This is a genomic window from Marinoscillum furvescens DSM 4134, assembly GCF_003386095.1.
In the GTDB taxonomy this organism is placed as follows: domain Bacteria; phylum Bacteroidota; class Bacteroidia; order Cytophagales; family Cyclobacteriaceae; genus Marinoscillum; species Marinoscillum furvescens.
In genome coordinates this window covers 54,909-112,579 of record NZ_QREG01000009.1, presented here as the reverse complement: position 1 = coordinate 112,579, position 57,671 = coordinate 54,909, and the positions used below count along the sequence as shown (strand labels likewise).

48 protein-coding genes (2 of these 48 cut by a window edge) are annotated in these 57,671 nt (G+C 47.3%); 19 read left to right on the top strand and 29 right to left on the bottom strand.

What is annotated here, in order from left to right:
- Together C7460_RS11360 and C7460_RS11355 are read right to left on the bottom strand one after the other, a co-directional pair.
- Window positions 1-1,092: the 5' portion of a GlmU family protein gene (locus C7460_RS11360; RefSeq protein WP_115868224.1), read on the bottom strand. Its footprint begins 99 nt before the window's first position; 1,092 of the gene's 1,191 nt are visible here — the first part of the coding sequence; its start codon is at window positions 1,090-1,092; its stop codon lies off the left edge, out of view.
- A 143-nt stretch (window positions 1,093-1,235) separates the two neighbouring features.
- Window positions 1,236-1,484, bottom strand: coding sequence for a type B 50S ribosomal protein L31 (locus C7460_RS11355; protein WP_115868223.1), 249 nt, complete (start codon window positions 1,482-1,484; stop codon window positions 1,236-1,238).
- Window positions 1,485-1,570: 86 nt separating this feature from the next.
- Between C7460_RS11355 and C7460_RS11350 the strand changes: the two genes are divergently transcribed.
- The 7 genes from C7460_RS11350 (at window position 1,571) to C7460_RS11320 (ending at window position 9,284) form a co-directional block, all read left to right on the top strand.
- Window positions 1,571-3,217, top strand: coding sequence for a capsule assembly Wzi family protein (locus C7460_RS11350; RefSeq protein ID WP_115868222.1), 1,647 nt, complete (start codon window positions 1,571-1,573; stop codon window positions 3,215-3,217).
- Window positions 3,218-5,029 (top strand): ABC transporter ATP-binding protein, encoded by a 1,812-nt coding sequence (locus C7460_RS11345; RefSeq protein WP_115868221.1) that lies wholly within the window; start codon window positions 3,218-3,220, stop codon window positions 5,027-5,029.
- A gap of 67 nt (window positions 5,030-5,096) precedes the next feature.
- The gene (locus C7460_RS23965) at window positions 5,097-5,471 is read left to right on the top strand and encodes a hypothetical protein (protein WP_185148298.1); all 375 of its coding nucleotides are present in this window, start codon (window positions 5,097-5,099) and stop codon (window positions 5,469-5,471) included.
- 216 nt (window positions 5,472-5,687) lie between these two features.
- Window positions 5,688-6,272, top strand: coding sequence for a Crp/Fnr family transcriptional regulator (locus tag C7460_RS11335; protein WP_115868220.1), 585 nt, complete (start codon window positions 5,688-5,690; stop codon window positions 6,270-6,272).
- 83 nt (window positions 6,273-6,355) lie between these two features.
- Window positions 6,356-6,787: a GlcG/HbpS family heme-binding protein gene (locus C7460_RS11330; protein WP_115868291.1), complete on the top strand. Its 432-nt coding sequence runs from the start codon at window positions 6,356-6,358 to the stop codon at window positions 6,785-6,787.
- A gap of 9 nt (window positions 6,788-6,796) precedes the next feature.
- On the top strand, window positions 6,797-7,672 hold the full coding sequence (ygiD, locus tag C7460_RS11325; protein WP_317127696.1) for a 4,5-DOPA-extradiol-dioxygenase: 876 nt from the start codon (window positions 6,797-6,799) through the stop codon (window positions 7,670-7,672).
- 73 nt (window positions 7,673-7,745) lie between these two features.
- Window positions 7,746-9,284 carry a YifB family Mg chelatase-like AAA ATPase gene (locus tag C7460_RS11320; protein WP_115868218.1) on the top strand — a complete coding sequence of 513 codons (1,539 nt, stop codon included), beginning with the start codon at window positions 7,746-7,748 and terminating at the stop codon, window positions 9,282-9,284.
- 53 nt (window positions 9,285-9,337) lie between these two features.
- Here the strand turns inward: C7460_RS11320 and C7460_RS11315 are convergent, their stop codons facing one another.
- The 4 genes from C7460_RS11315 to C7460_RS11300 all read right to left on the bottom strand — a co-directional run bounded on the left by C7460_RS11315 (window position 9,338) and on the right by C7460_RS11300 (window position 11,153).
- Window positions 9,338-9,601: a type II toxin-antitoxin system RelE family toxin gene (locus C7460_RS11315; RefSeq protein WP_115868217.1), complete on the bottom strand. Its 264-nt coding sequence runs from the start codon at window positions 9,599-9,601 to the stop codon at window positions 9,338-9,340.
- Entirely contained in the window at window positions 9,588-9,785 is a 198-nt protein-coding gene (locus tag C7460_RS11310) for a hypothetical protein (RefSeq protein ID WP_115868216.1), read from the bottom strand. Before C7460_RS11310 ends, C7460_RS11315 begins: the two co-directional genes overlap by 14 nt.
- A gap of 77 nt (window positions 9,786-9,862) precedes the next feature.
- On the bottom strand, window positions 9,863-10,474 hold the full coding sequence (locus tag C7460_RS11305) for a thioredoxin family protein (protein ID WP_115868215.1): 612 nt from the start codon (window positions 10,472-10,474) through the stop codon (window positions 9,863-9,865).
- 73 nt (window positions 10,475-10,547) lie between these two features.
- Window positions 10,548-11,153 (bottom strand): DUF6962 family protein, encoded by a 606-nt coding sequence (locus C7460_RS11300; protein ID WP_147302919.1) that lies wholly within the window; start codon window positions 11,151-11,153, stop codon window positions 10,548-10,550.
- 151 nt (window positions 11,154-11,304) lie between these two features.
- Between C7460_RS11300 and C7460_RS11295 the strand changes: the two genes are divergently transcribed.
- The 4 genes from C7460_RS11295 to C7460_RS11280 are packed head-to-tail and all read left to right on the top strand — an operon-like array spanning window position 11,305 to window position 15,797.
- Window positions 11,305-12,696 carry a neutral/alkaline non-lysosomal ceramidase N-terminal domain-containing protein gene (locus C7460_RS11295; protein ID WP_115868213.1) on the top strand — a complete coding sequence of 464 codons (1,392 nt, stop codon included), beginning with the start codon at window positions 11,305-11,307 and terminating at the stop codon, window positions 12,694-12,696.
- Window positions 12,671-13,765: an alanine racemase gene (locus tag C7460_RS11290; RefSeq protein ID WP_170147974.1), complete on the top strand. Its 1,095-nt coding sequence runs from the start codon at window positions 12,671-12,673 to the stop codon at window positions 13,763-13,765. Before C7460_RS11295 ends, C7460_RS11290 begins: the two co-directional genes overlap by 26 nt.
- Window positions 13,766-13,787: 22 nt before the next feature.
- Window positions 13,788-14,894, top strand: coding sequence for a glycoside hydrolase family 3 protein (locus tag C7460_RS11285; RefSeq protein ID WP_115868211.1), 1,107 nt, complete (start codon window positions 13,788-13,790; stop codon window positions 14,892-14,894).
- Between the two features lie 30 nt (window positions 14,895-14,924).
- Window positions 14,925-15,797 (top strand): bestrophin family protein, encoded by an 873-nt coding sequence (locus C7460_RS11280; protein ID WP_115868210.1) that lies wholly within the window; start codon window positions 14,925-14,927, stop codon window positions 15,795-15,797.
- Between the two features lie 126 nt (window positions 15,798-15,923).
- On the opposite strand, the gene C7460_RS11275 is transcribed toward C7460_RS11280, so the two are convergent.
- The 4 genes from C7460_RS11275 to C7460_RS11260 form a co-directional block, all read right to left on the bottom strand.
- Window positions 15,924-21,545 carry a LamG-like jellyroll fold domain-containing protein gene (locus C7460_RS11275; protein WP_115868209.1) on the bottom strand — a complete coding sequence of 1,874 codons (5,622 nt, stop codon included), beginning with the start codon at window positions 21,543-21,545 and terminating at the stop codon, window positions 15,924-15,926.
- A gap of 137 nt (window positions 21,546-21,682) precedes the next feature.
- Entirely contained in the window at window positions 21,683-22,429 is a 747-nt protein-coding gene (locus tag C7460_RS11270) for a LytR/AlgR family response regulator transcription factor (protein ID WP_115868208.1), read from the bottom strand.
- Between the two features lie 163 nt (window positions 22,430-22,592).
- The gene (locus C7460_RS11265; RefSeq protein ID WP_115868207.1) at window positions 22,593-24,647 is read right to left on the bottom strand and encodes a tetratricopeptide repeat-containing sensor histidine kinase; all 2,055 of its coding nucleotides are present in this window, start codon (window positions 24,645-24,647) and stop codon (window positions 22,593-22,595) included.
- A gap of 389 nt (window positions 24,648-25,036) precedes the next feature.
- Entirely contained in the window at window positions 25,037-27,466 is a 2,430-nt protein-coding gene (locus C7460_RS11260) for an ABC transporter permease (RefSeq protein WP_115868206.1), read from the bottom strand.
- A gap of 248 nt (window positions 27,467-27,714) precedes the next feature.
- Here C7460_RS11260 and C7460_RS11255 point away from each other — a divergent pair, with 248 nt between their 5' ends.
- Window positions 27,715-29,121 (top strand): ATP-binding protein, encoded by a 1,407-nt coding sequence (locus tag C7460_RS11255; protein ID WP_115868205.1) that lies wholly within the window; start codon window positions 27,715-27,717, stop codon window positions 29,119-29,121.
- A gap of 684 nt (window positions 29,122-29,805) precedes the next feature.
- Here the strand turns inward: C7460_RS11255 and lipA are convergent.
- From lipA to C7460_RS11230, 5 genes are all read right to left on the bottom strand, one after another.
- Entirely contained in the window at window positions 29,806-30,693 is an 888-nt protein-coding gene (lipA, locus tag C7460_RS11250) for a lipoyl synthase (protein WP_115868204.1), read from the bottom strand.
- A gap of 58 nt (window positions 30,694-30,751) precedes the next feature.
- Window positions 30,752-31,450, bottom strand: a complete 699-nt coding sequence (locus tag C7460_RS11245; protein WP_115868203.1) for a hypothetical protein — start codon at window positions 31,448-31,450, stop codon at window positions 30,752-30,754.
- A gap of 97 nt (window positions 31,451-31,547) precedes the next feature.
- Entirely contained in the window at window positions 31,548-31,907 is a 360-nt protein-coding gene (gene ytxJ / locus C7460_RS11240) for a bacillithiol system redox-active protein YtxJ (RefSeq protein ID WP_115868202.1), read from the bottom strand.
- Window positions 31,900-33,372, bottom strand: coding sequence for a hypothetical protein (locus C7460_RS11235; RefSeq protein WP_147302918.1), 1,473 nt, complete (start codon window positions 33,370-33,372; stop codon window positions 31,900-31,902). Before C7460_RS11235 ends, ytxJ begins: the two co-directional genes overlap by 8 nt.
- A gap of 76 nt (window positions 33,373-33,448) precedes the next feature.
- On the bottom strand, window positions 33,449-35,425 hold the full coding sequence (locus tag C7460_RS11230; RefSeq protein WP_115868200.1) for an alpha-ketoacid dehydrogenase subunit alpha/beta: 1,977 nt from the start codon (window positions 35,423-35,425) through the stop codon (window positions 33,449-33,451).
- 150 nt (window positions 35,426-35,575) lie between these two features.
- Here C7460_RS11230 and C7460_RS11225 point away from each other — a divergent pair, with 150 nt between their 5' ends.
- The 5 genes from C7460_RS11225 to C7460_RS11205 are packed head-to-tail and all read left to right on the top strand — an operon-like array spanning window position 35,576 to window position 38,260.
- A complete protein-coding gene (locus tag C7460_RS11225; RefSeq protein WP_115868199.1) occupies window positions 35,576-36,814 on the top strand; it encodes a M16 family metallopeptidase in 1,239 nt (412 codons plus the stop codon).
- On the top strand, window positions 36,811-37,296 hold the full coding sequence (gene ispF / locus C7460_RS11220) for a 2-C-methyl-D-erythritol 2,4-cyclodiphosphate synthase (RefSeq protein WP_115868198.1): 486 nt from the start codon (window positions 36,811-36,813) through the stop codon (window positions 37,294-37,296). Before C7460_RS11225 ends, ispF begins: the two co-directional genes overlap by 4 nt.
- 4 nt (window positions 37,297-37,300) lie before the next feature.
- Window positions 37,301-37,765, top strand: coding sequence for a YdeI/OmpD-associated family protein (locus C7460_RS11215; RefSeq protein WP_245986315.1), 465 nt, complete (start codon window positions 37,301-37,303; stop codon window positions 37,763-37,765).
- Between the two features lie 54 nt (window positions 37,766-37,819).
- The gene (locus C7460_RS11210) at window positions 37,820-38,062 is read left to right on the top strand and encodes a hypothetical protein (RefSeq protein ID WP_115868197.1); all 243 of its coding nucleotides are present in this window, start codon (window positions 37,820-37,822) and stop codon (window positions 38,060-38,062) included.
- Window positions 38,063-38,065: 3 nt separating this feature from the next.
- A complete protein-coding gene (locus tag C7460_RS11205) occupies window positions 38,066-38,260 on the top strand; it encodes a type II toxin-antitoxin system RelE/ParE family toxin (protein ID WP_115868196.1) in 195 nt (64 codons plus the stop codon).
- Window positions 38,261-38,270: 10 nt separating this feature from the next.
- Here C7460_RS11205 and C7460_RS11200 read toward each other — a convergent pair whose 3' ends face one another.
- The 6 genes from C7460_RS11200 to C7460_RS11175 all read right to left on the bottom strand — a co-directional run bounded on the left by C7460_RS11200 (window position 38,271) and on the right by C7460_RS11175 (window position 46,368).
- Window positions 38,271-38,696: a hypothetical protein gene (locus C7460_RS11200; protein ID WP_115868195.1), complete on the bottom strand. Its 426-nt coding sequence runs from the start codon at window positions 38,694-38,696 to the stop codon at window positions 38,271-38,273.
- Between the two features lie 71 nt (window positions 38,697-38,767).
- Entirely contained in the window at window positions 38,768-40,147 is a 1,380-nt protein-coding gene (locus C7460_RS11195; protein ID WP_115868194.1) for a DUF4302 domain-containing protein, read from the bottom strand.
- A gap of 93 nt (window positions 40,148-40,240) precedes the next feature.
- Window positions 40,241-41,002, bottom strand: coding sequence for a putative zinc-binding metallopeptidase (locus C7460_RS11190; RefSeq protein WP_115868193.1), 762 nt, complete (start codon window positions 41,000-41,002; stop codon window positions 40,241-40,243).
- Window positions 40,999-42,486, bottom strand: a complete 1,488-nt coding sequence (locus C7460_RS11185; RefSeq protein WP_115868192.1) for a RagB/SusD family nutrient uptake outer membrane protein — start codon at window positions 42,484-42,486, stop codon at window positions 40,999-41,001. The genes C7460_RS11190 and C7460_RS11185 overlap by 4 nt, the downstream gene beginning before the upstream one ends.
- Window positions 42,486-45,791, bottom strand: coding sequence for a SusC/RagA family TonB-linked outer membrane protein (locus C7460_RS11180; RefSeq protein ID WP_115868191.1), 3,306 nt, complete (start codon window positions 45,789-45,791; stop codon window positions 42,486-42,488). Before C7460_RS11180 ends, C7460_RS11185 begins: the two co-directional genes overlap by 1 nt.
- A gap of 19 nt (window positions 45,792-45,810) precedes the next feature.
- Complete coding sequence (locus tag C7460_RS11175; RefSeq protein ID WP_147302917.1) at window positions 45,811-46,368, bottom strand: hypothetical protein; 558 nt, start codon at window positions 46,366-46,368, stop codon at window positions 45,811-45,813.
- Window positions 46,369-46,627: 259 nt separating this feature from the next.
- Between C7460_RS11175 and mnmD the strand changes: the two genes are divergently transcribed.
- Complete coding sequence (gene mnmD, locus C7460_RS11170; RefSeq protein ID WP_115868189.1) at window positions 46,628-47,302, top strand: tRNA (5-methylaminomethyl-2-thiouridine)(34)-methyltransferase MnmD; 675 nt, start codon at window positions 46,628-46,630, stop codon at window positions 47,300-47,302.
- 13 nt (window positions 47,303-47,315) lie between these two features.
- On the opposite strand, the gene C7460_RS11165 is transcribed toward mnmD, so the two are convergent.
- The 3 genes from C7460_RS11165 to C7460_RS11155 all read right to left on the bottom strand — a co-directional run bounded on the left by C7460_RS11165 (window position 47,316) and on the right by C7460_RS11155 (window position 51,270).
- Complete coding sequence (locus C7460_RS11165) at window positions 47,316-47,852, bottom strand: Uma2 family endonuclease (RefSeq protein WP_115868188.1); 537 nt, start codon at window positions 47,850-47,852, stop codon at window positions 47,316-47,318.
- Window positions 47,853-47,961: 109 nt separating this feature from the next.
- Window positions 47,962-48,888, bottom strand: a complete 927-nt coding sequence (locus C7460_RS11160; RefSeq protein ID WP_115868187.1) for a DUF4249 domain-containing protein — start codon at window positions 48,886-48,888, stop codon at window positions 47,962-47,964.
- A gap of 6 nt (window positions 48,889-48,894) precedes the next feature.
- Complete coding sequence (locus C7460_RS11155) at window positions 48,895-51,270, bottom strand: TonB-dependent receptor (RefSeq protein WP_317127695.1); 2,376 nt, start codon at window positions 51,268-51,270, stop codon at window positions 48,895-48,897.
- A 152-nt stretch (window positions 51,271-51,422) separates the two neighbouring features.
- Between C7460_RS11155 and C7460_RS11150 the strand changes: the two genes are divergently transcribed.
- Complete coding sequence (locus C7460_RS11150; protein WP_115868185.1) at window positions 51,423-52,394, top strand: endonuclease/exonuclease/phosphatase family protein; 972 nt, start codon at window positions 51,423-51,425, stop codon at window positions 52,392-52,394.
- Here the strand turns inward: C7460_RS11150 and C7460_RS11145 are convergent.
- The 5 genes in view from C7460_RS11145 to rimO are tightly spaced (at most 60 nt apart) and all read right to left on the bottom strand, a layout consistent with a single transcriptional unit that may run on beyond the window.
- The gene (locus tag C7460_RS11145; RefSeq protein WP_115868184.1) at window positions 52,391-53,263 is read right to left on the bottom strand and encodes a pirin family protein; all 873 of its coding nucleotides are present in this window, start codon (window positions 53,261-53,263) and stop codon (window positions 52,391-52,393) included. The two genes, C7460_RS11150 and C7460_RS11145, sit on opposite strands and share 4 nt — an antisense overlap.
- Window positions 53,264-53,323: 60 nt before the next feature.
- Window positions 53,324-54,310: a YpdA family putative bacillithiol disulfide reductase gene (locus C7460_RS11140; RefSeq protein ID WP_115868183.1), complete on the bottom strand. Its 987-nt coding sequence runs from the start codon at window positions 54,308-54,310 to the stop codon at window positions 53,324-53,326.
- The gene (locus C7460_RS11135) at window positions 54,307-54,888 is read right to left on the bottom strand and encodes a 5-formyltetrahydrofolate cyclo-ligase (RefSeq protein ID WP_115868182.1); all 582 of its coding nucleotides are present in this window, start codon (window positions 54,886-54,888) and stop codon (window positions 54,307-54,309) included. The genes C7460_RS11140 and C7460_RS11135 overlap by 4 nt, the downstream gene beginning before the upstream one ends.
- Window positions 54,889-56,448 carry a bacillithiol biosynthesis cysteine-adding enzyme BshC gene (gene bshC, locus C7460_RS11130; protein WP_115868181.1) on the bottom strand — a complete coding sequence of 520 codons (1,560 nt, stop codon included), beginning with the start codon at window positions 56,446-56,448 and terminating at the stop codon, window positions 54,889-54,891.
- Window positions 56,448-57,671 carry the 3' portion of a 30S ribosomal protein S12 methylthiotransferase RimO gene (rimO, locus tag C7460_RS11125; RefSeq protein ID WP_115868180.1) on the bottom strand. It continues 90 nt past the right edge of the window, so only the last 1,224 of its 1,314 coding nucleotides appear in the window; its start codon lies beyond the right edge, outside the window; its stop codon occupies window positions 56,448-56,450. The genes bshC and rimO overlap by 1 nt, the downstream gene beginning before the upstream one ends.

Sequence of the window (57,671 nt, the reverse complement as noted above, 5' to 3'; positions counted from 1 at the left end):
CATTACTATGTCTGCAGTAATGAATGCCTTGCGGGGCTGGTGGGTCACAAAACCGGATGCTCCACCCCAGGAAAATGACGGAATGATAGTGCGTGGAAAACCTTCGCCGAAGATATTGGCAGCCACTCCAACTGTAGTACCTGTATTGAAAAGGGTTCCTATAGCTGTTTTGCTGTGGTCACCCATGATCAGCCCACAAAACTGAAGACCTGTGTGAGCAAACCTGCCACTGCCAAAGTCCCACATACGCACGGGATCGTAGTTGTTTTTCAGGTTGGAGTTGTTGGTGGCAGCACCCAGGTTGCACCACTGGCCAATCACAGAATTTCCTAAAAATCCGTCGTGAGCCTTGTTGCTATATCCCCAGAGTACACTGTTGGATACCTCGCCACCTATTTTGCAATAGGGACCCAAAGTAGTGTCACCACGCACGATGCCTCGCATAGCCACTGCACTGTTTTCACCTAAAGCAAATGCACCGCGAATGGTCGCTCCCTCACTTACTTCCGAGTTTTTCCCGAGATAGATGGGGCCGTTTTCAGCGTTTAGAACCGCTGCTCTTACTTTGGCTCCTTCTTCCAGAAAAATGTCTTTGCCATAAGTGATGGTATGGGGATCAGTGATTGGCTGGCTTTCCCTGCCAGCAGTGATCATGTCATAATCTTTGCGGATTTCTGCGCCATTAAGGCGAAAGATGTCCCACGTATGCTGAATCTGATGGGGCGCTCCATCGAAGGTCAGTTTGTGGTAACTATCGCTTTCAAAAGGATTGTCTGCCCCTCGAGCAGCAAGAAGCTGATCGTCGAGGTAAAGCGTTTCGTTTTCTTGTAAGTTTTTGATAGCCTGAGTGAGCTCAGTGTCTGGAAGGACACCATCTGCTATCCAGATAGTGGCATTGGTTGCTTCCACTGCAGGAAAAGCGGGCTGTAGATAGGGCTGGGTTAAAAATCCGTAGGTGGAAAGATCCAGCGCTTTGCTCCATTTCTCAGCTATTGTAAGGATTCCTACACGCAAGTCGGCAACAGGACGGGTATAGGTAAGCGGCAAAAGCTGCTGATGCGCCTTTGCTTGCTCCACAAATAGAATGTTCATGCGGCAAAAATAATGACTCAGAACAGAGTGGAGGAACCTGTGGTAAAAAAATGAAACGAGGTGGGCTTATTGATTGGGCACAAACAAAAAAAGTCTCTGGCTTGGTAGCCAGAGACTCACTTGTTGTAAAAACAAATCTATAATTACTTGTTCTTTTTGTACTTCTTGTTGAATTTCTCCACTCGACCAGCAGTATCCAAGAAGATTTTCTTGCCAGTATAGAACGGATGAGAAGCCGAGCTAACTTCTATTTTGATCAATGGGTATTCGTTACCGTCTTCCCATTTGATAGTCTCATCACTAGTCATTGTAGACTTAGTCATGAATTTGAAGTCACTTGTTGTATCTAAAAAGACTACTTCTTTGTATTCTGGATGAATGTCCTTTTGCATAATTTCTTCGCTTTTCTTAAAAAGGATTGCAAAGATAGGGCATTTTGCACGATAATCAAAACCCCCTTTTTTAATATTTTTACACTGTGCGAACGATACAATATTTACTCCTCTTCCTGACGGCCAGTTACTTAGCGGCACAGTCTACAGATATACCGCTGGGTTCTGCGGCCTATCCTACCCTCGATGAGTGGGACGCAAAATCTGAAATGGGTTTTTTTACAGGTGTAAAACCTATATCCAGACGGTACATAGCAGATTTTTATGCGCATGCACCGAAGAGTCTTAGCAATGCTGATGCCTTTGACAAATCGGCTATTTATTTGCAAACCCGTCATTATCTCGAGGATTCACTTCAGAAAAATAGCGGTTTGTTCAATCGCTTTTTTAAGCTTCCTACAGATTTTTTAGCTGTTCATACCGAGGACTTCCAACTCCATGTTGATCCCATTTGGGTATTTGGAGGGGGGCGGGAGTCTGCCTCGGATGAGCTCATCTACCAAAACTACCGTGGCCTTCAACTGTGGGGTACCATTGATGATAAGGTGAGCTTCTATGCCTTACTTAATGAAAATCAGGCGCGCTATCCGACATACGTTAGAAACATGACTGACTCCACCATTGCCATTCCCTTCGAAGGGTTTTGGAAACAGTATCAGGAGACAGGCGTGGATTTTCTACGAGCACAAGCCTACATTGACTTTAATGCTACCAAACACATCAGTGCTCAGTTTGGGTATGGCAAGCACTTCATAGGCAATGGCATACGCTCACTCGTGCTCTCAGATGTCGGGAATAACTATCCCTACTTACGACTGAATACACGTGTTTGGAAAATTCAATACACCAATATTTTTGCTCAGCTAGTAGGAGAAACTTATGGTGGCGATTTTGGACTCTTGGGTGTGGGCTCATTTCCTAAAAAATACCTGGCCACCCATAGACTGAGTATCAAGCCTACTCCAAACCTTACGCTGAGTTTGTTTGAGTCCGTGATTTACGGTGATTCTACCAACAGCTTCAAAGTGGAGTATATGAACCCTTTGATTTTTTATCTGGCACTGGAACAACAAGATGGTAGTGCAGACAATGTACTGATCGGATTGGATTTTAAGTGGAACCTGTTCAAACGTATTTCCCTTTATGGGCAGCTGCTCATTGATGAGCTGATAGTGGGAGAAGCGTTTAGCGATAGTGGCTGGTGGGGCAATAAAGTAGGCCTGCAAGCCGGAATCCAATATTTTGATGCATTTGGCATAGACAATTTGGACATGCAGGTGGAGTTCAATAGAGTGAGGCCCTACACTTATAGTCATGAGGACAACTACGGTTCGTATACCCACTACAACATGGCACTAGCCCACCCTCTTGGAGCCAATTTCGAAGAGATGCTGCTTAGCGGGAGTTACCGACCACTAGATCGATTGAAAATTTCAGGGACATTGCTCATGGCTCGTTATGGAGATGATATAGGTACGGCAAGCTTTGGACGTGACCCACTTAAAAGCTACAATGCGCGTTTGGAAGACTATGGTGTAAACATTGGTCAGGGTGTGCTTACCAATCTCCACCTGTTTCGTGCGAATGCCACTTATATGATCTATCACAACCTCGCAGTGGAGGCTGGATTTACCTATCGTAAGGAACATGCAGAAGGAGCAGATCCGGAAATAACCAAAATAGGGACATTAGGCCTACGCTGGAATTTCCCAGCAAGATCATACCTTTTTTAGATGCGTGTATTCCTTCGCATACTGTCATTTGCCAGGCCTCTGGGAGGGACCATTCCTCTGTATTTGGGGTTGATCATTCCAGCTACGATCTTTAGTGTGGTCAATTTATCTGTGCTCATTCCACTCCTTCAGGTGCTTTTTGATCAGGCACAGGAAGTGGAAGTGGGTGTATCCACCTCGGGGTGGTCCATCCAAAACTTAAAAAGCTCATTTTACGGATATCTGCATGAGGTTATTCAGGCACGAGGAAAGCTTTCAGCCTTGTACCTGATCTGTACGATAGCCGTGGTTTCGGTACTTCTGGCCAATTGCTTTCGATACTTCTCTCAGCTTGTGTTGGCCAGCGTTAGGGTTCGTGTAATGAAAAATTTGCGGAATGAGGCGTATAGCCATATCCTGTATCAGGAGCTCGGTTTTTTTACCCATAGAAGAAAAGGAGACCTTGTAGCCAGAGTGACTACAGATATTCAGGAAATAGAGCAGTCTGCGGTAAGCACCCTCAAAGCTGTTATCAAGGAGCCGTTTTTGATCATTGGCTACCTGATAGTGCTTATTGCCATCTCACCAAAACTTACTTTGTATACCCTCCTTCTGCTTCCAGTAGCAGGAGTGGGCGTCTCGCTCGTTGCCCGGAGGATTCGGAAGTGGGCTCGAAGATCGCAAGAGTCTATGGGACAGATCGGCCATCTGCTGGATGAGACCATAATGGGTATTCGCACGATCAAAGCCTTTATGGCAGAGACGTTTCAGCAGGCGAGGTTTGAGCAGCAGGTGAAAGCCTACAGTGATCAGGCTTTTCAAATAGCTGCCCGGTCCAATCTGGCGGCTCCATTGTCTGAAGTTATAGGTGTAAGTGTATTGGTACTGGTGCTGGTAATCGGTGGTAGGGAAGTGCTGGTGGTAGGGCAACTTGCCCCCGCGGAGTTTATTGGGTTTTTGATCATTTTTAGCCAACTCCTCAATCCTGCAAAGGCTATTTCTGTAGCCGTGAGCCAAATTAGCCGTGGACTGAGCGCTGCGGATCGAGTATTCGAATTGATGGACCACAGGTCGATCCTGTTCCGTTCGGAAAAGAAAGAATTGCACTTAGAAAATGAGCTGATTTTTGATCAGGTTTCATTCGATTTTGATGGCGAAGCAGTCCTTTCGGAGGTTTCCTTTGGTATAAAGAAAGGAGAAACCATAGCGCTGGTGGGTCCGTCTGGTGCAGGTAAATCTACCGTGGCTGATCTTCTCTGTGGATTTTATCAACCTAAAATGGGACAGGTGCTTATCGATGGTGAACCCTTGAATTTGTACAACCACCAGTGGCTGGAGCAAATAGCTTATGTAGGCCAGGAACCTGTGGTATTTCATGATACCATCGCTGCCAATATTTTGTTTGCCAACCCATCGGCCACAGATGAAGAACTTGAGCATGCTGCTCGCGGCGCTTATCTGCACGAGTTTATCATGAGTTTGCCAAACTGCTATCAAACTACTGTGGGAGACAGGGGTACGCGGCTATCCGGTGGTGAGCGCCAGCGCCTCACTATAGCGCGTGCAATACTCAAAAACCCGAAAGTTTTGGTTTTGGACGAAGCTACTTCTGCACTCGATGCCCAGTCGGAACAATTGGTGCAGGAGGCAGTTTCTAACTTGATGAAAAACCGAACCTCGCTGGTGATCGCACATAGGCTAAGTACCATACAGCATGCAGATCGAATCCTGGTGATGGACAAGGGCCGAATCGTAGAACAAGGCAATCATGAAGAGCTCTTAGAGCAAAAAGGCTTGTACCATAAGCTTGCCCGACTTCAGGCTTTTTCGTAAGTTCATCAATGAAGGGACGTACGTTGATTAGGGATTTTGGCTAACTTTCACGCAGATTCAACTAGTAATGAGAAAATTCAAACTTTTTTTCTACCCCATTTACCTGATAGCGGCATTTTTGATCCTCTACTTCAGCATTGATATACTCAACAATATGGAGGCTTACAAGGCCAAACTAGACATGACTTTTGCGCTACGTCAGTTGCCTTTGTACTTGATGGGGACCTTTATTTTTTTAGCTGTGCTGATGCTTGTGGAGTTGGTGGCCGAAAACTTTCAGATCATTTCACTCAAGCGAAAAGTTAAAAAAGCCCAGGAGGAAGTGCTGCACTACAAAGCCAAACTGTATGATCAGGCAGAGGCAGGTGCTAGTGATGAGGACGATGAAGAAGATGAAGAAGACGAAGAGGATGAAGCGGATGATGATGATGACGATAAATAACGCTGATCGATTGCCACCATATTTTCACGTGTAAAAATCCTTCTTAACCTATGTGAATGGATCGGCAGTTACGAATGGTGTGGGTACAGTACTGGATTTTCGGTCAAAAGAATTAGAACTACTGGCAGCCAAATAGCCAAAACACTCATCAATCTGAGACAAAAGGGGTTGCCACCGGTGTTCTTTTTATATGTTTGAGCTTCAGATCTCAAGACCATGTCTCAGTTGCTTTTTGAAAACATAAAGTCCAAAACAAACCTGTCAGAGGACGATTTTAAAGTGTTTATGGGTTTTATGACCCCTTTTGAGTTGTCAAAAAACAATTACCTGCTCAGAAGAGGCGAAGTAGCTCGTCACATGGCATTCATTACAGAAGGGGTTCTTTACACGTATAGTGTAGACGAGAAGGGTGAGAAACATGTCATCCAAATTGCTTTGTCGGATTATTGGACCACAGATCTCTTTAGTTTGTTTTCAGGAGCTCCTTCTTCTTACGACATTGTAGCTTTAGAACCCACCAGTGGCTTTTTACTCAGTAAAATAGCATTTGAGGAGGCTTGTCTCCAGCTTCCTGTATTGGAACGTTTTTTTAGGATACTGATACAAAATGGCTATGTACAGTCGCAGCGACGCATAGCAGGCATTTACAGCAGCAGTGCAGAGGAGCGCTACCTTCAATTGCTCAAAGCCAATCAGGAAATCATTCACCGAATTCCACAGCATGTCATCGCTTCATACCTGGGCATCAAGCCACAGTCCTTGAGTCGTATCCGCAAGCAAATGGCACAGTCCAGTTCTTGAAAGTCCGAATAGATTACTTAACATAGGTGAATGTTTTTGGCAATGTGCCTGGCGAATTTTGAGTCAATCAAATGAATCAGGATATGCTAAAACTAAAAGAAGCTCAGCAGCTCTGCGAGGCAGTGCTGCAGTATGGGCAGGATCGTCAGCTCCACCCGCTAACTGTATCCGTTTTAGATACTGGAGGGCATCCACTCTGCATTTTGCGACATGAGCGTTCGGGTATTTTACGGTATGAAATTGCATTTGGAAAAGCCTGGGGAGCATTGGGGCTGGGAATGGGTACTCGTGTATATAGTGAGCTCACAGCCGCAGAAGGCACTTCTCAGTCTTTTGTGCATGCATTGATGAATGCTTCTGCCGGTAGGGTAGTGCCTACTAGAGGAGGCGTTCTCATTCGCAATGTTAGTGGAGACCTGCTGGGTGCTATTGGTGTGAGTGGAGACACGCCACAAAATGACGAGTCCGCAGCACTTTATGCATTGAATCACTTCAATTTTATAGCTCAACCTTAAACCGGAACCATGATGAAACGAAAAGATTTTATTAAAAGCCTGGCAGTGGTGCCGGCAATGGGCACTAGCCTCAAAGCACTCTCCGGGATAGCGCGTCATTTCCCCGAATCACCACTAATGCCTGTACTATTTGTAGGCCACGGAAACCCCATGAACGCGATCACAGAAAATGAGATCACCCGTGGTTGGCGCCAAATGGCCAAAGGACTAGAGCCCACGGCCGTACTTTGTGTGTCGGCTCATTGGGAGACCAAAGGATCGTATGTTACTATGTCATCCGCTCCACGTACCATCCATGATTTTGGAGGTTTTCCCAAAGAGCTATTTGAGGTGCAATATCCCGCCCCTGGAGCTCCGGAATTAGCTCGTGAGGTGATATCATCAGTAAAAAATCGTTCCGTCCAGGAGGACCATGACTGGGGACTGGACCATGGCACCTGGTCGGTTTTGATCAAAATGTTTCCAGAGGCCAACGTCCCGGTTTTTCAATTGAGTCTGGATACACAGCTTTCGCCAAAGGAGCACTACCAATTAGCTCAGGAGCTTCAAGGTTTGCGAAGAAAGGGTGTGTTGATCGTAGGGAGTGGCAACATTGTACATAATCTACGCGCAGCAAAATGGGACTCCAATGAACCTTATGACTGGGCGCTAGATTTTGATGAGCAAGTCAAAAGCTACATTCAACAAGGCACCCATGATTTGCTACAGCGCTCTGAGCAGCTCAGCCCGGAAGCTCGCCTGGCCATTCCTACACCCGAGCATTATTTGCCATTGTTATATGCCCTGGCTTTGCAGCAAAAGGATGAGCCAGTAAGCTTTTTCAACGAAACCATAGAGATGGGTTCTATGGCCATGAGGTCATTTGTGATAGGCGGAAACGCCTAAAAGAGACATCCCAGCAGAGCCAAAGCTAAATTTTATTTTCACAGTTGTTTGAGAATATGGTAATTTAGAAACCATGCTCGCTAAGACCTATGGAAGCGCCGTATATGGCGTAAATGCTTACAAAATCACCATCGAAGTAAATGTGGGGCAAGGTACCCGCTTTTACATGGTGGGACTGCCAGACTCTGCCGTGAAGGAAAGTGAACAGCGCGTGGAGTCTGCGCTCAAATACCACGACTATCGAATGCCCCGGCAAAAGGTGGTGGTCAACCTTGCTCCCGCTGATATCAAAAAAGAAGGTTCGTCTTATGACCTGCCCATAGCACTGGGGATCTTGCATGCATCAGAGCAAGCCAGCTTTCCTGACCTGGAAAACTATATAATCATGGGGGAGCTGTCTCTGGATGGCATCCTGCGGCCTATCAAAGGCGCCTTGCCCATTTCCATCGAGGCGCGCAAGCAGGGTTTTAAGGGATTTATCCTGCCCAAGGAAAATGCATCGGAGGCGGCCATAGTAGATGACCTGGAGATCATTGGCGTAGAAACGATCAAAGAAGCCATAGAGCATCTGGACGGTACTGCGCCCATCAAACCACTGCTTTATGATACGCGTGACGTGTTTTTTGATGACCTGGACCATATAGAGTCCGATTTTGCTGACGTGCAGGGGCAGGAAAACATCAAACGCGCGATGGAGATCGCTGCGGCAGGAGGCCACAATGTCATCATGATCGGCCCACCGGGTGCTGGGAAAACCATGCTCGCAAAGAGGCTTTCATCCATCCTACCCCCACTGTCTCTTCACGAAGCACTGGAAACGACCAAGATTCATTCGGTAGCGGGTAAGCTGGGCGAAAATGGAAAACTGATCGCTCACCGACCTTTTCGATCGCCACACCATACCATTTCAGATGTAGCACTCGTAGGTGGAGGAGGTATCCCTCAGCCGGGAGAGATTTCTTTGGCTAATAATGGCGTGCTGTTTCTTGATGAACTTCCGGAGTTTAAGCGCACAGTACTGGAAGTGATGCGCCAGCCGCTGGAAGAACGACGGGTTACCATTTCTCGTGCTAAGGTAAGCATCGACTATCCCGCCAATTTCATGCTGGTGGCCAGCATGAACCCATGTCCCTGTGGCTACTACAACCACCCCGAAAAAGAATGTGTATGCGGACCGGGCGTGGTGCAGCGCTACCTCAACAAAGTCAGCGGCCCGCTGCTGGATCGGATCGATCTGCATGTGGAAGTCACGCCTGTTTCTTTCGATCAGATGACCGCCGATCGCAAGGCAGAATCTAGCCTGGACATCCGCCAACGCGTGGTAAATGCCCGCGAGATCCAAAAGGAACGCTTTAAAGAAACTCCGGAAATCTTTAACAATGCGATGATGGGCTCCACCATCACCAAAGAAACCTGCAAAATCAATGCTGCAGGTAAGGCGCTACTGAAAACGGCTATGGAAAAGCTGGGACTCTCGGCACGCGCTTACGACCGGATATTGAAAGTGTCGCGTACGATTGCCGATCTGGCGGGCAGCGAAAATATTCAGATTGAACATTTGGCAGAAGCAATTCAGTACCGAAGCCTGGATCGAGAAGGCTGGGCCGGGTGATGGTGTCGTGGGGGATAGTATAAATGACTTCCCATTAATTTCAGGTTAAGCACCTAATCGCGATAGACGTCTTTTCGATGACCGATTTTGATGATATCAATAATCTGAACATGATCATCAATGGAATAAATGATTCTGTAATTCCCAGACCTGATTCGCCAATATTGATTGTTTCCTCTTAGCTTACTCGAACTTGCAGGTCTAGGATCAATAGCTAAACCTTTTATTAAGGGGATTAATTGGTTGTTTACTTTTCTGGGCAGTTTTTTTAATTCCTTGCTTGCCGACCTGGTAATAGTAATCTTATAGAGATTCATCCAATTTACCACTTTTCTTCAAGTCACTAACTACTTCGTCGAATGGTAGTCTATCGTCATTTTTTCTGTTTTCGGCGATCAGGCAATCGTAAAAGTCTTCCCACAGTTTTCCGTGTGTATCTAGATTAATTTGAACGGCGACTCGTTCGTTATTTTCGTTGGTCAGAAAGTTTATTCCCTCCATAATATGAATATTATATACTTAAATATAACTGAAATCTGATTCAAGAAATTTCAAAAAAGCAAAGACTTTTGCATTTCCTACACACAACAATCCACCAACTTCTCACTGATCTCCTCAAAGGTGGACTGCCCTTTGTCTTGGAGGTACCACTTTTGTAGCTCTACAGAAAACTCGCTGTAGGGCCTGGGCGTTTCTTCCTTTTTCCAGTTGTCAAACAGCATCTGTGCGGCTTGTGGTCGTGGGCCCCACGTGTCGATCACTTCAAAGGAATCATCGAGCATGATCAGCTTGGGGATGGAGCGCCCTCCACGGAACAGAAACTGATCCATGAGCTCCAGGTTTTCATCTCTCAGTACATAGCGTGTATTGATCAGCTCATTGGCAGCAGCCAGCTTTTCGATCAGCGGCAGGCTCTGGGCAGCATCTCCGCACCAGCTCTCGGTAATTATCAGCCACGTTTGTGGAGCATTTACCTTCGCTACCTTTTTACGTGCGGCATCATCCAGGGAGATGGTTTTGACTAGCCTGGTCATGCGCTGTTTGTTGAGCTTGGTGTAGTTCACCAGCGCTTCCGTTTGCTTCGGGCCAGAGGCTTTCCCCGTAAGGGTCAGAGATTCCATCAGCTCCATGTATTCGGCATAAGACATGGACTGATTGAGTGCGGCATTGATGATATTTTTAAGTTCCATTGCTTCTATTTCGTAAAAAGTCTACGAAGTAAATCGGAACCTGCAGTTTTTGGTTGCCAATACGGGCGAGACGTTACTCAATTGTCGCCTGGGCGCTCTTAGGGCTCGTGCCATAACCCTTCACTCCCAGGAAAAACAAGTAATACATGCCCAGCATGATCACATGGGCGATATCGTCACGGTTAAACCACGCCGGGTGGATGTCTACCTGCCCTACTTTCACTCCAGCCATTACAAAGAGCCCCGCCATGCCGTACAGGAAGTATTTATAGTTCGTCTGACCTTCTTTAAACCTACTCCATGACAGCAAGCCTGCCAGCAGAAAAAAACCGGCTGTATGCACCATCACCCATTTAAAGGAAAGATCAATGATCAGGAGCATAAAAGTGGCAAAGAGCTTACTGCGCACTACCGTGAGCAGCATCTGTCGCTTCTTGGGGTCCTGAACATCCAGCAACATGGCTGATTCTGCTGCTACTATACCTATTGCCGCTACAGACCAGCCGGGGATTTTTCCCAGCATACCGGTATAGTTGTACAATAAATGTGAAAACCCTCCAAAAATCAGCGAAATGGTGTAAGCCAGAAAAAACCAGGACCAGTATTTTTGGAACTTGTTTTCTGTGCCTCTTAGCCGTAGGAAAAAGATAAAACATTGGGTGGCGAGTACCCAGTTCATCAGGGTACTGAGGGGTTCGAGGAGGGACAGGCCCAAAAATTCAAAAGCTACTTTTTCCAATTTATTGTGAGATGATCTGGGGGCGAAACTATAAAACTTCGTCAAAACATTATTCTTTATCTTGCCACCACATCCCAATTATGCCCAACAAATGCTGCGATCTCTTCTAAAGATTTTAGCCGTTTTTATAATCTTGCTTACCGTGCTGCTCACACTTACGGTAACCCCGGTAGACCGAAGGCCATACGAGGAGCTTCCTTTCTATACCGAAATGAACCAACGCCTTGACTCACTGGCAGCAGCATACAGTCCCCCAACTGTAGGAGGTCAATTAAAGGTTGGATGGGCCTCGGTGAGCATTACGCCCAGTCGTCAGGTGCCTTTGGCGGGATTCGGAGCACGGAGCCCAAAGCTCATGACTGATGTGATGGATTCTACCTTTGCAAAAGCAGTGGTTTTATCGGACGGTCATCGCCGCGTTGCTCTGTTTTTTGCAGACTTGCTGATCGTCCACCCAGAATTGGCCCAGGCAATCTATGAGCGACTACCAGCCCCATGGCAGCCTGAGGACCTATACTTTACTGCCACCCATACCCATAGCGGACCCGGAGGTTGGGCGCCTGGCCTTGTGGGCAAATTATTTGCCGGGGCTTATGATGCAGACCTGGTAGACTTTTTGGCAGAGCGTTTCGTAGAGGTTTTGGCAGCTGCCGAAAAAGACCTGGCGCCCGGGCACTTCGGTGCTGTGGAGCTACGAGTAGAGGAGCTCGTAAAAAATCGATTGGTAAAAGAAAAAGGTATCAAAGACCCCTGGCTCAAAGTCATCGCACTAGCCAGCGGGCAGGAGAAAGGATTGCTTGCCTTTTATTCGGCGCATGCCACTTGCTATGGTCCGGATAACCGGCAGCTCAGCGGGGATTACCCCTCAGCACTAGTCGATGAACTTTTGGCAGATAGTCTGACAAGCTTTGCAGCCTTTGGGGCCGGAGCTATGGCTAGCATGGGGCTCAACACCGGTTTGCCAGATCCACAGGCTAATGTAGACGTCATGGCGGAAACGCTTTCTAATCAAATTGAGCTGGGAAGCATGCTCATGTCAGCACCCAAGGACTCCCTGGTGCTAAATGCTTTTCGTTTGCAGCTTCCTCTGCGCCGGCCTGCATTCAAGCTTTCTAAAAACCTGGCGTTGCGACCCTGGGTGTTCGAAAGTGTTTTTGGCAGCTATAGCCATGATATTTCCGTACTTTTACTGGGTGAAACAATTTTTATCGGGCTCCCCTGTGATTTTTCTGGTGAGCTGGCGGTGCCGCTGTACGAGCAGGCAAGAGCTCTGGGCTATCAGCTGGTGATCACCTCATTCAACGGGGGCTATGCAGGCTATGCCATCCATGAAAAATGGTATGACCTCTCCAAATACGAAGCTCGCACGATGAGCTGGTATGGCCCTGATTTTGGTACTTACCTTTCAGAAACTATCGCTAGAGTGCTCAATGCTCTGGCACAGACCGGATATAGGAATGAACGAACAAAAAGTGGACATTAAGACACCCACGCTGCTGGTAGACGAACGCAAAGTCCGCCACAACCTGCGCACTATGCTGGCCAAAGCACGGCATAATGGATCCTCGCTGCGGCCGCACTTCAAAACGCACCAGTCGGCTACTGTAGCGCAATGGATCCGTGATGAAGGTATTGATAAGGCTACGGTATCTTCTGTGGGCATGGCGAAGTATTTTGCCGATGCAGGCTGGGAAGATCTCCTGATTGCTTTTCCCTACAACCCTCTCGAATATGAGGAAATGACTGAGCTGGCAAACAAATGCAAGCTCAGCGTAACCATCGTATCAAAAGAGGCTCTGGATCATCTCAACGCACATGTAGATGCTGAGCTGGACTACTACATCAAAGTAGATGTAGGCACTCACCGCACGGGCATCTCGTCGACCGATGTGGAGCTGATCAACCACCTCGCAACCTCTGCCAATCCCAAACATCGGTTAAAAGGAATTTTGGCCCATGCCGGACATACCTATAAACCACTGGATGCTCACGCTGCCCGGGTGATGTTTGATCATGCGATCGAACAACTCATGGAAGTAAAGCAGGCAATAGGGCAGGAAGAGCTAATTATCTCTTATGGAGACACTCCTTCGTGTTCGTTGCTGGATGAGTTTCCGGGAATAGATGAGCTGCGCCCGGGCAACTTTGTGTTTTATGATGTCATGCAGCATTATTTTGGATCATGTACTCTGGCAGAGATTGCCGTTTGCATGGTTTGCCCCGTAGTGGCCATACATCCAGAACGATGTGAAGTGGTCGTGTATGGTGGCGGTGTGCATTTCGCAAAAGAATCCATTAGCGAGTTAGGAGAAAATGTGTTTGGCAAAGTAGTTGCGCTAAGTGGACGGTCGTGGGACTCTTTTCCGCTTGCACGCGTAGACCGATTGTCTCAGGAGCATGGTATCATTAAGGCCAGCGAGGAGTTTGTGCAGGCTTTAAAAATAGGCGATCTGGTAGGAATTTTACCTGTGCATAGTTGCCTCACTGCAGATATACAGCCGCACTATCAGGCGCTGGATGGCACGATTATAGAAAAATGGAATAAATCCTGAAAAGGAATAGAATACGACTACTATGAGAAGAACAATAACTTTATTTTTTGCGCTTGCGCTAACGGCAAGCAGCATGGCTCAGCAGGCCAAAGAGCTGGATTCCCTTGATCACATGATTGGGCAAATGATTCTGATAGGCATGGGAGATTTCAATAAACTGGATAAGAAAGCCCCGGTTTTTAAAGACATCCAATCAGGAAAAGTAGGAGGTGTGATTTTGTTTGAGAAAAACCTGGCCAGTAAAAATACGGAGAAGAATCTCCGTGATATGCTCAGTTATGCTCAGTCACTTTCAAACATACCTTTGTTTGTAGGTATCGATGAAGAAGGAGGCCGTGTCAATCGGCTCAAGCCTAAGTATGGTTTTCCGAAAACGGTAACGGCGCAATACCTGGGTGAGCTCAACAACACCGACAGCACTGAATTTTATGCTGAGCAGACGGCTGGAGCATTGTATGGGTTGGGCATCAACATGAACTTTGCCCCTTCGGTAGATGTGAACGTCTACCCCGAGAATCCGGTGATTGGAAAGATTGGGAGGTCTTACTCACCGGATCCTGCGGTGGTAGCTACGCATGCAGCCAAGGTGGTAGAGGCCCATGATTTGTTTGGTGTGGCTACTGTAGTAAAGCACTTTCCAGGGCATGGGAGCTCACGTAATGATTCTCACCTGGGTCTCACCGACGTTTCGAGTACCTGGAGGTTTCGGGAGCTGCTGCCCTATAAGATGCTGATGGACTCGGGCAAAGTACGCGCAGTGATGACTGCCCACATTGTAAATGAAGTGATGGATGAGCGTAAGTTGCCAGGAACGCTCTCAGACCGAATCATAGGAGGAGTGCTCCGTGGTTTTATGGGCTATGATGGCGTGGTAGTGTCTGACGATATGCAGATGAAAGCCATCAGTAAGGAGTATGGGCTGGAAGATGCCATCAAAAAAGCAGTAAACGCTGGAGTAGATATCCTACTTTTTGCCAACAATGTGCCTGATTATGATTTGGTTACAGCCGATCAAATTCATAACATTATAAAGAATTTCATTAAAAATGGAGATATTAGTGCTGATCGGATTGCCAAGTCATACGACCGAATCATGAAATTGAAAGCGGACCTGAAACTGACCGATTAGCCTAAAGCCTTCAACTTACCTAGCCTATAAATGATCCAATACAATCCTAAATCCTGGTTTTCGTTAATCTTTGATGTCTACAGCCGCTATGTGATCAAGCTACTTTTTCCGCTGCTGCTCTTTGTAGGCTTGTTTACCACGCTGTTGTGTTTTCTAGTGATCGACGTGTTCGATTTTCATTATGAAGGTACGATTGCTTTTCACTCTATTCTTGGGGTGATTTTAGGGTTGTTTTTGGTACTCAGAACCAACACGGCGTATGATCGCTGGTGGGAAGGCCGTAAACTTTGGGGGCGACTGGTAAATGATACCCGCCAGCTGGCGATCAAATTTTCCGTTTTTTTACCAGAGGATGCTAAAGAGGATCGGGAGTTTTTTCGCCGCATGGTTCCCAATGTAGCTTTTGCTATGAAAGAGCACCTGAGAGACAGTATACTGGTAGGGGAGATGGACCCCATCACTGAGGAAAACAAACAGCGGATCATTGCCAGCAAGCACCGGCCAAACATGATCAATAAGCTACTCTACGAGCGGGTGATGAAATGCCGAAATGAAGGCAAACTTACCGCAGAGCAACTGTTTATTTTGGATAAGGAGATCAAAGGGTTTACAGACATTATAGGAGCCTGCGAGCGGATCAAGAGCACGCCTATTCCGTATTCCTACAGTATGTTTATCAAAAAATTTCTGTTTATCTACGCCATCACCTTGCCCATCAGTTTTATGTGGCAGCTGCACTACTGGACGGTGCCTTTGGTGATGCTGGCGTTTTATTTTTTGGTAAGTATCGAGCTGATTTCAGAGGAAATCGAAGACCCATTTGGTACCGATATCAATGACCTGCCGCTCAACGATCTGGCCCTCAAGATCAAAAAGAATATCCGGGAGATATTGCAGGATTAGGCGATCAGCTTTTTCTATCTAAACCTTTCTGTACCAGACATAAAATAGTAAAACCGGCCTTCCAATGGAGGCCGGTTTTTGCTAATGGTTGGAGAAACTTTTTCTCCAGAATTAGCCGCCTTAGTGCTATTTCTTAATCAACTTTTGCATTTCCTTTTTACCTACTCGTATCAGATAGGCACCAGCCGGTAGATCAGTTATATCGATACGTTCGTTGGTCTTAGCAACCCGCAGCAGCTGACCTGTGAGGTCGTAAACCTGCACAGTTTCCTGACTACTGCTTGTCACCTGAAAGCTACCTGATGATGGGTTTGGATAGATTTGAAAGATATCATGATCCACCCCAAGTAGGGTCGCGATTGTGAGGGTCGCGGTTTGACTACCGAAATAGTTTACCTCGTCGATCGTCACTGCTACTGCATAGGTACCTACCGCGTCTGGGGCTTCGGCCTCATCATTATACGTCACTGTATAGTTAAGCCCTTCCGGATTGGTAGTCACAGTAGGAGACTTAGCCGTACCATCGTGCGTAAACTCCAAGTCAGTAATGGTGATTTGAGCCTCTGCTTGCTCCACGATGAGTGTGCCGCTTTGTAATTGCAAGCTGTAGTTGTCAGCCTCACCGCCAGCAAGTGTGATCGTGTAAGTGCCTGCATCAGGACTTGCTGGTGCAGTGAGTGTAGGCTCTGCTCGTAAGACATCTTTGTTTTCACCATTTACAAACCCTGAATAGGAGATCTGGAATGGTGGTGGTTTGCTTCCGTAGGTGTAGGTGACATCATTTGCAGTAGCTGTAAGTATTGCACGATTGACCACTAGATCTTGAAACACCGTATCTGCAGCCAGGTAGGAGTTGTCTCCTTTTTGGATCGCAGCAATTCGTATGGTGCCTGCTGCCGAATGCACCAAAGTAGTCGCTTTACCAGCGGTAATTGTGCCTGGGCCGCTGATGATGCTAAAGCTGACCGGTAGCGATGAGCTTGCCGTGGCTGAAAGCGTGACACCTCCGTCCCCGTAAGTAATGGGGTCTAGCGCTGCAAAACTTATGGTTTGAGCGAGTTTTTCGATTACTTCAAATGAAACCGTTCCGCTTACTTCATTGTAGTTGTCGTTACCCACCTGAGTGACCGTCACCGTCACCGTGCCGAGGCTCCCATCCAATGTAATGACATTATCGCTGATGCTTGCCGGACCTGATACGCTGTAGCTGAGTGGTAGTTCGGTATCTACAGAAGCTACCACAGTTATAGCTCCACTCTCTTGCGAATGATTAGGTATTGGATCAATTGTCAAGACCTGATCAGCTTTGTTCACATTGAATGAGAGGGATTGCGCAAAAGGCGCATAAGTATCATCACCCTGGTTGGAGGCCAGGATGGTCGCTGGTCCGGCTCCATCTATGCGAATCAACGCTTGCGATCCATTTCGACTCGCGGTGGAAACGATGGTTACTTGTCCTTCTTGCACACTATACTCCAGATCGAGTCCCTGATCGGAAGTACCGGTGATGTTAAAATCTGCGTCTCCAAATGTGCGATCTTGAATACCCGTAAATGTGAACGTCTGCACGTCTTTTTCAACCACATTAAAGCTAAGCGATTGACTCACGGAGTTGTAGTTGTCATTTCCAGCCTGGCTGATGGTAACCTCTACCAGACCCACGGTGCCATCCAGAATGATGATGGAGTCTTTAATGGTAGCCGGACCAGAGATGCCGTACGTCAGCGGTAACCCTGAGCTCACTTCAGCTTCAATAACCAGGCTATCTGACAGTGTAGACTGATCCGCAATTGGTTCTACAGTGAGTACCTGATCTGCTTTGAGTATGGTCACAGTGGTGTCATACTGCAAAGGAGCGTACTGGTCATTGCCAGCATTGCTCGCACGAATGGTGGCTTCACCAGCCCCGATTATGCTCAGTGTGGTAGCTTCTGAGGTGCTAGATGCTACCTCCAAACCTCCACGTACAATGGATATGGTTGCGGCAAGTCCACTGTTGGTTTGCGCCGATACATCAAAATTAACATCACCATAGGTGAGGGTAGGGATTTCACTGAAAGATGCTGATTGTAACTCCTTGTCTGATACCGTGACTTCTGCGGTGGCCGATGCAGAGTTTCCACTTTCGTCCGCTACTGTGAGTGTCACCGTGTTGGCGCCGAGATCATTGATGTCAAAAGAGGCTTTATCCAAAGTGAAAGTCAAAGATGCTGTAGCTGTGCAATTATCTTCGGAGCCATTGTCTACCTCATCAGGGGTAATAGTGGCTGTACCACTTTCTCCAAGTACTACCGTGATGTCTTTGGTGACTACTGTAGGCGCTTCTGTATCACCCACGGTGATAGTAATGGTCTCAGGCATCTGATAGGTACATCCCTGACAGGTAATTGTGGATTCTGCACCCCATACTGTCTCAGGATCCATATTTTGGAGTTCGGCATGTAGGTTGCCTGCTTTATCGGTGACGTCCATGCCACTGGTTTCATTCAGCGGATAGTAGGCTTCCAGCCCCTCTTCCAGACCACTCAGGCAGATGTCCTTATTGGCTACTATCTCAGCTTGTGTTCTACTTGTAGACCATAGCCGTACTTCATCCATAGATCCACTGAAATTCACGTTGGTACCATTAAACGTGGTGATTCTTCCTACAGCAATTGGGAATGGTCCACGGTTGACCATAGCATTGGGTCGATAGGCAAGTGTTTGAGTTTGCTCTACGCCATCATAGTAAACCTTCAAGCTGTTGGAGTTGCCATCATAGCTCACAGCGATGTGCGTCCATTGGTTGACAGGCGGTGTAGGATACTGGTAGTAGGTGACTGTGGATCCGTTTATCCTACCATGTGAAATAGTCAGTTTGCGAGAGCTTTTTTGTACGTAAATCTCAAGATCGCTCGTCGAGCTATTGGCTATGCCCAGAAGTGAATTGGTCGTTGAGCTGCTAAAGGGAGCATTGACCCACATTTCTACGGTATAAGATTTACTGTAGTCAAAGGTCACGTCGTTTTGCGAAAGGAAGTATTCTTCTCCTTTGGCGAAAGCTAACCCTCGGCCTTCAGCAGCTGATGTTTCTCCGACCAGGTGATAGGTGGAGGTTTCCGAGATGGCACCAGTAGAAAAGTTGATCGATTGTCCACTTCCTGTTACAGGTCCGGCAACTACAGATGAGTCCTGGTGATTTCTTAGGGAGTACTGTAGCCCCTGGGAACTTCCGCTGGTAATGATGGTGACGCTATCTCCTACTGCGCAAATGTTGGTAGCAGAAGCCGTGAGCGTAATGTCATATACATCGGAGGTTACCGTCACAGTGGCGGTTGCACTCGTGCTGTTGCCTGCACTGTCTGTAACGTTGATAGCTATCAGATTGTCTCCAATATTGTCACAACTCAAAAATCTTGGAGCGAAACTCACATCCAGGCTGGTAGAGTCCGTACAGTTGTCACTGATGCTGGCGATGACCATTTCTCGAGTGATCGCTACGTTGCCATATTCATCGAAGGCTACCGTAGTGTCTTTTGCCGCTATTGTAGGCGCCTCCGTATCTCCTACCAACACTCGGGTCTGCATGACTCTGTTGCATGTGTAGGTACAGGAAAGTGCGGCATCACTCACCAATCCTCCGTTGGCACTTTTGTTTATGATCTGAGCCGGCGTAGCATTTACCTGGTCGGTCATCACCGTGCCGTTCAGATTTTCCATATCGTAGTGCAATACCAGGGTCGTGTCATCAGGGGTACCACAGGTCAACAGATCATTTTCGAGTTGATCTGCCATCCGTGTAGCTTTATAGATTCTGATGTCGTCAAGTTTCCCATTAAATGTTTGACTTCCCGGGAAGGAGCTATTGTTGAGAAAACCGAAAGTAAGCTCACTACCGGCACTTTTTACTGGTGGGTCAATAGTAGCAGTCCCAAAATAGGTGCCTCCTGAGTAGATGGTAGCATAGGTACCGTCGAAGGTGATGGCCAGGTGTGTCCATTCATCACTTGGCAGTGCCTCTTTTGGAAAAGAAACTGTTGAGGTAGTAGCACCATTTCCACGGTTGTGAAGTACGGTGATTGCACCTGTAGAAGCATTTTGGTAGATTTCTATGTCACTGCCGGTGGTACCTCCAGCGTAAAAGAGCGTATTGTAGTGAGACGAATGTCCACCAATCGTTTCTTTGACCCATGCGGAGAAGGTATAGCCTTCTGAGTAATCAAAATCATTGGGCGTAGCTACTGCCAAATACTCACTTCCAGAAGGAAGCGACAGTGCGTTTCCATCAAATGGAACTTCGGCGTAGATGTCAAAAGAGGTCTGTTCTGACACGCTGCCCGTTGAAAAGCTTAAGGCACTTCCTGTTCCGGCTATAGGGCCATCTACTACGCTGCTATCAGCACTTTTTCTTAAGTAGTAGTTGACTCCCGTTTCGGAGGTATCGGTGGTGATGGTCACCTCTGCCGTGGAAGTTCCATCGAAGCAGACTGGTGTGGCATCAGAGCTGATGGCTAAATCATGAATGAATGACGTAATGTTTACCGTGACATTTTCGAAAGTAGTGTTGTTGGAGCTATCTCTGAGGATATAGCGGACTTGTTGGGGCCCTAGCTCACCACACATAAAGCGTGAAGGCTGCACTTCGCGAGATGTGATCCCGCAGTTGTCATATGATCCATCATCGATCATATCTGGAGTCACTGTCGCAAACCCGGTACTTGGGTCTACGGGTACATTTGCAAGTCTGGTGACGAGCGTTGGTGCCAGCTCATCGATGATGTAGTGCGTTTTGGTCACGGTATGTGTTTCGCCATTGAATGAAGCGGTGATAGCGATCTCTACGCTACCTAGATCAGTACAATCGAACGAGGTTTTTGAAACTGCATACGTCACAGCGTCGCATTGCGTGGTGGACGAACTCAGTAGTGAGGTCTCCGGAATGCTGTATTCGCCATTGGCATCTAAGCTCAGGTAGGTACTAAAGCCGGGCTCGATGGTAGGTAAGACGGTGATGGTGGCGGTGGCAGTAGATGTGTTGCCCTCACTATCAGTGGCCGTAAGCGTTACACTGTTTGCACCCAGATCATCACAGGTAAAAAGCGATTTGTCCAGGCTAAAGTTGACAATGGGCTCTCCACAATCGTCCGTCGATCCATCATCCAGGGAAGCGGGATTGACGATGCTGTTCCCGCTCGCATCCAAATAGGTGGTGATATCCTTAGCGATTAGTGTGGGTGCCGCTTGAGGTGCACAAAAGCTTTTGTACTCCACATCATCGATGGTGAGGTTTACCGCCGATCCATTGCTGGATAGGTGCCTAAAGGCTATGCGGTTTGATTTGGAGCCTGTGAAATTGGCAAAGTCATAGGAGTATGTCTGCTCTGTGCCAGACAAGGTGTATAGCTCTACCCTGGTGAAGGTATTGCCACTGAAAAAGCCCATTTCCAACGATACGTTTCCGGAGTATTCCTTTCTGGCTTTGAAAGAAAGGGTGCCGTCCATATTTTCTACGATAGGAGTAATGGCAATGCCTCCGTAGGTGGAGTTGATGAGCAACTTACTTTGGTAGGCTTGAATACTGCCTCTTTCACGGCCATTGTAGGGTGCTGTGAAGTGGGTGGTCCAGCAATCTGGAAGGATGGTGCGGTCATTAGGATCTGGTGGGTTGTTAAAGTCTTCTACCAGATTTTGGAGGGGAGTGGTGCATTGACTGTATCCTTCCAGGTAAAAAAGCGAAAGGACTAGCAAAGTCAGGTAAATTCGTTTCATAGCATTTTTATTATGTAGGCGCTTTATTGCGGTACATCAAAAATGCTTTGTACTATTAGCAGAAATTTATGTCAATTTCCGAAGGTGGGTTTTCAGTTTCCGAAAGGCCCGCCTGCTCTGGCTGTTCTGCTGGTTTTTTAGTGATTCATCACTTCAAAGAACTCATCTTTTTTGTCTTTGGAGATATTCACAGACTTTTCATTGTCCATGATGATGTAACCACCGTCCTGATTGACATATTGCTTGATGTGTTTCAGGTTGATGAGATAGGAGCGGTGTGGTTTGTAAAACTCGACCATTTGCTCCAGGTGCTGCACAAAAAACTTGAGTGGCTTGCTCACCAAAAGCTCACCGGATGATCGGGTAAAAACTCGGGTATACATCCTGTCGGCTTCCATCATGATGATCTCTTCCAAAGCGACAAATAGCACTCCATTGGATACCGGCAACCCTATTTTTCGAATATTATTGACATGCAAAGTGTTTTTGAGTTCCTCCAATCGCTCACTTACTCTGGACTTATCTATTTGGGTGATGGCCTTATTCACGGCAACTTCCAGCTGCTCATCGCGGAGTGGTTTGAGGAGGTAGTCTATGGCGTTTAGCTCAAAGGCCTTGATGGCATATTCGGAATAGGCCGTAGTGAAAATAATCTGAAAGGTGATCTGATCCGGGGTGAAAAAGTCCAGAATTTGAATGCCGGAATAGCCCGGCATTTCAATATCCAAAAACACAATGTCAGGACTTTCTTTATTGATTTTGGCCACACCCGATGGCAAGTCGCAGGCCTCATGAATTTCGGTGATTTGAGGGCAATTTTCCTCAAGTAGGACACGCAGCAGATTGCGCGCTTTGAGCTCATCATCTATTATGACTACTTTCATAAGGCCTTGCTTTTAGCGTAAGAGATCGGCGAATGATAAATTTAATGATTCAAGCTGAATAGCGCAGCTGATATTCGCCACTCAAGGTTAGGTTACATTTAGGAGGAACTATCGGGTCATTTTCCCAAATCACGCTTTCGATTTCCAAACGGGTTGCTCTACCTTATCCAAAAGCGTCTAATGGGACCGTAATAGTAACCAGCGTGCCATCGGCCAGGCCATCTGAGGTTTTCAAGTCCTGGATGTCTACGGCCAGGGGGTTTTTCAAACCAAAATTGATCAGATCGATGCGCTCCTGAATCGCCCCGGTAGCATAAGACTTATGGTTGCCTGGTTTCCGACTATTGATTTTTTGGGAAGCTTCTCTGCCTATCCCATTATCACGCACCAATACACGAAGGTTTTCCTGATCTCCTTCAAACGTAAGCTCAAGTCTGCGAAGCCCTTTTTTATGTAGCAGTCCGTGTTTGAGGGCATTTTCTACGAAAGGCTGCACGAGCAGTGCGGGGAGTTCTGTAAGATGAGGGTCCAGCGTCGGGCTCACATTCACTTCAGCGATGAGCTCGTCTTCAAACCGCAATTTTTCCAACTCCAAATACAGTTTCAGTGCGTCCACCTCTTCCTGCACGGTCACCGATTTTTGTTGGCTGTGGTTGAGGTATGTACGCATCAGGTCTGCAAACTTGCCCAGGTATTTACCTGCCAGCTTTTTCTCATTGAGCATGATGTACTCCTGAATGGAATTCAGCGCATTGAACACAAAATGTGGGTTCATTTGGGATCGAAGTGCTTTGAGTTCAGATTTTCGGTATTGCTGCTCGATCTCCAGTCGTTTTTTGGTTTCTGATAGCTCCAGGTCCTTCAGGTTGCGTTCCTGTTTGAGTTGGTATTGGCGATACCCGAGTACACTTCCTCCGATGATGATTGCTATCAAGACTGCCAGCGAAACCAGTCCGTAGCGTTGTTTTTCTAGTTTCAGGTTTTGGATTTGGGCTTCTTTGGATAAGGAAGCTATGGCAGCTTCTTTTTTCTCCGTTTCGTATTTGGTTTCCATTTCCGTGAGCTGTTTGGATTTGGTCGCATCTAAAATTTCTTTGCTGCGTTCAGAATGCTCTAATTGGGCAAGATAAGCCTGAGCAAATTCCCCTTTTCCGTTTAGCGCCTCGGCCAGCCGTTTGTAGGCTTGGGCCAAATACTCACTATTTTTCATTCTTTCGGCCTCTTCAATACTTCTACGAGCACTTTTTTCCGCTAAATCATATGCCTCCATGCGCAGGTAGTTGATGGTATTGTCGAGATAGAGTCTGGGAAGATTAGCTCCAGACCCTTGCGAAGCGATCTGAATCGCCTCTTCCAGAAATTTCGCGGATTCCTCGTAATTACCCTGGTTGGTATGTGCATAGCCCAGTCCCTGCAAAATCAGAACTTGTGCATTTTGATCTTTGAGTTCCTTGTTGACCAATATCGCTTGATTAAAGTAGTCAATGGCCTGTTTATGATCCGAACTATCCGAGGCGATGTATCCAAGAAACTCCAAAAAAGATATTTGATGTCTTAAATCTCCAATTTCCGTGGCAAACTTGAGGTTTTCGTGCAAGGCGTTGACATCTACTCGCTCTGGAAAATGGTCGTAATGGATGGTAGCAATGTTTACCATGGCCAATACCTTGAGTTGAGGGAGGTCGTTCGTTTCGGCCAGCTTGTAGGCTTTGAGGTAAGTGGCCAGGGCGGAATCCAGCTGACCTGTCTGCTGCTGGACAATTCCTATTCCGGTATACACAGCGCCCTGTATTAATACATCATCAATTGATATGGCGATGTTGAGCGCTTTATTGAAGTTTGTAATACTCGAGTCATATTCGCCATTCATTTGATAGAGGTAGCCGACGTTGTTATACAATTTGCCGGCCAGGCTTAGCAGGTTCGTATTCGTCAGTGCAGTTTCAGCCCCGCTGCGATAAAACAAGATAGCGCTATCCGATTTGCCCAGACAATACAACATGGTGCCGTAATTTTTCAATGCACTCACATGACCTTCAGTGTAGCTGGTATCGCTCAGTTTGTCCAGAATAGTTCGGAACACTTCTCTGGAGTACAATTCATTGGTGCAGGCACTGTCATTTAGTATCAAGTTCAGGCTATCTATTTGGCTCTTTTGCTGACCAAAGGAGACCTGCATGCAAATGACGAGTAAAAGAAAGGGCAGAAGGCGGTTCATGGTACGTAGAAGTTGACTTTGATTAATGGAAAAGCAGCAGTTGACTACTTGGTTGGCGATTTTGATATCACGTGGATGAAAATAAACATTTTAATTCTTTGAATGAGAAAAAGTCTTTTTATCGGTGGTGCTAAGGTTCGGAAATTTCAATACCATGGGTTTGTAGATCCTGGGCACTGCATAAGGGTCCCTGCCACCTTATAATTACTTACAGGAGTCGGTCGATTATTGATTTCATAGGCTAATTGAAATCAACATTAGTCAGGTTTTTCATATTATTTGGCGGTGAGCTTCCGGGGAGTAGCTATGGCTTTTCGAAATGCGCTACCTACTTTCCAAATAATAAAGTTAAACCAACGGGAGTTTTTCCGGGATGCTTATTTAGAATTTCAGTCGTCTTTCAGGGTATGTGCCGGATTGATGAGCGCCGAGCTGATAGTTTTATGACTGATGGTCACCAAAGCTATCAGCAGGGTAATTAGAAATGCCCACACAAAAAACCAGGGGCCTACCGCAATCCGGAAGGTGAAATTGTCCAGCCATTCATTGAGGGTGAAAAACGAAATGGGAGCGGTGATGATGAATGCGATACTCATGAGTACCAACACTTCGCGTGAAAACATCAAGAGGATGTGTAAAATCGAAGCGCCGAGGGCTTTTCTTACACCGATTTCTTTGGTTTTGTTCATGGCCATAAAGGCTACCAGCCCGTACAAGCCCAGGCACCCGATGAGTATGGAGATGAGCGCAAAAAACTTCAGCAGTTGGGTGATGTTTTGTACCTCTTCATAGTTTTCAGCCAAGGTTTGGTTGTAAAAGTCATAGTCCAATACATACTCTGGATATACGGCATTCCAGGTTTGCTCGAAATGGTCTCGTGCCTCTTGCACTTTGGCCAGGGATGCGGCCTGAAAGGATACGTTGTAAAAAATCCGTGGAATATGAAGCATGATCACATAATCCATGTCGCGCTCCAGGGAGTAGGTATGGAAGTTTTCCATCACGCCTACTACTTTTTTATCTCCACCCCAGCCAGTGCTCAGTGTCTCACCGATGGCTTCCGCATATCGATCCTTAAAACCCATGAGATCGGCCACTTTTTTATTGATCACCACATGGTTGCTATCTCCTTTTTGCACCCCACGTCCGGCTATTACTTCAATATCAAAAAGGTCCAGGTAGTGTTCGTCCACAGCTTTGAAATTACCGTTATAGTCCTGCTCGATCTCCAGAGGGTCGTAGTTGAAATTGCTGTGGGAGTCTGAAACACCCGTAGGTTGGCTGAGGCCAAAGGCAGCCTTACTGATTGCTGGAGATTGTAGCAGCGCTCTGCGGAAACGCTCCATTTTATTTTCGTCACGGTCTGGCAGGTAGCTCGTCAGTATGGCGTCCGTCTCAAAGCCCAAATCTTTGGACATGAAATAGTCCGTTTGGGAAGAGACCACCAGCGTTCCGATGATCAGGAACTGTGAAATCACAAACTGCGCGATGACCAGCGCTTTGCGGAGTGGTAAGCCTCCAGAGTGGGTGTAGCCTGTTATTTTCTTTTTGAGTGCAGCCACGGCATTCATCCGAGCCAGAAGCACCGAAGGATAAAAGCCAGAAAACAGGCTGACCACCAAAAACAACAGGCCCAGGAATAGTATCGTTTCTGGTGATTGTAGCAAATTGAGCGATAGCTCGTGACCAATGATCTGCTGAAGGGATTTGAAAAGTAGCTCGCTAATGGCCAGCGCTAAGAGCAGGGAGCAAAAAGTAATAAGTGCTATCTCCGATAGAAACTGCACGACCAGCTGGTGACTCATGCCACCAATAGCCTTTCGAATACCGATTTCCTTGGCTCGGTTGGCTGCCTGTGCGGTAGCCAGGTTGATGAAATTGATGCAGGCGGTGATGATCAGGAAAAGGCCAATTACCGCAAGGGCATATAAAAACTCAGGAGAGATGGCTTTTTTGTAAGCCCCATATTCCTTGTCGAAATGTACTTCGCTGAGTGGCTGGGCCAGGTAGTTTCTTTCTTTTGAGCGACCTTCTTCGTGGTATTTGTCCACAAAGGGCAGAAGTTTTTCATTGAAAGCCGCCGGATCAAACCCATCATGCACCAGCACCCAGGCATTGGTACTGGAGCTGGTCATGTTCCAGCTGGTGCCACCTCGGTAGTAGGGGTTTACTTCACCCTCCTGGCCTGCATAGTCAAATATATAAGTAAATGGAAGCGAGGTGTTTTGTGGAGGATTTTTGATCACTCCCGTCACCTTAAAGTCCCTTACGTTATTGAAATTGATCAGCTTGCCCAGTACGGAATATTCGTGTCCCTCTGGAATACCGAAAAGTTTCTGCGCTTCGCGCTGGGCGATGACCACACTTTTAGGCGCTGCCAGTGCCGTGGCGGGATCCCCAGCGATCCATTCTACCGTAAAAACATCAAAGAAGTTAGCATCCGCAAAACTGATGCCTTCATCGATCATAAACTTGTGCAGCTCGCCATTAGGACCATAAGTGTTGAGCTGACCATCTCCAAAGTAGACGGTGCGGGTCACCTGCTTCAAATCTGGAAAATCCTCTTGCAGTGCCGGGCCTAGCGGGTGAGGCACGCCCATGCCTTTGTCTACTCGGTCTGCGTGGATGTTTTTGGTGACGATCCGATAGATGTGGTCGTAATGTGTCTGGTGGGTGTCAAAACTACGCTCAAAGGTGATCACCTTGAAGATGACCAAGGCACAACCAATTCCCAGGGCAAGCCCGAAAACATTGAGCAGGGTGTACACCTTGTTGCGCTTCAGGTTGCGCAGCGCGGTGATGAGGTAGTTTTTAAGCATGTGTTGTTTACTTCAGGTCCAAAAATACCCACATGGTGCGAATTACATGCCAGAAGATAAAAGCTGTCAATTTCCCGTATGGATGCGGTTTATCCGTTTCTGAGTGAATGAAACTGTACAATAAAATGTCCGAAGGTGGACAGTGAGATCTCGAAGGATTGACTGTTCATGCTGCAATATAAATTCTGGGATGGTTGTCCTTAAATTCAGTAATTGTTAATTTTGGGATAATCGTCCTTAAATTGAATATGGTTTTTGATAAAAATATACTGCTAGGTCGGATAGTAGATGACAATACCTGGTGGCAGGATCGTAAGATTCCTTTTTACGATGAGTTCAGCAAGCGAAGGTATTATGACGGGTTCTATGAGCTTGTGTCTCAGAAGTTCCCCCACCGGGCGGTTGTGCTTATGGGGCCGAGGAGGATTGGCAAGACCGTCATCATGTATCAGGCCATCCAGGATTTAATTGATTCGGGTGTTGACCCCAAACGGATATTTTATTTCAGTTTAGATACACCTATCTACACAAACCTCGCCCTGGAAGATCTGGTCAATGATGGAAGATCAATTAATGAGGTTTCTTTAGAAGGAGCCTATATTTTTTTTGATGAAATCCAGTACCTGAAGGATTGGGAAATTCATTTGAAGTCTTTAGTCGATAGGAACCGAAAAACGAAGTTTATCGCAAGTGGAAGTGCAGCGGCGGCACTTCGGATGAAAAGTATTGAGAGCGGCGCAGGCAGGTTTACCGATTACTTTTTACCGCCGCTAACATTTGCCGAATACGTCGATTTAAACGGATACGACAACTTGCTCACGGAGACGGAGGTTGATTTTGCAGGACCGAGACGATTCTTTCAGTGTTCAAATATCGAAGTGTTCAATAACCACTTTGTTGATTACATAAATTTTGGCGGTTTTCCGGAAATAGCTCTTAATTCTGATAAGGTAAAGAACCCGGAGCGGGTCATACAAAAGGATATCACTGATAAGGTAATCATGAAGGACCTACCGGGACTTTTTGGCATTGAAAACACACTGGAGCTTCAGCAGTTTTTCAATGTCTTGTCTTACCGAACGGGAGAAATACTAGATTATAAAAAGGTATCTCAAGAGACCAAAACGGACAATAAAACCATCAAAAAGTACATCAAGTACTTAGAGGCAGCTTTTCTGGTCAAGGTATTGCATAGAGTCGATTTGTCAGCGAAACGATTTAAGAACATAACCCAATTCAAGGTTTACCTTACCAATCCCAGTCTATTCACGGGACTTTTTGGGAGGGTTGCTGATTCGGATGAAAGGTTTCCTCATTTAGTTGAAACTGCGGTATATGCGCAATACCTTCATAGAGAACACGAATTCTTGAGGTATGCCAATTGGAAGGTTGGAAAAGATGAGGGTGAAGTAGATTTAATTCAGGTCAGCAATAATTTTCAGGAGGTTCGCTGGGCAGTAGAAGTGAAGTGGTCAGATAATCCAAAAGCAGGAAAGCTGAAAAAGTTTATGTTGAAAAACAACCTGCCGAAAGGTGTGATCACAAGCAAAACAAAATTCGAGGATTATGATGATTTGTTGATCGTTCCAAACAGTATTTATGCATATGTGGTCAGCAAGAATGCACTTGATAAACTTGATAAGGAAATCATTTAAGTTGCAGCGTTTGCGGACTTGGTAAGTTCTAATAATCGCTGGCTGTCCGGAAAAAGTATTCCAACCCGGGAGACCTTTTACAAAACAATACTTGTCCTTCCGAGAAGTCCTAATGAGGCTGTTGGACTAGCGTTTTATTCCTTCCTGCGCCGCAGGGAACAGTAATGTAGCGCAGGACAGCATAAAATTCCGCAGGAGAATTATAAATCCTCGCAGGGCAGAAGATTATTTCGCAGGAAGGGACCAAGATCTCGCAGGAAAGCCTGAAAGTGGCGCAGGAACAATAAAGTTCACGCAGGACAAATCATACTGCCCGAGGTTCGGGTCATCCTGAGTAGGTCGGGTCACCCTGTTTACCTGCCGTCGGCATGGAGCTGGGGGTCATCCTGAGCTTGTCGAAGGATAGGTCCCCCGGCTCACTGTTTCAAGTTTTGTCTTAGTTTTCGAGGCTAGCCGCCCGCCAAGTCTGCTTCGCCGAAGGCGGGCTCGAACTGACAAAACCTGCGTGATTGAAGGGACATCAAACATTGCCGTGTTTTAACGTCACATAGCATCAGCCAGAAACCCAGGAGGTTTCCAAAACCTCCAGGGTTTATCCTGCCACTCAAGAAGCGCAGAAACAAAAAAAGGTGACTGAACTCGCTGTTCAGTCACCTTTTTCAAATTTCATTAATAGTAGTGCTTTTAAATTGGCACGTTAACGTGGCGCTCTGCATGGTAAGATGAGCGTACTAACGGACCAGATTCCACGTATTTTAGTCCACGCTTGAGGCCCTCTTCTCGGTATGCATCAAACTGGTCCGGATGGATAAACTCGGCCACTTCGATGTGCATTTTGGTAGGCTGCAAGTATTGTCCTAGTGTAAGGATGTCTAGCCCATGCGCTACGGCATCATCCATGGCTTTGTGTACTTCATCAGGAGTTTCGCCCAGGCCGAGCATGATTCCAGACTTGGTGCGTTTGCCAGCTTCTTTGGTCAGCTTGATTTGCTCCAGGCTGCGCGGGTATTTGGCCTGAGGGCGCACGCGTCTGTAGAGACGCTCTACGGTTTCTATATTGTGCGAGACTACCTCTTGACCCGGCTCTATCATTCGGTAGAGTGCGTCCCAGTTGCCTTTTACGTCAGGTATGAGCGTTTCTATGGTCGTCTCAGGGCTCAGTTCTTTTACTTTTTTCACGGTTTGGTACCATACTTCAGCACCACGGTCTTTCAGTTCGTCCCGGTTTACTGAGGTAATTACAGCGTGTTTTACTCCCATGGTAGCGATTGCTTCGGCCACTCGCTGGGGCTCTGCTTCATCGTATTCTGGCGGACGACCAGTAGCCACTGCGCAGAAGGTGCAGCTTCGTGTACACACATTGCCCAGGATCATAAAAGTGGCCGTACCAGCTCCCCAGCACTCACCCATATTGGGGCAGTTGCCACTTTCACAGATCGTGTGGAGCTTATTTTCGTCCACGATTTTGCGCACCTGCGCATATTCCTTCCCTACGGGGAGTTTCACACGTAGCCAATCCGGTTTTTTTACTTTTTTGGCTTTATCCTGAGAAATAGTGGGTAGTTCTATCATGTTATTATAATGTAACGCAAAGTAACCTTTGCTATGTCAAAGTTCCAAACAAGGCTTTCTATCTCCTTGTTCCCCAGTAGATGCTGAAATAGAGAGCAGTAAATACAGCTCTGTTTTCCTGAGTAGGTACGATGATGATTTTTTTGGGGTAGGCTTCCAGCGAAGCGCCGACTTCTACACCTGCCACGTTATTTTTAAAAGCACCGAATTCGAAGGCAAGTCCGGCTTTGGCATTGGCTCCCGGCACGATACTGCTTTCTCCCAGTCCCTGAAAAAGCTTGCCAGACCCTTGAATGGAATTGAAACTCTGGTGACGCTCTGGGTCAAACTGAACGTAATTGCCATTGTAAAGGATGTAGTATGGCGCTACTACACCTATGGTAGGCCCTGCTGCTGCTACAGCACTTATTTGAACACCTTGCTGAGGAGCTTTTTTAAACAAAACCCGCTCACGTCCATATTGTCCACGGATGGCATACAGATAGTTTGCCTTTCCCCAGACAAAGCGAGTGCCTGTAGTGGCTGATGGATAATGCCATTCTTTGGGGTGTTTCACATTCATTAGCTCCACTCCATAGGTCACAAAGGTGTTTTCCTTTTTGCGCCGAGCCAACTTAAATATTACTCCACCCACCAATCCACTATTGGTGTTTTTATTGACCCCCCAGGTGATCTCTGTATCATAGTCATCCTCCTCCGTTTGCCCTATGGCTAGCAGGCTGCTAAAGATCAAACCAATGAAGATGACTTTTTTCATGTAAACTGTTTGTGTTTTGTTAAAACGGAGGAACTGAGTGGCTGCTTCCCTACTTAGCTACTCTAAGATAATCAACAAGTGTGAACTGCTGTGGGTTCTACGCCGAAACGGGCTTAATCTTCGCTAGCAGTTCGTCATACGATATCCCAAAGTGAGAGTTGTCATAGATACAGGAGCCGTTTTGAATCACCAGCACCTGCGGTGACTGGTGGTCCACTCCATAGCGAGAGGCAATCTCATTGGACACGTCACGGTGAGCTATCAAATCCAGCAGGTACGTTTTGGTACCATGGGTCTCTGCTTCGTCCCATTTTCGCTCCAGCCTGTTGAGCGCGGCTCCACTAATAGAGCAGCGGGTGCTATGCTTAAAAATCACTACGGGTTGTGTCTCAGAGGAGGCATCGATCTCTTCCAACTGCTCAATGCGATCCAGGTTATTCCACTTAAGATTACTCATTCCAGATGTCTGCTTCTTTTTTATCAAACTTTGGTTTCGAAATTTTATCTGTAACAGCGTCGGGTTGTTCTTTGTTCCTGTTGAGGCGCGTCCAGAAGATGTTCCATTTGCGCAGGCCGTCCCGCATGAGTTCACTGTCTTGCTTGGCTTTTTTGTGAGCTACGCTTGGATGCATAGCGTTTTTGCGTATCCACTTCTGCTTAAAGTCACCTCTATAATCCATTCGGTCCAGGTTGGGCAGCGGGTCGTAGCGTGGCAGTTTGGTAGCCTGAAAGTTTCCTTGTCCGCGGGTCATGGCCAGGTTAAATGCCTCTTTATACCACTCTCGGTAGGTTTTGGTTTCCCCTTTGTACTTGGAGACAAAGAAATTATACGTGCGGGTTTGCTTCTTTAACCGCTCGTTTACCTCAAAACGATTTTCGTTCGTAGAGTAGCGAGGTTTTATCCAGCTCCAGTTTTGGTCTGCGTATGGCGAGCTTGGAGAGAGGCGTGGAGCCACTCGCTTGTCTTTTTTGGAGAACGGCATGCCCGCAGAGTAGCGGGGCGCTACATTTTTGTCTTTCTTCGTAAAAGGACTTCCGGCCGACAATCTGGGGCTTACTGTTTTATCCTTTTTGGTAAACGGGCTTCCTGCTGAGAGCCTTGGACTCACTGTCTTGTCTTTCTTGGTAAAAGGACTTCCCGACGAAAGCCTTGGTGTGACTTTAATGTCTTTGTTGGTAAATGGGGAGCCCGCCGAAAGCCTTGGGCTTACCATTTTGTCTTTTTTGCCGAATGGCATCCCTGCCGAATAGCGAGGACTTGGGCCACGGTCAAACAGCTTGTCCCAAAAAGTAGGCTGGAATGGTGATCCCGCCGAAAGCCGAGGAGACACCATTTTATCTTTTTTGGTGAAAGGCTTGCCACCACTCAGGCGTGGAGCCACACGCATGTCCTTGCTAGAGAAAGGTGATCCTGGAGAAAATCGAGGTGCTGGCTGGCCAGTACCAAATAGTCGCGCAAGAAAAGACTGGCGAAAGGGGTCTCCTGCCGAGTAGCGCGGAGAAACAAACTTGTCTTTTTTGGTGAAGGGCGAACCAGACGAATACCGCGGAGCAACGGACCTGCGATCTTTGAATAGCGCCGCTATGCTGCCACTGCTGCTCATGGCTCCACGTGATCGGTAGTCTTTAAAGAGGTTTTGTCGGTTGCTAGTACGGGGCTGTACGCTTTTGCGTTTGTTGAAAGAAGCAAACGGTGATCCTGATGCGGAGCGTGGAGATGAAGCCTGATACTGTGGCTGCCGACCACTTGCAGAGCGGTTTTTACCTTTAAAAAGGTTGAAGAAAAAGCCACCTTTCTGGTCTTTTTGCTTGCTGGTTTTCAGTTTGCTGTCCGAATCGGTGATAAGCTGCGCAGACGTTTGTAGGTACGCACCACTCCCCAGCAGCAAACAAAAAATGAATATGACCCGAAGACTTTTCAACACCCGTTTTGAGAGATTACCACCAAAGATTTACATTTTCGGCCGCAATCCCAATCAAAAGCAGCCGAATCCTCCCTCAATAACGCATCAATTGGTCGATTTTGTGTTTTAGTCGTTGCTTTGGTAGGAAATTGTCTTCCAGGGCTTTGGCAAAGGGCACCGGTGTGTCCAGGCTGGCTTCCCGTAGCACAGGTGCATCCAGGTGCTCAAAACAATGCTCACTGATCCACGCGCTGATCTCTGCACCAATGCCTCCCGTGAGGGTATCTTCGTGGAGCACCAGCACCCGGTTGGTTTTCGCTACGGTAGCTTGTACCGCATCCTTGTCCCACGGGAGGAGGGTGCGCAGGTCCAGAATATCCGCCGAAATACCCATATCCGCACAAGTTTCTACGGCCCAATGTACGCCCATTCCATAAGTGATGATGCTCAGCTGGTCGCCTTCAGCTGCCAAAGCCGCTTTGCCCACTTCGGTGGTATAGTAATCGGCCGGTACTTCTGTACTCAGTGATCGGTAGAGGTATTTATGCTCAAAGTATAAGTAGGGATTTGGATCCTCTATGGCTGCATTGAGCAGGCCTTTGGCATCTATCGGATTTGATGGATAAACGATCTTGAGCCCTGGGGTATGAAAAAACCAGGCTTCATTGGACTGAGAGTGAAAAGGTCCTGCACCTACACCAGCACCGGTAGGCATGCGCACCACCACATCTGCCTGTTGGCCCCAGCGATAGTGGATTTTGGCCAGGTTGTTGACGATCTGGTTAAATCCACACGTCACAAAGTCTGCAAACTGCATTTCCATGACGCTTTTCATCCCTTTGATAGAAAGCCCCAGGGCGGTGCCTACAATGGCGGACTCACACAGGGGCGTATTGCGCACCCGGTCTTTGCCAAACTGCTCCACGAATCCTTCGGTGACTTTAAAAACGCCTCCATAATCGGCTACATCTTGTCCCATGATGACCAGCTCGGGATATTTTTCCATGCTTTGGCGCAAGCCTTCGGAGATGGCATCTACAAAGCGCAGCTCCTGCGTCCTTTCAGATTTAGGCGGTTGGGCTTGTAGCTCATAGGGTGCAAACAGGTCGGCGATTTCTTCTTCCATGCTGGCTTCCACGGCTGGTTGGTCAAAGGCTTCTTTTACGGCCGTGTTGATGTCTGCCTTGAGTCCTTTTTTGATGTCTTCCAGCTCGGATTTTTTGGCTTTTCGAGCTTTTAGCAGGTATTGCTCATAGTTTTCGATCGGGTCTTTGGCAGCCCAGTGTTCCATCAGTTCTTTGGGCACATATTTGGTGCCGGAGGCTTCCTCGTGCCCGCGCATGCGAAAGGTTTTTGCCTCGAAAATGATCGGTCTTGGGTTTTTGCGAATGCTCGCTATCAGAGGTTCCAGTTCATTGAGTACTTCCAGGATGTTGTTGCCCTCCACACTGTAGGCTTCCATGCCATAGGCGGGGCCTTTTACTACAAAAGACTCAAAGTTAAACTGCTCAGCACTCGGGGTAGAGAGGCCATAGCCATTGTTTTCGATCACAAAAATTACGGGCAGACTCCACACCGAAGCGACATTGAGCGCCTCATGAAAGTCCCCCTCACTGGCACCTCCGTCTCCTGTAAAAACCAGCGTGGCCTGAGAAGATTTTTGTAGCGTGTTGGCCAATCCAATGCCATCAGCAATGCCTAGCTGTGGTCCGAGGTGTGAAATCATCCCTACGATGTTGTGGGCTTTGGAGCCAAAGTGAAAGGAGCGGTCTCGCCCTTTGGTGAAACCACCAGCCTTGCCTTGAAACTGCTCAAAAAGCTGGGTAAGCTCTACACCACGGCTGGTAAACACGCCCAGGTTGCGGTGCATGGGCAGGATGTACTCTTCAGGGCGCAGAGCCAGTGCGGCCCCTACGGATATGGCTTCCTGACCGATGCCCGAAAACCACTTACTGATCTTTCCCTGCCGGAGTAGAATGAGCATTTTTTCCTCTATGAGGCGAGGCGTTACCAGCTCACGGTAGATGTGTAGGAGTTCTTTTTTTGACCTTCCTTTTGGATCAAAGTTCATAGCGACAAATTTTTCTTTGAGCGAAACAGCATCAGCGCTTTCCGCCTGATTTTTGGGATGTTGCGCTCAAAAGGGGTGAAAAAATTTGACCAAAGGTAAAAGTTCTCTCAGCAACAATTCGACAGGGATATTATTTAATTTTGGCCGCTCATGGTAGACTACAAAGAACACATCCTCCCCAATGGCCTTCACCTCATCGTTCATGAAGACCACAACACCCCGCTGGTATGCCTCAATATCCTCTACAAGGTGGGCTCCCGAAACGAGCGACCGGATAAGACCGGTTTTGCGCACCTGTTTGAGCACCTGATGTTTGGTGGATCCAAGCATGTCAAAAACTTTGATGAGCCGCTGCAGGCGGTAGGCGGAGAAAACAATGCCTTTACCAACACGGACATTACCAACTACTATGTGACCGTGCCGGCCCCAAATGCCGAAACGGCATTTTGGCTGGAGTCCGACCGCATGCTGAGCTTGTCTTTTGACCCTGAAGTGCTGGAAGTGCAGCGCAAGGTAGTGATCGAAGAGTTTAAGCAGCGCTATCTCAACCAACCCTATGGAGATGTGTGGCTCAAGCTCCGTCCCGTGGCTTATGAAAAGCATCCGTACCAATGGCCGACCATTGGCAAGGAGATCAGCCACATCGAAGAGGCTACCATGGACGATGTAAAAAGCTTTTTTAAAACCCACTACCATCCCGGCAATGCCGTACTCGTAGTGGCCGGTGACATCACTGAGCAGCGGGCGTTGGAGCTCACCGAAAAATGGTTTGGTGAGATACCTGCACAAGAAATGCCTAATGGTCAGATTGCAGCGGAGCCAGATCAGCTGGCACCGCGCAAGCTAAAGGTGACCGCCAATGTACCTGCCGATGCGCTCTACAAAGCTTATCACATGGGCGGGCGAATGGGCAAAGCCTATCATGCTGCGGACCTGTTGAGTGATTTGCTGGGCAGGGGCAAGTCTTCGGTGCTGTTTCAGGAGCTGGTGAAAAACAAGCCGATGTTTTCGAGCCTATCTGCCTATGTGATGGGCAGCTATGATCCGGGACTGCTGGTGATTTCCGGTAAACTGCTGCCCGGTGTTGATATAGAGGAGGCCGACCGGGCGATTCAAGCGCTGCTGGAGCCGCTGAAAGACCAGGTGGATGCAGATGCGTTGGAAAAAGTAAAAAACCAGGCCGAAGCTACTACGGTGTTTGCGGAGGTAGACCTGCTCAACAGGGCTATGGGGCTGGCTTATGCGGCATTTCTCGGCGACACCAACCTGATCAACGATGAGCTTGAGCTCATTAAGTCCATTCAGACAGAAGACATTTGCGCTGCAGCGAAAACCATACTGAGAGAAGACAACTGCACCACGCTATACTATCAAAAAAACGAACAATGAAACCAAACATACGAGTAGGATACGGATATGATGTGCATGCCCTTGCTGAGGGGGTGGATTTTTGGCTCGGGGGCATTCAGATTCCTCATACGCACGGAGCCTATGGCCATTCGGATGCAGATGTGCTCATCCATGTGATTTGCGATGCCCTTCTAGGGGCCGCCAACATGCGCGATATCGGCTATCACTTTTCGGATACCGACCCAAAATTTAAAGGCATCGATAGCAAGATTTTGCTTAAAGATGTGATCAAAATCATAGGTGAAAAGGGCTACAAAGTGGGCAATGTAGACGCAACCGTGTGCTTGCAGCGGCCTAAAATCGGGCCACACATCGAGCAGATGAAAACGACCCTTGCTCAGGTGATGGACGTGGATGTGGAAGACGTGTCCGTAAAAGCAACTACCACCGAGAAGTTGGGCTTTGTAGGCAAAGAGGAAGGCGTGGCGGCACATGCCGTGGTGTTGATCTACAAAGAATAGGGCGGTGAACTATCAGGTAGACCGAGAGGCACGGATGGAGCGGTTTTCTGGAAAAGGAGGCTGGACCTATGTGCACATTCCTGAGATAGCCCCTGATCCACATGCGGCTTTTGGCTGGGTGACGGTAAGTGGCACCATCGATCAACTACCTATCACTAAGCGAAAGCTAATGCCTAAAGGGGATGGCACGCTTTTCCTGGCGGTAAAGGCTGCGGATCGTAAAAAACTCAAAAAGGAAGTTGGGGATCATGTTGTGCTAAAACTCTACATCGATGAGCACCCCGAGGAGCTTACGCAAGAATTGCTGGAGTGTTTTGCTCAGGAGCCCCCCGAACTACTGGAGCGCTTCCATCACCTCAATCGGTTTATGAAGAAAACCTACCTGGATCAGATCTACTCCGCCAAAACCGAAGAAGCCAAAGCAGAGCGCATTCTTAAGATGCTGAGAGACTTGGAGGGGAAGGGGTGAACTGTAAAGGTGATTGAGATTGTTCTTACTTCACAGTGTTTTTATCTTTAAGTTATGGACCTAAAAGCAGAAAAATTGAGTTTGATGGAGTGGCTTGCTGGGCTTGATGATGTACAAACCATTCATCCGTTGAAAGCACTGCGTGCAACCGATGAGGAGAAATCTAATCAGGTAATAAGCCATGCAGAGCAAAAAGCTTTAGAGCAGGGGTTGGATGCTATTGCAAATGGGCGTGTGCATTCACATGAATCTGTGAAAGAAGGCGTTCGTAAAAAATTCCCCAACCTCTTCAAATAAGTCATGGAAATAATTTGGTCGGAAGAAGCCAAATCAGACTTTGAATCCAATATCCAGTACTTGTTAGAAAAGTGGTCCGAGACTTCTGCTTCAAACTTTATTGATGAAGATGAGTCAATCATAAACTTGAATAAAAAAGGAACCCTGATCTATTTTCAAAAAGTGGATTTCGCTCATTGCGTAGTGCAGAATGCATGACCAGCGTTTTTTATTGCAGGTGATCAATGATTTCTCTCATTGTTCTTTCGTCAAGTTCAAAATACTCTCCATTTCGTTCCTGGACTATCTGAAACTGCATAAACCAATATTTAGGGTTTAGGGGACGTTGAATTAATTCAATCGAAAAGTCCTGTTTAACCCGTGCTGGTATTCTGTTGAATTGTCCAAGAACAGCCCGTGCTTTTGTATAACCTTCTATAATGGCAACTGCAAAAATGAACATCGCAAAACTGTACCCAAAGAGTTCACATGCGATGAAGATCATTAGAGGGTCCTCATCCACGCCATTTACATGTTTAACAACAAGGGAAATTGTGGTTGCGATTCCAGCGAACAGCAATGAGCTAATTTTTAAGCAGGAAAGTGTTGTTCGCTTATTCAGTTTAAAGTATTGCCAGAAAGTTAAGGCGGTCATATTGTTGGAAATAACTCATTAACAGTGGGCACAGTATTCAATGATCCTAATATTTAGCCGATAATCCCCCTCTACTTCACCACGACGAGTTCATAGCCGTTGCAGGGATTGTACAGGTCAAAGGCGGTCAGTCCTCTGATGGGCAACAGAAATGCATACAATTGGCCACCTTCAAAAATTTCATTGGTGATGGATTCCATGGCTTGCTCTTGCTCGGGAGTGGGGTCGGTTTCGTAGTAGTACTCATCAGTCAGGTTAAACTCCAGCTTGTTGGCTACCTGATTCGTCACTTCAAACGAACGCAAGAAGAAAAAGCCGTTTTCTTCTTCATCCTCTACCAAAAAGCCCATGGCATTTGCAGGGATGCTGTCATGCTCCAGCCCATAGGTCATGATGAATGCCACCGCCTCGGGCAGTTGCTCCTTGATGCTTCCTTCCTCTGCCAGAGAGTTAAGTTCCTTATCGAAAATAAACGGGATGTTCACACTGTAAAGGCCTTGTGCCTGAGGGGTGAAATCGAGTCCGCTATTGCTAAAAAGTGTGAGATCCAGTACCCCCGCACCGAGCCCGGCGGCTTCTACCTGATACCTTGGCGGACGATCTTCGGCCAGGCTGCAGAGCAGCTCTCCACCATCGGCTTCAAAGCCTTTAAGCGCAATACTGCTGAGCGTACCACCTTTGATACTTACTGGTGAAGAGAGAACCAGCTGGCCATTCAAGAATGTGTATCCCCGGGTTTGATTGATTTCCTGATAGTCGCTACTTGCCAACACAGACTCGGCATCACTGCCCGTACCTCCAAAGTCTACGGTGAGTGTGCGGGCGGTGAGGTCTATCGACCAAAACAACGAGTAGTCTATGCTCCCGAAATAGAGCTGCTGCACTGGCTGTACTCCAAACAGGCGAGGCGACATGCCGGCAAACTGATCAAAATTTTCTACTTCTTCCTGACTCAGGAGTGCTGCATCGTTGGGAGTTGCTGGCTGTAAGGTGAGGATGGTTTCATCAAACACGTCGGACTTGCTAGCAAAAATGAGCTCGCCATCGTTTTCTTCAATAAACCGAAATTCAAACTCCGCACCAAAAGAGGCTGAGTTGAGTTCAAAGAGGTAATGAAACACACCGTAGTTTTCCAAAATCAGCTCGAGGCCCTGATCAGCATCTATTCGGTAGCCGATGGTTTGTTCATAAAACTCTCCCTCATTGGCCGAAAGGTCAGACTGCAGGGTTACATTACCGTCTTCATCAAAGTCCATCAGGATGAAAAATGTGCCGGCAGTAGGCGCAGGCTGATAGCTGATCTTCCATCCGTTGGCAGGGTCGGTGAGTTCATCCTTTAGATCTTCTATTGCTTCTGCTTTTCGCTCGGCTACAGGTTTGAGCTTTTCCATGTCCTCATCACAGGACCAGAGCAGCATTAGCAAAAGCGATATCCAGTATATTCTAGCCATCTTAGAGTTTTTCTTGAATGATTTCGCGGAGTTGCTCCAGTTTTATTCCAGTCACTTTCTCGTAATGGTCAGCAATTGCCGCCACTTTCACAGCTATGAGCTTGCGGCTTCACACGCGGCAGTAGAGCAGTCTTTTTCCTGCTCGATAAATTTTTTCTGAAAATCCGGATCAAAAAGGTAATAAGCTACCGTTTCTGCAAAGTCCTCATTGGGTGAGCTGGTGGCATATGGCGATACGAACCCACGCTGAAGTGCCTCTTCCGGCGGTAAATTAAACCACGAACCCGCACTGGTAAAGCCATTTGGCGTGATGCTCTCAAACGATGCAGGGAGCTTATACCGCTGGTGCACCGTATGGGCAAACTCGTGATAGACCGTCTGCAGCTGCAAATCTCTCCATGCGGTATCTGTTGGGTCTATGGCATTTACGTTGGTAAATGTGATGCGAGCACCTGCATCTGCCGTGCCTAGAGTCACGGTGCCGTTTTCATTGTAGATGAGGCCGCCCAGCAAGATGATTTCGGCAGGGACGTGCTCTCTGAAAAACTCCTCACCTTCGGTGACTTTCAGGTAGGGATCTATCCAGTAGTTGGATATGAAATCGAGCATGGGTTTTACCACGTCCAGTTTGGGAGGAGTTACTCGCTCATTCGGGCTCACGTAATTGTCCACATAGCGATAGCGGATGGCCATGCCATACTCTTTGGTGAAGTTTTCCTCTATGTATTGATCGAGTTCATTGAGGTCTACGTCATCGTCTTTTTGTGCTACACTCAGAGATTCATCCGGGTAGCAAGACATTACAGTCAGGAGGGCTATGACTAGTCCTGATATGGCAAAAACTATTTTTTTCATCGTTCATTAGGTTCCAGACCGCCCACATCCTGTGCGGATTGGGGGATTTGTAAAATTTTCCGAGGGTCATCAGCTTCGAGACTGATGGTGCCTCCATCCAGGTAGTTATGTGTTACTGGCATTTCGTAGCGTTTGATATCAAACCAACGCATTCCCTGAATGATAAATTCTTTTCTGCGCTCCAGCAGCAGGTAGTTGAGCAGGATAAGCTGATCTGTAAATTCCGGCTCGTTCTGTGCTCCAAAAAAGCTTCTAAGCCGGTCCATGGTAAGCTCCGTATCTTCTCCGCTATACCGTCTGTCGGTGAGCGTCTGCAGGTCTGCCAATGCTTTGTCTACCTGATTCATGTACATGTAAGCTTCTGCGCGGTTGAGGAGGACTTCTTCTCCTGTAAACATGATGCCAATGTGGTAAGGCGTGCCTACGTTGCTGTTGAGGCTGCTGCGTTCAAAAAGGCTTTGGTAGCGTACAGGCAGCAGGGCATTATCTCCTTTGATAAAAGCCGGGTTTTGGCGCTCGTCGGTAGCACCGGGAAAAGGGTGCGAGCTGTACAGGCTCCCATAAAAATCTTCTAAGGGTCCATGACCAAAGTCTGTGCGCTGAATGAGGGAGATTTTGCGCATCATGAGGATGTTGGCCGGTAGGTCCGGGGAATTGTAAAGCTGTGGATATCCTGTAATGGAAGACTTGGCATTTTGAAACTCTGTAGATGTGAGGTCACGCACATAGGTAGCAGGCTCTGAGCCCAGCAGCTCACTACTGTAGCGTATCACCTGGTCCATTTCACCCTTAAAGAGGTAATACCTGGTAGCGAAGGCCAGTGCTGCTGCTCGAGTAAAGTGGTATTTTCCGGAGTTGTTATAAAAGTTGTCAGATATATCCTCGAGCCCGTCTAGCAGATCATCTTCTACTTCCCCGTAAACCTTTCGTACAGTCTCTCGCTCATACTCCGCTAAAAAGGTGGTTTCGGGATCTTTGATATAGGGCACCCCGTCTTCAGAGGCATCTATGGTATAGTGCTGCCCAAAATAATTGACCAGCATAAAATGACCGTATGCTCGTGCCAGTTTAGCTTCAGCCTTGATAGCATCTTTTCGTCGTTTTTCTTCATCATCGGCAGGTTCTATGGTGTTGATTGCAGCCAGCACCTCGTTGGCATGTGCTATGGCGTTATAGGTTTCAAACCAGTAGAAGTCGGGTGTGTCTTGTTCAGTAGGACCTGTAGTCACATCTTCCCAGGCATAAGCTTGCTGGTGGCTTTGTCTGATGTTTACCCCACGGGTATAACCCACATTGTCAGTCATGATTTCTGTAAAAGCCGGGCTGGCTATGCTATAGGCATTAGTGAGCAGCTGGGCCATTTTATCCATGTCCGTTAGGTTTACCCGATTGTCGGGGTTTACGTCCAGGTATTCGTCACAGCCACTAAAGAGCAGGAGTGTGCCAAAAATCAGTGATCGATATGTCCAGTTTGTACTTTTCATTAAAACCCAATTCCTAGTGAGAATGTAACCATTTTTGGCTGTGGCAGTGCTACTCCACCACTGCTAAAAAATTCGGGATCCTGACCATTGAGAGCATCATCGGCATAGAGCAGGGCCAGGTTTTGTCCTTCCACGCTTACGTTGGCCGTATTGATGCCGATTTTGCTGATCCATTGCTGAGGCAGCTGGTAGCTGAGACGGACGGTGCGCAGGCGCACATAGGTGCCATCAGCTACACGCTCGGTGCTCTTGTTATACAGCTGATACGCCAGACTGATGTCTCCGCGGGTTTGCGCTACGCCACGATCCAGAATGGTGGGGATGTTGGTGAGGTCTTCATCTCCAGGTACTGCCCAGCGGTTTACCAGCTCGGCAGGCAGTGCGTCAAAGTCTGTGTATTGAGCAAAGAATCCGTCGTTGAGGCGAATTTTGTAGTCAAACTTATAAGACAAGAGGACCATCAGACTAAAGCCTTTGTACTTAAAATTGTTGGTAAAGCCTCCTCCACCTCGGGGCTCTACAGGGCCTTCGTATTTTAGTGTGGAGGTGAGGTCATCACGTTCTTGCAGGTCTATTTCGAAAACCACTTCGTCATCGTTGTTGTAAAAGGTAGGTATGCCCACCGAATTGAGTCCTGCAAACCGGGCGGAAAACAGGCCGCGACGTGGACCACCCAATACGGCGGCACCATTTTGGCCGATGGCATCTGTAAGTCGGGGGCCAAAATCCAGACGAGTAATTTGATCATACGTGTAGCCTATATTGAAGCTGGATCTCCAGGTAAACTCATTTCTTTTGATGTTGGTAGTGGCTATAGATACTTCAAAGCCATCTGCCGACATGTCGGCGAAGTTGCCCACTTTGAGACCTTGCCCGCCTACTCCACTGGTTTGTACGGTGCCTATCAGGTCAAACCCACTTCGTTGAAAATAATTGAAAGACGCATCGAGGCGGTTGTCAAACAGAGAGATATCGGCGCCCACGTTGAGTTCTTTTAGTTTTTCCCAGGTAAGCTCGGTGTTGGTGAGATCAGCAATGTAGAGGTATGGTTCCACGTCTGTAGGGCGTACCGTCACATCAGCCTGCAGGTTGAGCAGCGCACTGGCATTGGGAGGGAGGTTTCCAGAAATGCCGTAAGTACCTCGAATTTTGAGATTATCGATGAAGCTTACTTTGAAGAAAGGTTCGTTGGTCACATTCCACGCGCCGCTTACATTCCAGGTGGGCAGGTAGCGAGCTTCTCGGCTTTTGCCCAGCTGATTCGACCCATCGTAGCGTACGGTAAAATTGCCGACATAGCGGCCTTTGTATGCATAGCCACCGTTGAGAAACAAGCCGATAAATCGATCATTGGTTTCGTCCAGCTTGTAGTAGTCGATGTTTTGCTGGTTGAAAAACTCAATGATATTGGGGTCGGTGACCACAATACCTCCACTTTCGTAAATCACGCCCATACCGGTGGTGTTGGACTCGGTGCGGTTGGCAAATCGAATTTCCTGGCCCGCCAGCACGTTGATTTCGTGGATGTCTCCGATGCTTTTGTTCCAGTCCGCACTGATGCGGCTGTAAAAACTGATCAGCTCGCTTTGGTCGAGGTAGTTAAAACCACCCTGAGGTAGCACTACTGTAGGATTGAGGCCAGGATTGTTAGGATCCCTAAAGAGCAGGTTGTTGGCATCCTGGATAAACTGTGTGCCGTTGGCACGGTAGGCTTCAGCCTGATTGGAGTTTTCGTGTACGGTGTGGTCACGTACGGTGTTGGCATAGCGCGCATTGATCACACCCTTAATACTCAGGGCATCGGTAGGGTCTATATCAAAGTTGGTTTGTGCCGAAAAGTCAGATACCTGTATGTCGATGTAGTTGAGGGACAGCTCCTCCAGGATGTTAAAAGGCGCGTAGTTTCTTCGGAAGTATTCCAGCTTGCCTTCATCGTCATAGGGGCGAATGGATCGGGCGGTATTGAGGGCATAGCTAAATGGGTTGATGTCAAAATCACGGCTAAAGCGACCAGTAATGGGATCAAACTCCCGGTTTCGGGTGCCGGGTACGCGCTGATCCCGGTAGCTGGCTGTGAGTTTTAGGCCGAATGTAAACTTATCGGAAAGGAAGTAAGTGTTTCGGGCGGAGCCTGTTACTCGTTGTACATTGTCAGCTATCGTCTGCCCTTCGTCATTGAGGAAACTGATCGAATAGTAGCTGTTGGAGTTTTCGCTACCAGCCGTGAAGCTTAGGGAGTGTTGCTGCTGCAGAGCAGCATCGTTGAAAAGCAGGTCAAACCAGTCAGTATTAGCGTTTTCGTACTTATTTAAAAATTTTTCATTGAGTCCACCACCTGGTCCCCACTCCAGGTCATGGTTAGCAATGAGTGTAAACATCTTGCCCATGGCGCCGTAGTTTTGTCCACGTACTGAAGTGCTGATGTTGATCAACCCTTTGTCATGCATTTCTCTGTAGACCTCCATTTCTTCGGCAGAGTTCATGAGGCTAAACTGGTTGTAGGTAGGTCGGAGTTTGAAGGAGTAGTTACCGGAGTAGCTGACTCTGAGTTTTCCACTTTTTCCTTTTTTGGTGGTAATGACAATTACGCCGTTTGCCGCCCTGGCCCCATAGATAGCTGTGGCCGAGGCATCTTTCAGGATTTGAAAGGTGGCAATATCATCTGGGTTCAGATTGGCGATGGAGGAGGAGATAAGCGTGCTGGCGTCTCCAGAGATGAAGTCATCCGTGTTTACCTCAGCCAGGTCTTCCAGGATCACACCATCTACTACAAAGAGTGGTTGATTGTTGCCGTTGATGGAGGCATTTCCACGGATCCGGATTTTTGGGGTGGTCCCAAAGGTGCCTGATACATTGTCTACACTCACACCGGCCACTTGCCCTTCGAGTGCTCGGCTTACGTCTGGAGAACCCGCCAGTTCTATGTCTTCCATAGACAGACGCTCAGAAGCACCGGTAAAGAGCTTTCGATTTACTTCCTGAAAGCCCGTCACCACTACTTCACCCAGTACAGAAGTGGCTTCTTTCAGAGATATGTTGATGGGCTGGGAGCCTTTTACCTTTACCTCGCGTGACTCCATCCCAATCATACTGATCACAATGGTTTGCCCATCTGCCACTGCAAGACGAAAGTTACCGTCCAGATCAGTGACGGTGCCCGTAGCTTCGCCTTTGATCTGTACGGTAGCTCCTATGAGTGGTTCGTTGTTTTGATCGGTAATGGTACCCGAAATGGTGTTTTGGGCTATAGCCCAATGTATCCAAAATACTCCGATCCAAAGGAGTGTGCTTTTGATGTAGGTCACACGAAAATTAGTTTACAGGTTATTCCTTGTCGAACTCCAGGGTGTATTCACCTTGTGCCTGGACCGTGAAATTGTTGTAAAGTGAGTCAAATTCCTCATCGGTAACTGTAAATTGACCACTGGAGTTGATAGTGCCATCATCAAACCACTCATCGATTTTGGCATCAGGGAAAAGGTTTACAGGATCGCCTGTGTATTCTACGACCAGCTTGGTTTCTGTGATTTCCACAATATCGAAGCTGTAGGCGATACCTCCGATCTCGTCATCGTCAGAGTCAAGATCGATTTCTTCTCCGTCACTTTCCCATTCTCCTTCGTCATTGATGTCTCCGAGCTGAGGGATGTCATCGATTTCACGTTCGTAGGTAAAATCTGCATTGAACTCTATGGTGTATGAAGATTCGCCATACAAATCGTTTTCATTTTCGAAACCGTAATAAGAAAAGCCTGAAAAGACGACTGTAGCATCATCCAGCTCCCACAGTCCTACCAAAGGATCTACTTTCTCTTCGTCTTCTTTACATGAGGTCATTAACAATGGAAGCGCAAGCGCACTGAGGAATAAAAATTTTTTCATGTGTTACAGTGTTTGAGTCATTAATCATTGGAATGGCTGTAGCTCCATGTGATAAATTTGCCATGAAGGTGCACGCGCTTTCCAAACCCTAAATTTAATTTGTTCACCTTAGGCGAGGCAATGGTTGGTAAACCGAATTTGCGTAGCCTATACTGTTATAATCGTAAAAGGTAGTAAATGATTTCTTTTAATTCCGCTATCTGGATGGAAAGCAATACAAAATTTAGTTTCCCTTACCATTTTTGAAAAAATAATTGGCATGAAGACACCAAATTTGAAACTAATTACCACAGAAGACGGATCGCATAGTTTGTACCGCGAAGACTTGAATGAAACTTATCATTCTTTTAGAGGAGCTGAAGGAGAGTCATTGCAGGTTTTTATTAAGGAAGGGCTGGACGCGCAGCTTTCTAAAACCAATCAACGATCGATCACGGTATTTGAGGTGGGGTTTGGCACTGGTCTCAATGCGTTTTTGGCTGCCAAATATGCCTCCCAACATCAGGTGCAGGTGCACTACCATAGTGTGGAGCCCTATCCCGTACCAAAAGAAATCTACGAGCAATTCAATTTTGGTAAGTCTGAAGAGGAAAATTCGCTGGTACAGGCCCTGCATGCGGGTGCCTGGGAGGAGCCTGTAACTATAAGTGCTTATCTGGAGCTAGTGAAATATCAGTGCACCTTGGAAGAATTCGATGGTGAGGTTCGGGCAGATGTAGTGTTTTATGATGCATTTGCCCCATCAAAGCAAGCTGAAGTGTGGGCACTTGATAATCTGAAAAAATGCTTTGAAATGCTCGTAAGTGGGGGTGTGCTGGTGACGTACTGCGCACAGGGGCAGTTTAAGCGTAACCTGGCTGCAGCTGGTTTTGAGGTGGAGACACTGCCAGGAGCTATGGGCAAAAAGGAAATGGTTCGAGGTTTGAAACTGTGAAAAGGTCTGGCGCTTAAAAACTAAATGGAGCTCCTAATAAGACCGACTCAATTTTCCCGATTTGGTCTGAAAACAGTTCATACTTGCCTGCTTTGAGTGTAAAACCAAGTGCCAGCTTAGTCTCTGGATCCACCGCCCAGTATTCCTTCACCCCAAATTGCTCATACAGGTCTTTTTTGGTGATTAGGTCATGATCCCTATTGCCAGGTGAGAGCACTTCTACCAGTAGGTCAGGAACACCATGGATGTGGCCGTTTTCATCAAGTATCTGACGACTTTCCTCCAATACCACGGTGATGTCAGGTTGTACAGCATTGCTGGTTTCATCTAAATAGACATCAAATGGAGCGATAATAACTTCTCCGTTCGCCCGGGTGGAGAAATGACTGAGTAGTTGTTGGTTTAGTAACTGGACAGTTTTTTGATGTTTGAAGACTGGTGACGGTGACATATATATTTGGTTATCAATGAGCTCAGCAAGCGTGCCTTCAGGCAGGCCCTGATAGACTTCCATGATGGTTTTTGGTATATGTGTGTATACTTTTCCCATTTTTATAACCTTTACCTAAAGATAACGAATTCGACTTAGTTCAGTTTATCGTCGGACCTGAAGAACAACTTTCGCCAAGTGAGTTGCTTGACGAAAGTTAGAGTCATTTTTATTCTGGAATCCGATCTACGATATTGTCATCGTTCATTTCTACTTCTAATGCACTTACCGCAGCCACACTAAAGAAACCAGTCACCCGGTTATCACCTGAGGCTACTAAGTTGGTAGGAGAGTTGGCCAGCGGGTTGGCAAACAGCTGTGCAAAGCCAGGGTTTCTGACCGTCTCATCCCTTACGCGCGATAGGAAAAACCATGCCTCTTCTGTAATGCTGTGGAGCTCTACTTTTAGCGTGTCTCCTTGCTGATAAGGTGAGGGTGCCGGAGTATCGTCATCTTCAAACCTATTGATAGCCGTACGAATTGGCTGAATGAATACCAGACCATCTACTTCACCTCCTGGGGAAAAACTGGCATCGTAAGCCACGTTGATTTCCTCTGGCTTGTTTAAATAAACACCATTTTTAAAAGCTTTGATCCAGTAAGTATTGCCGGGCCCTTCGATATCGCGAGCCCAAAAGTCTGCATAGTACCAGTCGTCTTCAAAAAAGGCATCCTTCTTATTGTACTCAAAAGTGATGCTGTCGATAGGCGGAACAGGATTCATCGTAGAGAAACTCTCGTAAGTAACTCCCTGATGCTCGATCACGAGCGCATAGCTGCTACCTATGGTACCAAAAGTGTCCGTTTCGGCAGGTATCCAGGTATAAAAACCGTCACTATCTGCATCTGTAAAGCTGTAGAGTGTCTGTGTTTCGATTTCTACTACGGAGACTGTGGCATTGAGGGCAGGCTGAGGCTTGCCATTGTCAAAATAGGGCCTGGTGTATGTCAGACGAATCTGCTGAGTGTCGTTGGTATGTGTGAGCCACGCATCTACATTCATAAAAGGCTCTTGCTCCTCAAGATCGATCTCTACGGTGTCTTCACAAGCGTAAGTGACAGCTGCTATCAGGATGATGTATAGTACTTTTTTCACGGCGGATTAAAATTTAAAGTTGTAAGAAACAGCGGGTACAAATGAACCCAAAATGGCTACTTGTGTAGCTTCTGTGAGGGCCTGGTCTCCAGCAGCCCCATCTTTCTGGGCAAAGTAGATGGAGAATGGATTTCTGCGTTGGTAGACGTTGTAGATAGTAAAGACCCAGTAGTCCTGAAGCTTTTTCGGTGACCCATCGTTTTTAAATTTGCGCATTTGCCAGGTGGCAGCCAGGTCAAGTCGGTGATAGTCTGGTATGCGCCCATTGTTACGTCCTTCTACGCCAGGAATCGTATAGCCCTGCACTTCGTAGCGATACGAAGGCAAGGTGTAAGGCGTACCTGTGATGTAGGTAAAGTTTGCAGCAAATGACCAACGATCACTGTAGTCATAGTTGCCAGATATTTTCAGGTTGTGGGTCTGGTCATAACGCGTGGGGTACCAGTCTCCGTCATTAATTCCGGCCACTTGTCGCTCGGTTTTGGCCAGCGTGTAACTTACCCAGCCATTGATTTTACCACTGTTTTTCTTCAGATAAAACTCTGCGCCATACGCACGTCCATCACCCGCGAGCAGGTCCCCTTCCAAAAATCGGTTGATGAGGATCTCAGCCCCATCTATGTAGTCGATCTGGTTTTGCATGGTTTTGTAGTAGACCTCTACGGAAGTTTCCAGCTTGTTATTCCAGAAGTTTTTGAATACTCCTAGCGCCACCTGATCCGCTAGCTGTGGTTTGATGTTGTTGGAACTGGGTGTCCATACATCAGTGGGTAGCGATGCGGCCGTGTTGGACACCAGGTGGATGTACTGCGACATGCGATTGTAGCTACCCTTGATGGAGGTAGTTGGGTTTAGGCTGTAGCGAAAAGAAAACCGGGGTTCCAGATTGGTATAGTGCTGGATGGTTTCCCAGTTGTCTGCCTGGGTCACATTGGCAATGGGCTTGCGTTCCCCTGGCTGTTCGGGCTCTCCATATTCGTATACTTCGCCATCACCCAGGTACTGGAAACTGGAAAAACGCAGCCCATACTGAAGGGAAAGCTTGTTGTTGACTTTTTGGTCATTGCCAATGTATACGGCGGTTTCCAGGCTTTTGCGCTCAGCCAGGCTGATGTCACTTTCTTCTCCTACACTTACGCCGAGCACTTCGGCGGGTTTAAAGCGATAAAGGATGGCTTCTGCACCAAAGCTGAGTTCGTTGTTGGTATTGATAAAGTAAGAAAACTGCTCTTTGAAATTGTAGGTAAAGATTCTGGATTTCCAGCTGAATAAGTCGTCCCTGGTTTCGCCTACCTGAAAGGAATAGTCATAGTCACTTACAAAAAGTGTGGTATTGCTAAAGATCCGGTCATTGAAAAGGTGGTTCCAACGCAGAGTGGCTGTTTTATTCCCCCAGTCAAATCCCTGGTTTGCATCAAACGCAAACACATCCCGTCCTAAATATCCTGATAGATAGACCCGGTCCCGGTCGCTGATGTTGTAGTTGGTTTTGAAAGTGAGGTCATAAAAGCGCAAGCCAATATCTTCCAGGCCGTCTTGATTTTTGAGAAATGGTTTAGCCAGCACATCGATATAGGACCTTCGTCCGGCAAGAATGAAAGAGGACTTGTCTTTGGCTAGCGGCCCTTCCACTGCAAACCGACTGAAAATGGTGCCTATTCCACCATTGACTTCATATTTTTTCATGTTTCCTTCTTTCATCCGCACATCGAGGATGGAGGAAAGCCTTCCGCCATATTCGGCGGGGATGCCACCTTTGTAGAGTTTTACATCCTTTACTGCATCAGGATTAAAAACAGAGAAAAAGCCAAACATGTGAGAAGAATTGTAGACCGGAGCTTCATCCAGGAGGATAAGGTTTTGGCCTACGCTTCCCCCGCGCACGTTGAAGCCAGAGGCTCCTTCGCCTACCGAAGATACCCCAGGCAGTAGCTGAAGGCTTTTTACAACGTCCACTTCACCGAGGAAAGCAGGAATTTTTTCGATAGTTTCTATATCTAGTTCGGCTGTGCTCATCTCCACAGAAGAGACATTTTCATCCAAAGCTTCGGCAGATACTACTACCTCTTGCAGCTGCTGTTCGCCAGAGGGAAGTTCTACATCTACACGCCGGTTGCTGGTGAGTGTGATGGTTTTGGTGATGGTCTGGTATCCCACATAGCGATAATCCACGGTGTACGTACCTGTGGGCACAGTGATGGAGTAAAATCCATACACATTGGTGATGTTTCCGCTGGATAGTTCTTTGATCAATACCGTAGCACCGATCAGTGTCTCTCCATTGTTGGCGTCTTTTACATAACCACTTAGCGTAGCGTTTTCCTGTGCAAAAGAGCGACTGGTACTTAGTACTAAAAGTACGAGTAGAAAAAATTTATTCAAGGCGATTTTGAGTTTTTTTGACGGAATTAAAAACGATGTGTTCATTAACTTGTTCCAAAAAAGTGATGAAATAAACTTGAATGTTGGGAACGGTTTGAGAATTTGGCGAGATGAGGGATGTTCCTTCAGAGATCTACTTAAGCGCATAACTTATGAAAATAGCTCTATTGGTACTTGTAGTACTGTTTTCCATTACCATGCTCTTGCCGCTGATCCGTCATGATTATTGGGTGTTTCGGGTGTTTGAGTTTCCTCGCTTTCAAAAGTGGTGTCTCAATCTGCTCTTGTTGCTTTGGACCGCCATGCATCACCTGGCAGAGCCAGACCCACTGCTGCCCTGGATTGGTTTTTGGCTGATGTTTACCATGGCTTATCTATCCTATCAAATATTTCCCTTCATTCCGCTAGCGCCACGTATGATCAGGAGCAATCGTGACCCCAATGCACCAAACTTTAGGGTGGTGGTGAGCAATGTATATCAGTATAATCGAAAAAGTAAACGCCTGATTCGGGAATGCGGGCGGTTTGAAGTGGACGTACTGGTGTTTGTAGAAACGGATCAGTGGTGGTGCGACGAGCTCAAAGCCGCTTTTGACGAACAATATCCCCATCAGATACTACACCCATTGGAAAATACTTATGGAATGTTGATGTTTTCGAGGTGGCCATTGGCGGATGGAGAGGTGCGCTTTTTGGTGAAGGAGGAAATACCTTCTATTCGTGTGACCGTGGAGCACGAAGTGCATCCAGTACGGTTTTTTGCCATTCATCCGGAGCCTCCGGTGCCTAGCGAAAACCCCAAGTCTACAGCGCGCGATCAGGAAATAATGAAAGTAGCTGAGGAGGCCTCCAGAGAGGAAATGCCTACCGTAGTAGCGGGAGATCTCAACGACGTGGCCTGGAGCTATACCACACAGGAATTTTTGGAAACTTCCGGATTAAAGGACCCACGCAGAGGCCGCGGGATGTACAGCACTTTTCATGCAAAATACCCGCTTGTGGCTCGGTGGCCGCTAGATCATCTGTTTTGCTCCGAGCATTTCTCACTAAACAGAATCAGATGTCTGAGACGCGTAGGCTCAGATCACCTACCCATCTATGTAGACCTGGCCATGAAAAATTAACCGGGGAGGGAAACATACGTGCGATCTCCTGGCACTTGTGGGAAGTCTTTGTTCTTCCACCGTTCTTTGGCCTCTTCCAGTCTTGATTTGTCGGTGGCTACCCAGTTCCAATAGATGTATCGCTCTTCAGGAAAAGGCTTGCCTCCAAACAGGAAGACATGGGTGTCAGGGTGCATCGTGAGGCTACAAGCGTCTTCGGTTTTCGATACCAGCATGTTGCCTGCCGATATCTGGTGCTCGCAGGCCTGCACACTACCAGCCACCACACAGATTCCGATTTCCCCATCCAGCTGTCCATTGATTTTGAGCTCGTAGGTATCTGATGACTTTACCTCCACCATAAAAAGCTCCGAATGAACCGGAAGCGGTGATTTTCTTCCATATCCTTCGCCAGCCACCAGGACAAATTTGGCGTTTTGTTCCTTCCAGCTAGGAAGCTCACTGCGGTCCAGATGATGAAACTCAGGGGCCATTTGCTCCAGCTCTTTGGGCAGCGCTACCCATATCTGGTAGCCGTGAATGGTATGCGAGCTGCCATTGCGCAGATCTTCCGGTGTGCGCTCTGTATGGGTTACCCCTTTGCCAGCTACCATCCAGTTGACAGAGCCCGGAACGATACGCTGCTCTGTACCCATGCTGTCTCTGTGCATGATTTCGCCTTCCAGCAAAAAAGTGAGTGTAGACAGGCCCATGTGCGGATGCTGGTCCACGTCGAGGTATTGAGTAGGGCCTACGGTACTTGGGCCCATGTGATCGATAAAGATGAAGGGCCCCACCATTCGCTTTTTTCGGAAAGGGAGGAGGCGGCCTACCAAAAAGTCACCGATATCGCGGCTTCTTTCTTCGATGATCAGGTCTGAGTTGGACATGGTCTTGATGTTTTATATCCTAAACTGTTGAAGATCAAAATGGATTCTCTTGGAAGGAAATTATTCCGCTACTACTGACTTCTTTTTGAGGTCATCTATGATCATCTCCGCATGTACCCGTGAGTTTTCGATAAACCAGGCGTTGGTTTTCAGGCCACCACAGATTACTCCGGCCAGGTATACATTGTCCACGTTGGTTTCCATGGTGGACTCATTGTAGGTAGGCGTTTTAAACTCGTCCTGGCCGATCGCTATACCTATGCTTTCCAAAAAACTAAAATCTGGCTGGTATCCGGTCATGGCCAAAACGAAATCATTTTCCAGTACCAACTCTTGGTCGGGGGTTTTTACCTCGATAGTTCGTGGAGTGATTTTGGTGATTGACGACTCAAAATAAGCCTTGATGGAGCCTTCTTTGATGCGGTTTTCGATATCGGGGCGTACCCAGTATTTGACCCGCGGGTTGATTTCACTTTCGCGAATGACCATGGTGACTTCTTTGGCACCCTTGCGAAAAGTCTCTAAGGCTACATCTACAGAAGAATTAGCGGCGCCTACTACTGCCACGCGCATGTCATAATACGGGTGTGGATCGTCATAGTAGTGCTTGACTTTTGGTAAATCTTCACCCGGAACATTTAGAAGGTAGGGCAGGTCATAGAATCCCGTGGCTATGATGATAGCCCTGGCCTGAAATACCCCCCGGGAAGTAGTCACCTGGTAGAGGTCTCCCATTTTTTCCACAGCATCTACGGACTCATAGAGCCGGGTGTTGAGTTCCCAGGAGGATGCCACTCTGCGGTAGTATTCCAGTGCCTCAGGACGCGTAGGCTTGGGGTTGTGCGAAATGAACGGTACCCCACCAATTTCTAATCGATCAGAGGTGGAGAAAAACGTCATATTTGCCGGGTAGTTGTAGATGGAGTTGACCAGGCAGCCCTTGTCTATGATCACATGACTGAGGCCTGCCCTTTTGGCTTCTATACCACATGCCAGACCTATGGGCCCAGCTCCTATGATGAGTACGTCAGTTTTTTGGTCGCTCATTGTTTTCTTGTTTCGATGGTTTCATAAGGCGTCACCAGCACATCCATGGCCACATCGTGACTTTCCACAAACGGAAATTCATCAAATGGAGGCGATAGAGATACCCCTATTTTCAGCACTTCTGGTGACATTTCAGCTAACAGTCGGTCGTAGTAACCTTTTCCATAACCGATTCGGTTCCCTTTTTTATCGGCGGCCAGTAGCGGGATCAGTACAGTGTCTATCTCCATCACATTGGCCGTGCGCCCGGATTTAGGCGTGGGAATCGCAAACCGATCTTCTTCAAATACCAAATCATCTGTGTAGATAAAATGGTTCATGGTTTCTCGCTCAAAGTCCGTAGCAGAAACCACTACTTTTATTCCTTCGGACACTAGATGTTTCAGCAGCGGCCAGGTGTCGAATTCATTGTTTCTTGCTATGGGCAAAAACAGGTGAACACATTTTGCCTGATGTGCCAAGAGATAAGAAATTGCTCTTTGAGTGACGGCTGCCGTACGCGCGTCATAAACATTACGGTCCAGCATGCGCCGGTTGTAGAGCGATCCTTTTCTTATTTTGGTTTTGGCATCCGTCATTTACTCATCATGGAGGATATGAAAGCGAAAATCAAACGCATCGAATTTGTCGAGCAGCTCCGCTATAAACTCCGGGTGGTTGAGTTGGAAAGTTAAAAAATTGTCATGGCGTTCCTGAAGGCCATCGTTGGGAAAGAGCTTTTCCTTGATGGTGTCTATCTGCGACATGGCCGTGTCATTGTTTTGCTCTTCGGCTTTCTTCAGCCTCTTGGCAATGTTTTCCAATGACTTGAAGCTCTTGGCTCCTTCAGCACCGATAAAGCCGGTGAGTGAGCCATCTATTTCTTCAGCTTTGTTTTTTATTTTTTCAAAAACTTTGGCGAGTTCAGCACGCTCACTTTCCAGGCCAAAACCATTTTCACCGTGCTGCTTCAAATAAGCTTCTTTGAGCTTGTGTGTGCTTCTAAACAGGTCCCGGTCAGAGAGTTTTAGCTTCTTTACTTTTTTCTCCAGGGATTTATTCACCACCAAACCAAAAACTCGTGGCATGAGTGCTGGAAAGGCGATTTGATAGTGATCGAAAATGCCCTTTAGCTGAAGCCAATAGGCAATTTCAGACGGCCCTCCAGCATAGGCCAGATTGGGGAGGATCACCTCCTGGTACACCGGGCGCATGATGACATTGGGGCTAAAAACCTCCGGAGACGCTTTGATCAGCGCTCTCATCTCATCAGCAGAAAACGTCTTTTCGGTATTCAATACTTTGAATGTGTCTCCCTCTTTTACAATACGTTCTCTGAGGCCATCTTCCATATAAAAGAAATTGATCTCTCGGGAGAAAGCCTGGTTTTTGTACCCAGCTGTCTCCAGTTCTGCAGAGGCTTTTGCTACCAGCTCATTGGACTTGCTTTCGAAAAGTTCCTGCTCAATGATCGGAGCAAATAGGCTTTTGAGTTTTTTATGATCAGCATCTACTACTACCAGTCCCTGGTCACCGAAGAGCTCATTTACATAATATCTTACGGCATCAGCCAGGGTGCTATGATCGAGGTAGGCTTGCTCGAAAAGCGGTACGGGCTCAGGTAGCTGGTCTATCAGACGGTTGAGCGAGTAGGGCTTCATGCGGCCTACGGGGCCGGTTTGGTCGTTTTCCCACTGGTATTTTTTGCCAAACAGGTTGAAATGACTAATCTCCGCAAAATCATGGTCTTCGCTAGCCATCCAGTATACCGGCACAAAGTGTGCATCCGGGTACTTTGCCTTCAGGCTTTTGCAGGCATTGATGACCGTGACAATTTTATAGATAAAGTACAGGGGTCCCGTAAAGATGTTGAGCTGATGGCCGGTAGTTACCGTGTAGGTATTGGCACTAGAGAGGCTGTGGATGTTGTACTCCACAGCTTCGGTATGCTCCAGAGGACCGTATTGCTCAGTAAGTACATCTACCAACGTAGCTCGATGGGCACCAGAAAGCTGCCTGTTTTTTATGAGGTCATCAAAGTTTTCCAACTTGGGAAAAGTCTGATAGAAGGGCTTTAGTGCCTCTTTTTGGTTGATGTAGTCTATAAATATAGGAGCGAAACACTCCGTGTCTTCCAGGGATACCTGATTTAGCTTCATTATTTTACCGGTTGTCCGTACAGGTCAAAGGCCGTTGCTTTTTCTATTTTAATGTTGGCAAAATCTCCTACACGCAAGTAGTTTTCACTGGCGTCTATCAGTACTTCATTGTCCACCTCAGGGGAGTCGTGCTCGGTACGCCCGATAAACTGTCCCCCTTCTTTTCGGTCGATAAGTACTTTAAAGGTTTTGCCTACTTTTTGGCTATTGATCTCTTCCGAAATTGATTCTTGTAATTCCATAACGCGTTCGGCACGTTCGAGTTTTACATTTTCGGGCACATTGTCTTCCATGCTGAATGCATGGGTCTTTTCTTCGTGCGAATAAGGGAAAATGCCTAGTCGCTCAAAGCGCGATTTCTCCACAAAATCGAGCATATCTTCAAATTCAGCCTCGGTTTCACCAGGGTGACCTGCTATTAATGTCGTGCGGATGGCAATTCCCGGTACTTTTTCCCGAATGGTGTTAAGCAGGCGTTCGGTTTTGGCACGGGTAGTACCACGGCGCATGATTTTGAGCATCTCGGTGCTACCGTGCTGTAGTGGTATATCCAGGTAGTTGCAGATGTTGCTACGCTGCGCCATTACGTCCAGTATGTCTTCAGGAAAGCCTGTGGGAAACGCATAGTGCAGGCGGATCCACTCCAGACCCTCTACATCTGCCAGGCGGTCTAGCAGCTCCGCCAGATTTCTTTTTTTATACAGGTCCAATCCATAATAAGTGGAGTCCTGAGCAATGAGGAGTAATTCTTTGGTGCCATTTTTCACTAAAGACTGAGCCTCGGTGATGATCTGCTCCATGGGTTTGGACACGTGCTTGCCGCGCATCAGCGGGATGGCACAGAAGCTGCACGGCCGGTCGCATCCTTCTGCGATTTTGAGATACGAATAGTGGCGATCAGTAGTGGTGATGCGCTCACCGAGCAGCTCATGCTTATAGTCAGCATTGAATTTTTTGAGAAGCAGAGGGAGCTCCATGGTGCCAAACCAGGCGTCTACCTGAGGAATCTCGGTTTGCAAATCTTCGCGGTACCGCTGAGACAAGCATCCAGTAACATATACTTTTTCTACGATGCCTTCCTCCTTGGCATCTACATAGCGTAGTATAGTGTCTATGGATTCTTGCTTGGCATTGTCGATAAACCCGCAGGTGTTGATGATCACAATGTTGGAATCATCCTCCATTGATTCGTGGGAGGCTTCTATCTCGTTGCCTTTGAGCTG

Bases quoted from the DNA above. Each gene is read 5' to 3' on its own strand.
- C7460_RS11285 (WP_115868211.1), top strand. From the start codon at position 13,788: ATGAGAAGAACAATAACTTTATTTTTTGCGCTTGCGCTAACGGCAAGC.
- C7460_RS11345 (WP_115868221.1), top strand. From the start codon at position 3,218: ATGCGTGTATTCCTTCGCATACTGTCATTTGCCAGGCCTCTGGGAGGG.
- C7460_RS11305 (WP_115868215.1), bottom strand. From the start codon at position 10,474: ATGGAACTTAAAAATATCATCAATGCCGCACTCAATCAGTCCATGTCT.
- lipA (WP_115868204.1), bottom strand. From the start codon at position 30,693: ATGATAGAACTACCCACTATTTCTCAGGATAAAGCCAAAAAAGTAAAA.
- mnmD (WP_115868189.1), top strand. From the start codon at position 46,628: ATGAAGACACCAAATTTGAAACTAATTACCACAGAAGACGGATCGCAT.
- C7460_RS11270 (WP_115868208.1), bottom strand. From the start codon at position 22,429: ATGAAAGTAGTCATAATAGATGATGAGCTCAAAGCGCGCAATCTGCTG.
- C7460_RS11175 (WP_147302917.1), bottom strand. From the start codon at position 46,368: ATGAAAAAATTTTTATTCCTCAGTGCGCTTGCGCTTCCATTGTTAATG.
- C7460_RS11230 (WP_115868200.1), bottom strand. From the start codon at position 35,425: ATGAACTTTGATCCAAAAGGAAGGTCAAAAAAAGAACTCCTACACATC.
- C7460_RS11190 (WP_115868193.1), bottom strand. From the start codon at position 41,002: ATGAAAAAAATAGTTTTTGCCATATCAGGACTAGTCATAGCCCTCCTG.
- C7460_RS11355 (WP_115868223.1), bottom strand. From the start codon at position 1,484: ATGCAAAAGGACATTCATCCAGAATACAAAGAAGTAGTCTTTTTAGAT.
- C7460_RS11245 (WP_115868203.1), bottom strand. From the start codon at position 31,450: ATGAAAAAAGTCATCTTCATTGGTTTGATCTTTAGCAGCCTGCTAGCC.
- C7460_RS11145 (WP_115868184.1), bottom strand. From the start codon at position 53,263: ATGTCCAACTCAGACCTGATCATCGAAGAAAGAAGCCGCGATATCGGT.
- bshC (WP_115868181.1), bottom strand. From the start codon at position 56,448: ATGAAGCTAAATCAGGTATCCCTGGAAGACACGGAGTGTTTCGCTCCT.
- C7460_RS11135 (WP_115868182.1), bottom strand. From the start codon at position 54,888: ATGACGGATGCCAAAACCAAAATAAGAAAAGGATCGCTCTACAACCGG.
- C7460_RS11275 (WP_115868209.1), bottom strand. From the start codon at position 21,545: ATGAAACGAATTTACCTGACTTTGCTAGTCCTTTCGCTTTTTTACCTG.
- C7460_RS11295 (WP_115868213.1), top strand. From the start codon at position 11,305: ATGCTGCGATCTCTTCTAAAGATTTTAGCCGTTTTTATAATCTTGCTT.
- C7460_RS11315 (WP_115868217.1), bottom strand. From the start codon at position 9,601: ATGAATCTCTATAAGATTACTATTACCAGGTCGGCAAGCAAGGAATTA.
- C7460_RS11255 (WP_115868205.1), top strand. From the start codon at position 27,715: ATGGTTTTTGATAAAAATATACTGCTAGGTCGGATAGTAGATGACAAT.
- C7460_RS11260 (WP_115868206.1), bottom strand. From the start codon at position 27,466: ATGCTTAAAAACTACCTCATCACCGCGCTGCGCAACCTGAAGCGCAAC.
- C7460_RS11165 (WP_115868188.1), bottom strand. From the start codon at position 47,852: ATGGGAAAAGTATACACACATATACCAAAAACCATCATGGAAGTCTAT.
- C7460_RS11280 (WP_115868210.1), top strand. From the start codon at position 14,925: ATGATCCAATACAATCCTAAATCCTGGTTTTCGTTAATCTTTGATGTC.
- C7460_RS11265 (WP_115868207.1), bottom strand. From the start codon at position 24,647: ATGAACCGCCTTCTGCCCTTTCTTTTACTCGTCATTTGCATGCAGGTC.
- C7460_RS11140 (WP_115868183.1), bottom strand. From the start codon at position 54,310: ATGAGCGACCAAAAAACTGACGTACTCATCATAGGAGCTGGGCCCATA.
- C7460_RS11225 (WP_115868199.1), top strand. From the start codon at position 35,576: ATGGTAGACTACAAAGAACACATCCTCCCCAATGGCCTTCACCTCATC.
- C7460_RS11185 (WP_115868192.1), bottom strand. From the start codon at position 42,486: ATGAAAAGTACAAACTGGACATATCGATCACTGATTTTTGGCACACTC.
- C7460_RS11300 (WP_147302919.1), bottom strand. From the start codon at position 11,153: ATGAACTGGGTACTCGCCACCCAATGTTTTATCTTTTTCCTACGGCTA.
- C7460_RS11320 (WP_115868218.1), top strand. From the start codon at position 7,746: ATGCTCGCTAAGACCTATGGAAGCGCCGTATATGGCGTAAATGCTTAC.
- C7460_RS11195 (WP_115868194.1), bottom strand. From the start codon at position 40,147: ATGGCTAGAATATACTGGATATCGCTTTTGCTAATGCTGCTCTGGTCC.
- ygiD (WP_317127696.1), top strand. From the start codon at position 6,797: ATGATGAAACGAAAAGATTTTATTAAAAGCCTGGCAGTGGTGCCGGCA.
- C7460_RS23965 (WP_185148298.1), top strand. From the start codon at position 5,097: ATGAGAAAATTCAAACTTTTTTTCTACCCCATTTACCTGATAGCGGCA.
- ispF (WP_115868198.1), top strand. From the start codon at position 36,811: ATGAAACCAAACATACGAGTAGGATACGGATATGATGTGCATGCCCTT.
- ytxJ (WP_115868202.1), bottom strand. From the start codon at position 31,907: ATGAGTAATCTTAAGTGGAATAACCTGGATCGCATTGAGCAGTTGGAA.
- C7460_RS11330 (WP_115868291.1), top strand. From the start codon at position 6,356: ATGCTAAAACTAAAAGAAGCTCAGCAGCTCTGCGAGGCAGTGCTGCAG.
- C7460_RS11200 (WP_115868195.1), bottom strand. From the start codon at position 38,696: ATGACCGCCTTAACTTTCTGGCAATACTTTAAACTGAATAAGCGAACA.
- C7460_RS11205 (WP_115868196.1), top strand. From the start codon at position 38,066: ATGGAAATAATTTGGTCGGAAGAAGCCAAATCAGACTTTGAATCCAAT.
- C7460_RS11290 (WP_170147974.1), top strand. From the start codon at position 12,671: ATGAACGAACAAAAAGTGGACATTAAGACACCCACGCTGCTGGTAGAC.
- C7460_RS11210 (WP_115868197.1), top strand. From the start codon at position 37,820: ATGGACCTAAAAGCAGAAAAATTGAGTTTGATGGAGTGGCTTGCTGGG.
- C7460_RS11310 (WP_115868216.1), bottom strand. From the start codon at position 9,785: ATGGAGGGAATAAACTTTCTGACCAACGAAAATAACGAACGAGTCGCC.
- C7460_RS11335 (WP_115868220.1), top strand. From the start codon at position 5,688: ATGTCTCAGTTGCTTTTTGAAAACATAAAGTCCAAAACAAACCTGTCA.
- C7460_RS11150 (WP_115868185.1), top strand. From the start codon at position 51,423: ATGAAAATAGCTCTATTGGTACTTGTAGTACTGTTTTCCATTACCATG.